The following is a 56,792-nucleotide window of genomic DNA, read 5'->3' as shown; positions in this document are numbered from 1 at the left end:
GCGCCCACGGATCCAGCAGCAGGCTGCCCACATGCAGCGCCACCAGCGCGGTCGCCGTCAACGCCGCCCCGCGATGGAAGATCGCGATCCCCGTGCGCGGCAACACCACCGCACGACCCGAGCGCGCGACGACACCCGCCACCACCGCCACCGTCAACAACACCAGCGCCGTGATTCCGGTGCCCCGCCCGAACGCCCACATCGCTTCGTCGAAACCGGCCTGACCCATTACCGCTCACCGTCCCCTCGCACGGACACATCCGCTCTACGGCGGTGGTCCATCCGCCGGGATGCCGATCGCCTCACCCGGCCGCATGCCGATCGTGGTGGCGTCGGCTCGAATCGGTTCGGCCGGTTCATGATTGGGCTCCGTTCATATCGAATCGAATTCGCGCTTGTCCTCGGCGGCGAGGTCGGATTCGGGCCAGCCGCCCAGAACCACCACCGCACCGTCGCGCCGTACCAGCCGCGCGGGTAGTCCACCCGCGCGCAGACCCGTCAACGCGTCACGACCGCGGACGATCGCGGCAGTCGCGGCGGTATTGGCTGCCAGACAACTCGACGCGGCCACCGATACGGTCCGCCACTCCGGGTCGGCGGCCACCCCGGTACGCGGATCGACGATGTGATGCACCACCGACCCGCCACGCCACCACCGCCGCCGCAACGTGCTCGACGTGGCCAGGCCCGCACCCGCGGGAAGCGCTACCCGCGAACGAGGTTCACCGGGACGATCCTCCACGAGCACCTGCCATCCGCCATCCGGCGCCGCACCCGCGGTCGCGATATCACCGCCCAGGCTCACCAGCACACCGCAGCCCAGACGTGCGGCGACCCGGTGCGCGCACACGTCGGCGGCCAGAGCTTTCGCGGTCGCACCCAGATCCAGCAGCACCCCGGCGGGCACACACAAGAGCTGACCTTCGAGGCTGACCGCGGTCCAGTCCACCCGCGCGGCGATCGCCACCCGTGTCTCGCTGCGCCGGGATTCCGGGACTGCGCTCCAGCCCCCGGCCACTTCGGCAGCCACCCCGGTTCCCGCCACCAGCGCGGGCGAATCCGAGGTTGCGCCGTCGGCTTGGGGTGCAGCGGCCGTCTCACCGGTGCCGAACGCGACGTCGGCGGCCTCAACCCGGGTGCGCGCGTCCGACTCTCGTGCTTCCCGGCCCGACCGGGCGGGCAGCAGCAACCCGAAATCGCGGTCGTATCCCAGCCCGATCATCGCGGCACCGACCGTGGGATCCACGTCGCCGCCGGTATCGCGGGCCGCTGACAACGCCGCACGCACATGCTCGGCCAGCAGGGCGCTCACGTGCACCGGTTTGCCGTCGGCGCGGGCCAGACGGCTGACCTCCGAATCCGCGCGGAAGCGACTGCACGCCGCGTCGACCTCCGCCAGATGCGCCCGGACCAGGGCACGAGCGGAAGCCGAGGCCGCCGAGTCGGTGACCACCACACGCGCCGTCGTGCTCCACACCGGCCATTCGACCGCCGAAACAGCCGCGGTCATGAGCCGCTCGATCGGGCGTGACTGCGACCCGAACCCGGACTCAGCGTCGGCACCGGAGTGACGGCGTTCGCGGCGGTGCCGTCCGAGGTGACAGTGCTGCCCTGATCGGTGGATTGGGTTGCCCCGCCGCTGGATCCGCTGCCATGGGCATCGAGGTAAGCCAGCGTGGTGGCGGTGAGGGTGCCCGCCGCGGTCACGGCGAGCAAGGCGACGGTCGCGGAGCGCCCGGCCCGCAGACTCGGAAGTGACGACGGCATTGCAGATCCTGTTCGAGAGTTCACCGGAAGCCGTCTCGGCTCCCGGGAGGTGTGAAATCCAGGATGCGAACTGCCGCTGTGAGCACGCTGTGAAGCAATGACCCGAATGCTGCGAATGCGCCGGGAACCCCTCCAGGAGTACCCGGCGCGATGGCTGGGGTCAGGCCGGACGCGTCTCGTGCGCGATCCCCGCATGCTCGCCACCCCGGCGGAAGCGCAGCAGCCGCAACGCGTTCGCCACCACCAGCAGCGTCGAACCCTCGTGAATGAACACCGCGGGCCCGATCGGCAGCCCCAGCAGCGTCGCGGGCACCAGACCCGCCACGATCACCAACGCCACCGTCAGGTTCTGGCGAATGACGGCCGCCGTGCGACGGCTCAACGCCACCGCGAACGGCAACCGGCCGATGTCATCGGTCATCAACGCCACATCCGCGGTCTCCAGCGCCACCGCGGAACCACTCGCGCCCATCGCGATACCGACCGAGGAATTCACCATGGCGGGAGCATCGTTCACCCCGTCACCGACCATCGCCGTACCGCCGCGCGCATTCAGCCGCGCGATCATCGACACCTTGTCCTCGGGCAACAGCCCACCGTGCGCACCATCGAGACCCAGACCCTCGGCGACCGCGTCGGCCACCCGCTGATTGTCACCGGAGATGACGACCATATCGGCGACACCCAACGCACGCAGCTGCGCGATCACCGGCGCGGCCTCCGCACGCGGTGTATCCATCACCCCGATGACACCCAGGTACGCGCCACCGTCGCGCACGATCATGGTCGTGCGGCCCAGCCGATGCAGATGATCGACCGTCGCGGCGATATCCTCGGGCACCCCGAAGGGGTCCAGCTCGTCGAACATCCGCAGGTTGCCGATCTCCACCGGCCGCCCGTCCACCAACGCCGTCACGCCCCGGCCGGTCACCGAATTCACCTCCGTCGCAGTGCTTTCCGCCTCCGCAGGTACCTGCTGCACCAGATCACGGGTGATCGCGGCCGCCAGGGGGTGATCGCTGAAGGATTCCACCGCCACCACCGTCGTGACCAGCTGCTCACGCACCCCCTCCCGCACCGGCACCACCTCGGTGACACGCGGCTGACCCCAGGTCAGCGTGCCCGTCTTGTCGAAGGCGATCGAACGCACCCGGCCCAGCGACTCCAGCGGGCCACCGCCCTTGGCCAGCACACCCGCCTGCGCCGCGCGCGCCACACCCGCGAGCACCGCACTCGGGGTCGCGATCGCCAGCGCGCACGGGCTGGCCGCGACCAGCACCACCATGCCGCGATAGAAGCTGTCCGCGAACGGCTCCGACAACGCCAGCACCCCGAACCCGATCACGGCGACCACACCGATGATCACCGCCGGCACATACACCAGCTGGAACCGATCGATGAACCGCTGCGTCGGCGACTTCTGGGTATCGGCGTCACGCACCATGGCGATCACCCGCGCCAGCGTCGAATCCTCGGCGCGAGAGGTCACCCGCACCTCCAGCGCACCCGAACCATTGAGCGTGCCCGCGAACACCCGATGCGCCTCCGACACCGGCGACCGGCCCGCGAGCGCCGCCTCGACATCGGCGACCGCCGCCTTCTCCACCGGCATGCTCTCCCCGGTCACCGACGACTCGTCGATGGCGCTCACCCCGGCCACCACGATCCCGTCGGCACTCAACCGCGAATTCGGCAGCACCACAACGGTATCCCCGACCCGCAGCGCCGCCACCTCGATCTCCTCGACCCGATCCGGACCGCGGCGCACCAGCGCCGTGCGCGGCGCCAGCTCACCGAGCGCCGCGATCGACCGGCGCGCCCGGCTCATCGCGTACTCCTCGAGCGCGTGCCCGAGACTGAACAGGAACAGCAGCACCGACCCCTCGGCCCACTTGCCCACCGCCGCGGCACCGGCCGCGGCGACCAGCATCAGGAAATCGACCTCGAAACGACCACGCCGGATCGTCTCGTACGCCGAGCGGACGGTGAAGAAACCACCCAGCACATAGGTGGCCAGAAACAGCGTCGTCGCCACCCACCCCGGGGTGTCGAGCAGATATTTCGCCACCATGCCCGCGGTGTAGGTGACACCGGATCCGATCGCGAAGGCCATCTCCGCGCGCGGACTCAGCAGGCCGTGGCCGTGCTCGTCATCGCTTTGCCGGTTGTTCGCCGTGGTCTCCATACACGCGAGAATAACTTAGATACATGCGCATGTCTGCATGTGTTTATTAATTGCAGCGATGACCGGGCGATCTGCCGACTCACCCGACGGCGACGGCAGCCGCGAGGCGCTCGATATCGGCGGGCCGCACCCGGCAGCACCCGCCCACGATGGCCGCACCGAGCCGCGCCCACTCCCCTACCTCGCCCACCGAGAATCGCGACTCCCCCGTCCAGCAGCACCGATCGGCATCCCAGCCCTCCCCGCTGTTCGGGTACACGATGACCGGTTTGCCGCTAACCTCCCGCGCCAAGCGCACCGCCGCCGCGACATCGGCGGGCGCGCAGCAGTTCACACCCACCGCCACGATCTCCGGCACCTGCGCGGCGATCGCGAACGCCGCACGCAACGGCTGCCCGGCCCGGGTCCGCGAGCCGTCGATGGTGAAGCTCAGCCACGCGGGCACGCCACTGCCGTCGAGCAGCCCCGCCAACGCCTCGGCCTCGTCGATATCCGGAATCGTCTCCAGCGCGAGCACATCCGCGCCCGACTCGGCCAGCACGCTCAGCCGCGGCAGATGCCAGCGCTTCAACTGCGCGATCGAAAGCCCGTAGCGGCCACGGTATTCCGAGCCGTCGGCCAGGGCCGCACCGTAGGGGCCGATCGAGGCCGCGACCCAGCGCCGACGACCGTCCTCGAATTCCTCTCGGGCCGCGCGCGCCAGCTCGACGCCGCGCCGCAGCAGCCGCACACCCTGCGCCCTGTCGATTCCCCGGGCCTCGAAGCCCTCGAACGAGGCTTGATAGCTGGCCGTGGTGGCGATCATCGCCCCGGCCCGGAAGTAGGCGGCATGCACCGCCCGGATCTCCTCGGGCGCGTCCAGCAGCAGCCGCGCCGACCACAACGCGTCGGACAGATCGTGCCCGCGCGCCTCGAGTTCGGTGGCCAGCCCACCATCGGAGATCAGCAACTGAAACCTGTTCTATGTTGGAGGGCGTGGATGTCACCTACGAGAACACCCGACGCGAAATCGCCACCGACAAAGGCGTACTGCGCTACCACGAGGCCGGCGACGGCCCACCCCTGATTCTCCTGCACGGCTCCGGAATCGGCGTCAACGGCTGGCGCAACTTCCGCGGCAACCTCGGCTTCTACGCCGACCACTTCCACTGCTACGTCCTCGAATTCCCCGGCTTCGGAGTCAGCGACCCGGTCCCGGGCCACCCGGTCCTGACCGCCGTCGACTCCGTCATCCGCTTCCTCGACGCCCTGCACCTCGACTCCGCCGCCATCATCGGCAACTCCATGGGCGGCGTGGTCGCGGTCATGGCCGCCCTGCAGCATCCGCAACGGGTGGAGAAGGTCGTGGCCATCGGCGGCGTCGGGCACAGCCTGCTCGCCCCCAACCCCAGCGAAGGCACCCGCCTGCTGTCCGAGTTCGCCGACAACCCCACCCGCGAGGGCCTCGAGCGCTGGCTGCGCTGCATGATCTACGACCCCAAGATGATCACCGACGAGCTCGTCGAAGAACGCTGGCAAGCCGCGATCGACCCCGCCGCCCAGGCCAGCCTCAAAGCCATGTACGGCTCCGAAGCCCTTGCCCTGCAACAGCAGTTCCTCGAGAACTCCCCCACCCCGCCCTACTGGTCCATGCTGCACAAGGTCAAGAGCCCGGTCCTGATGACCTGGGGCGCCGACGACCGCCAGTGCCCCACCGACATGGCGCTCATCCCGCTGCGCCAGATCCCCAACGCCGAACTGCACGTGTTCCCCAAGTGCGGGCACTGGGTGATGTACGAGGCCAAGGAAGCCTTCGAACGCGTCACCCTCGAATTCCTGCACCGCTGAACAGGATTCCGGGTGGGCGCCGAGCCCACCCGGAGCGATGCTCAGCGGCCGCCGAACACCGCCGCGCGGCAGGCATCCAGCAGCCTCACCAGTTCGTCGCCCTCCTTGTCGTCGAGCGCCGCGAACGCCGGGGCGATCAGGTCATCGGTGATCGACTCCGCCTGCATCCAACGGCCTTTCAACTCCGCGTTGATCTCGTCGAACGGCTCCGGCCAGCCGAAACTACGCGCGTGCTGATCACCGGACTCGAGCGGCGAACCCGCGATCAGCACCGCCTGCAACGGCGTCAGGCCACTGCCCAGCACACCGACCAGATGCAGGCCGCCACGCAACTCCCGCAGGATGTGGATCAGCTGCAGCACCAGCCCCGGCGCATCCTCCGCCCGAGGCAACGCCCGCCAACCCGCGAACAGTGGCGCACCGACCGGATTCGCGGCCGCCACCACCGGCTCCAGCAGCTCGGCCAACCGCCCGGCGTCCTCGAAACCGGCCAGCTTGCGGCGACCGAAATCCTGACAGACCTTCAGATAGCCCAGCGCGGCCGCCTCGGCCGGAATCGAGGCCGTGGCCTCCCACGCCGCACGCACCGTATCGGGCCGGAAGAAACCGAAAGCCGAGGCCACCACATCCGCGTCGACCTCACCCAGCACACCACCGCGCCCACGCGTGTAGCCGGGCAGGAACCCCGGAACGCCGGTGCCGTCGGAGAAGGCTCTCGCTTCCCGGGAGAACATGAATCCCCCACCGATCTGCTGGATCTGATCCTTCACCGCGGACGCTACCGACATGTCCGTTCCTCTCTGAGCGGAAAGCGCAATCGCTCCGAGACTATTTCAGGGCCCGGACCCCGGGCATACGGGCACCCCGAAAGCGACGCGGAACACACTCCGGCACTGGCACGGACACCCGGGACAGCGAATCATGTTGCCCCCATGACCAATTCACGAACAGACCGGTCTGCCCAGCGGAATCACCTGCCCTGCAACCCACCTCGGCCCACCACAAGACCTGAAAGAGCTGTCGGTCAGATCCGCTAACCTTCAAGCGGTGCTAGGACATTCACATGCGACCAGCGGCGCGCTCGCCTGGTCGGCGGCGGCCGCGGCGCTACCGTTCACCGTCTTGACCTTTCCCGCAGTGCAATCCGGGGCCATCGGCTCCGTCGATCTGGTGATGGGCACCTTCCTCACCGCGGGCGCCGCGCTCCTCCCCGACGCCGACCACCCCAACGGCACCATTTCGCATGTGCTGGGACCGGTTTCGCACATCGCGTGCAAAATCATCTCCAAGGTCTCCGGCGGGCACCGCCACGCCACCCACTCCTTCGCCTTCGTCGCCGCCGTCACCTACGGCACCTGGGCCGGCGAACACCTGCTCGGCCGCTGGTTCACCCTCGGGCTCGTCTTCTTCCTGCTCGCCCTGGCCATCCGCGCCCTCAACTTCGCCCCCAACGGCGAAGGCGTCAAAGCCTGGGGCACCGTCGTCCTGCTCGCCGTCTGCGGCACCTTCGCCATCGACCACTGGATCAGCGACAAACCCCTCTGGCTGCCCTTCTCCGTCGGACTCGGCGCGCTCGCCCACCTCATCGGCGACTGCCTCACCGACCGCGGCTGCCGGCTGCTGTGGCCCCTGCAGATCCGCACCCGCGTCCCGATCATCGACCGCACCGGCAACAAGATCGAGACCATGGTGCTGGTGCCCATCTTCGCCCTCGGCACCCTCGCACTGCTCTGGTACACCCTCACCCACCATCCGTGAGTAGCGGAGTCCGCAGTGACGACCCCGCCTCGTATGATCCGAAGATCACCGCACCGGGCAGAACGGAGTAAGGCATGAGCGATCGCGAGGAACTGAGCTGGGAGCTCTTCGGCGACGCCAGTCGTGAACTGGCCCAAACCATCGCCGACGACGGCTTCGAACCAGACCTCATCCTGTCGATCGCCCGCGGCGGCCTGTTCGTGGCCGGATCCCTCGGCTACGCCCTCGACGTCAAGAACCTCCACGTCATGAACGTCGAGTTCTACACCGGCGTCGACCAGCGCCTGGACCTGCCGGTCATGCTGCCGCCCGTACCCAGCGCCGTCGACCTCACCGGCGCGACCGTCCTGGTCGCCGACGACGTCGCCGACACTGGCAAGACCCTGAAACTGGTGCGCGACTTCTGCTCCGACCACGTCGCCGAGGTCCGCTGCGCGGTCATCTACCAGAAGCCGCACTCCGAGGTGGACTGCGAATACGTGTGGAAGCGCACCGACAAGTGGATCAACTTCCCCTGGTCGGTGCTGCCGCCCGTGGTCAACCGCGAGGTGCGCGTCCTCGACGCCTGAGCCGAACACCCTCTGTACCAACGACAACGGCCCGGAACCGAAAGGTTCCGGGCCGTTCGTCTGCTATCGCTGCGTCAGTTATCAGACCAGCTCGGCGGAAATGATGGTGATCGGCTCGACCGGCACGTCCGAGTGCCCGGCCTTGTTGCCGGTGCGCACGCCCTCGATCGCGTCGACCACGGCGGCGCCATCGGTGACCTTGCCGAACACCGCGTAACCCCAGCCGTCCTGGCCCGGGTAGTTCAGGAAGCCGTTGTTGCTGGTGTTGATGAAGAACTGCGCGCTGGCCGAGTGCGGGGCCGAGGTACGCGCCATGGCGACGGTGTACTTGTCGTTCTTGAGGCCGTTGTTGGCCTCGTTCTCGACCTGGTTCGGGGCCGGCTTCTGCTGCATGTCGGCGGACAGGCCGCCACCCTGGATCATGAAGTTCGGGATCACCCGGTGGAACACGGTGTCCGTGTAGTGGCCCGCCTTGACGTAGTCGACGAAGTTCGCGACGGTCTTGGGCGCCTTGGCCTCGTCCAATTCCAGGGTGATGTCCCCGGCGGAGGTCTTCAGGAGCACTTTGGTCATGCGACCCATCGTATGGGAGCCGCCAACCCAGCGACCGAGCGGCATCGAATAACCGCTCCCCTCTTCGAGGTTGGAGGGTGATGGATGTAGTCAGACGGGTGTGTGCGGTCGCGTGCGCCGGAGTTTCTTCGAAACGAGACAACATGCGTAGATGCGCATAGTTCCATTTCTTAATGTTCAAAATATGACGCCTCGCAGGAGGCGCTGAACTCAGGCTTCGTACAGCTCCAGCGGCAGATCGTCGGGATCGGCGAAGAACGCGAACCGCTTCCCCGTGAACTCGTCCACCCGAACCTCTTCCACCGCCACTCCCCTACCCCGCAGCTCGGCGAGCGCATTCTCCACGTCCGGGACAACGAACGCGAGATGCCGCAACCCCGCCGCTTCGGGCCGCGACACCCGCGCCGGCGGGTCCGGGAAGGAGAACAACTCCACCTGTCCGCCATCGGGCAGCGCGAGATCCAGCTTGTAGGACCGTCTTTCGGCCCGGTAGTTCTCCGCGATCACCCGAAGCCCGAGTATCTCCGTATAGAACGCCTTCGACTTCTCGTAGTCCGAGGCGATGATCGCGACGTGATGAATCCGCTCCAGCTCCACTCCCCCGACGCTAGCCCACCCAGCGGGTTTTCAAGATCAGGGAGCTACCACCGAGGAATTTTGTCCGTTTTCCCGCGCTGAGAGCTCATTGATCTTCGTGGCGCCGGTCGGTGGCACGAATGGTCGGTGGGGGCGGTTATCGTTGATTTGTCACGTGGCGAACGAGAGAGAAAATGACGTGGGTTACGCAGGCTGGATGAGGTTCGGAGATCGGCTCGGGGTGCTGGCGGGTGTCGCGGCATCGGTGGGGGGCTAGGGCGATGTCGGAGCGGGAAGAGCCGGGGTGGGGGTCGCTGCCGGGGCGCGGTGGGGACCGGTTCGATGCGGTGGAGCGGTTGCGCCGCAAGCTCGAGGAGTTGAAGAAGGCGGAGGCGGGGTCTGCCGAGGGTGGGGATGCCGGGACGAATCTGACGCGGATGCCGCGGCGTCCACGGCGGATGAGCGAGGAGTCCGGCAAGCAGCCGGATCGGCCGTGGCAGCCGCTGGGCGGGTCGGTCTACGACCCCGCGCCGACTCGGCCGGTGCTGCGGTCGGAGTTGCAGCGTGAGACCGGCTGGTGGCCGGTCGATCCGAATGCGGCGGGACATCCTGAGCCGCAGCATGATTCGGCCGGTCCCGCGCAGGATGCGAGCGTGATCGATCTGGGTGCGGTGCGGCGGCAGCGTTCGGGTGACAGTTCCCCGGCTACCGGCGGCATGCGTCCGGTGGCCAGGCCGCGCAGGATCGGCTCCACCGGGGAGAAGTCCGAGCACGAGGCCGGGCGGGACGGCACGCCGGAGTAGGCCGGCGCCGGGTCTGACATCTGGTGTGAGTATTCAGGCGGCGGAGGGGTTTTCGAGGACGATGGCGACTCCTTGGCCGGATCCGATGCAGACTCCGATCGCGCCGTAGCGGGCATTGCGTTCGCGCAGTTCGGTGGCCAGGGTCAGGACGTAGCGGGCGCCGGTGGCGCCGAAGGGGTGTCCGATGGCGACCGCGCCGCCGTTGGGCGTCAGTTTTTCGTCGGGGATGGTGAAGCCGCCGAGCTGGTTGGGCAGTTCGCGCAGGACCCCGAGGGCTTGTGCGCTGAAGGCTTCGTGGACTTCCCAGACGTCGATCTGTTCGGGTGTCAGGCCCGCGCGTCGGATGGCCAGGGGCAGTGCCCATGCCGGGGCGAGTCCCATGTAGAGCGGATCGATTCCGTATACCGCCGAGGACACCACCCGCGCCAGGGGTTCGACGCCGAGTTCGGCGGCTCGTTCTCCGGAGGCGAGTACCAGCGCGCTGGCTCCGTCGGTCAGCGGGGTCGAGTTTCCGGCGGTCATCTGGGTGGTTCCCGGTTGCGGTGCCAGTGCGGCGAGGCGTTCGGCGGTGGTGTCGTCGCGGATGAATTCGTCGTGCTCGAACAGGCGGGCGGGCGTCTTCTTCGTTCCGGGGATCTCGACGGGCATGATTTCTTTGGCCAGTCGCCCGGAGTCCCTGGCGGCCTTGGCGTTTCGCTGGGTCCGCAGCGCGAAGGCGTCGATTTCCTCGCGGGTCAGTCCGTAGCGGTCGGCGACGTTCTGGGCGGTCTCGATCATGCCGATGTAGGCGTTGCGTGCCAGTAGTGCGGGGTTGGCGGGTCCGCCCGCGCCTGCCCACATGGTGTCGAGCAGGATGACCGGCCCGCGGGGTCCGAATGGGGAGTCGCCTTTCATGAACGCCCATCCGGAGCGCGACATCGATTCGACGCCGCAGGCGATGCCGACGCCGAGGTCCCCGGCTTTGATGGCGTGGGCGATATTGATGGTGGCGCTCAGTGACGATCCGCAGAATCGGTTGATCGTCGCTCCGGCCACGGTGTCGGGAAATCCCGCCGCCAGTGCGGCCCAGCGCGCGATGTCTCCCATTCCTTCGTGGGCGGGGTTCACGCACCCCGCGACGATATCCTCGATCTGGTCCGGTCCCACTCCGACGCGTTCACACGCGCCTTTCATGGTCATTCCCAGCAGGTCGTCGGCCCGGATGTGGGACAGCGAGCCGCCGTACCGGGCGAACGGCGTCCGGACGCCACCGAGCACGAACGCTTCTGTCATCACGATCTCCTTCGAGAGTGTCCTCGGGGTTTCGGCAACCGGGATTCAGAGCCAGTTGGCGGTTGTCGATGTGGTGGTCGTCGTGTTGGTCTCGGTGGTTGTCGTGGTGGTGGTGACCGCGGTCAACGCTAACCGACGGTGGTGTCGCCGAGCCGGATTGGCGGTTCGGGTCGGCTCGGTGACACGGCGGTCGTGTGGTCAGCGGATGGTGCCCGCGCCCGGGATCAGCGGCAGGTCCAGTGGGGTGACCCAGCCGGGGGGTAGGGCGTTGACGGCGGGGACGGCGTTGAGGGCGCGCATGCCGGTGGCCAGGCAGCCGGCGACCGCGGGGGTGCGGCCGGAGCCGTCGGTGAAGCGGAAGGAGGTTTCCTGGGAGATGGAGGGGCTGCCGAGGATGTCGACGCGGTACACGTCGTCTTTGGTGCCGGCGGGCCAGTCGGGGGCGGCGTCGAGGCCGATGCGGTTGACGTGTTCGAGGGTGATGACTTCGCGGCCGCGGTAGATGCCGTTGATGGTGAACCGGATCGCGGCGACGGTTCCGGCTTTGAGGATGCCCTTGGCCGAGGGCCGGTCTTCGGGGGTTACCCATTTGTCCCAGGTGGTGGTGATGGCGTCGAGTTCGATGCCGGAGGCGGTGGCGATCATGGGAACCGTTGCGCCCCAGGCCATGATGAGCATGTCGGGGTGTTCGAGCAGGGCGGTGAATTCGGGTGGGTGGCCGATGCCCATCTCGAATTCGTAATCGCCTTCGTAGTCGGTGTAGTCGAGCAGTTCGGAGGCGCGGACCGACTGCACTTCGCCGCACAGGCCCATCAGGGTCATGGGGAACAGGTCGTTGGCGAAGCCGGGGTCGATGCCGGTGGTGAAGCATGATGCTCCCCCGGCCGCGCAGGCCTCGGTGATCGGGTCGCGCCAGATGGCGGGCAGTTTGTCGGTGTGCGGCCATACCCACGGGGTCATGGCGGTGGAGCAGACGTCGATGCCGGCGCGCAGGAATGCGCCGATGACGCGCATGTTCTCTTCGGCGAAGGCGGCGGTGGGCCCGTAGTGCACGACGGCGTCGGGTCGCGTCGCGATGAGCGCGTCGATCGAGTCGGTGGCCAGGACACCGGTTTTCTCGGCTCCGCACAGGTCTCCGGCGTCGCGGCCGATCTTGTCGGGGTTGGAGACGCCGACGCCGACGAGTTCGAAGCCGGGGTGGCGCAGGATTTCGGCCAGGACCATGGAGCCGACGACGCCGGTGCCCCACAGCACGATTCGTTTGGTCACGGGGTTGTCCTATCGGTGGAATTCGCCGCAGTCGACGGTGAGCATCTGGCCGGTGACGGCGGTGGCCAGGTCGCTGGCCAGGAACAGGGTCGCGCGGGCGACCTCTTCGGGTCCGGCGAGGCGGCCCAGGTCGGTGGGTGCGGCCTTCTCGCGGTAGATCTCGTCGTGGGTGCGCCCGGATTGGCTTGCCAGCCAGTCGAAGTAGGCCTTGTTGATGTCCTCGTACACGTAGGAGGGTGCGACGGAGTTGACGCGGATGCCGCGTGGCCCGAGTTCGGTGGCCAGGGAGGAGGCCAGGTGTGCCAGGGCGCCCTTGGACAGTTTGTAGCCGGAGTATTCGGGCTGGGAGCTGTAGGACACGCACGAGTTGAGCATGATGATCGAGCCGTGGGTCTGGGCGAGGGCGTCGGCGAACAGGGCCGAGAGTCGCAGGGGCGCGAACACATTGGTTTCGTTGGCCACGCGCAGCGCTTCGACGTCGATCTGGGTGATCGGGTACATGGGTGGGATGGCGAAGGCGTTGTTGATCAGGCAGTCGATGCGGCCGTGGGCGGCGAGGGCGGTTTCGGCCAGGGTGGCGCGGTCGTTCTCGTCGGTGATGTCGGCGCGTACGACGGTGGCGGTGCCGCCCGAGGCGGTGATCTCGTCGGCGTATTCGTGCAGGCGTTTCTCGGTGCGTCCGGCCAGGACGAGGTGCGCGCCCATGCGGGCGGCTTCGGTGGCGAGGGAATGGCCGAGTCCGGGTCCGACGCCGGAGATGACGATGACCTTGCCGGCCAGTAGCGGGACCGGTTGATAGGTGTGCGCGGGGGTGGGGTGTACGGCTGACACGACTCCTCCTCGAGTCCTCAGCAGTTACAGAATGTAACGACTTTGATGTGACAGACTGTAACGACTCTGGAGGGTAGCGACAAGGACGGATTTCGTGACCACACGCCACCGGCTGGGCCCACACCGCGATCCCGCGGTGGACGCCGCGGTCCTCGACGCCGCCCGCGCCCTGCTCGTCGAAATCGGTTACGGCGCAACCTCGATCGATGCCATCGCGGCGCGGGCGGGGGTCAGCCGCCCGGCGATCTACCGGCGCTGGCCCTCCAAAGCGCACCTGATCGCGCAGGCGGTGTTCCCCGACGTGGGCTCGGCGGTCGTCGCCCCCGATCTGCTCGCCGAGGTGCGCAAGGTGATCCGCGGAACCATCCAGCTGTTCGGCTCCGCCGAGACCCGCGAGGCGATGCCCGGTCTGATGGCCGAGATGCGCCAGGACTCGGGCCTGTACGAGAAGCTCTCGGCCCGCCTGGACGCGCCCACCCGCGGCGAGCTGGGCGACTACCTCGGCGGCGACGCCGCGCGCCCGGGTCTGGACCCGAACACGGTGCTCGACACCATCGCCGGTGCGGCGCTGTTCGCCATGTGCATCCGCGATATCGACGACCTCGACGGGTTCGCGGCCTCGCTCGAGGATCTGCTGCTCTACGGCATTCTCGGGCGGCGGCCCGCCGACTAGCCGCTCACATCTTGGCGAGCCCGACGCCCAGCATGAGGGTCAGCGAGTCGAACAGCGGCCAGAACTCGACGACCTTGTCGCCTTCGACGCGCATGAATCCGGTCTCGGCCAGCTCGATCGTGGCGCCGGTCGGGGGCGCGGACTGGAACTCGCCGCTGTGGGTGCCGCGCCAGCGGATGCGGACCGCCACCCGATCGCCTTCGGCGACAAGGTCTTCGACGGTGTGGACCGAACCGGGGAAGCCCTGGCCGAAGGAATGCTGGACCGCCTTGAACCCGTCGCGGTCGATGGTGGTGCCGTCGGGCATGTGCACGACGAACCCGGGTGCGGCCACCTCCTCGAGCGCCGAGGGCGCCAGGGTGCCCGCGGAGATGGCGTCGGTGGTCGAATAGAAGGTGCGCACAACAGTTTTCGGATCAACGCTCATGTGCCCGACCATAACCCCGGCGCACCGCCGCCCGCTGGCGCTTCAGCCGTCCCCCGCCGATCCTCCGCTCCCCCACGCTGATTCGTCACAGTGACATGCCGGATACCGGGCTGCGAACTCACCACGACTGTCCTAGGGTGTGGTCCGACATCTGTCCAGGGAGGGGAACTTTCACCGCATGAGCATTCCGCAGCAGCCCGCCTACACCCCGGGCCCGGCGTGGCCCCCGCAATCCGGCGGCCCGAGCGGCTTTGCCGCCGCGCCGATGCCGGGCTATCCGGGTGCACCGGCGGGCACCGGGAAGTCACCGATCACGATCCTCACCGGCATCGCGCTGATCCTCGCGGCGCTGGCCACCGCCGGGCACACCGTATGGGGAGGTGCGCTGGACAGGTGGTTCGTCATCACCCCGGTGCTCGAGGTCATCGCGGGTCTGGGCGCGGGCGTCGCCTGCTTCGTCGCCAAGCGGGGCGCCGCACGGCCTGCGGCCGGTGTGGGCGCGGGCATGCTGCTGGTCCCCAACCTCGGCTCGCTCATCCTCTATCTCGAGAACTCCCGCTACTACCACCTCGCCGACCACGGCAACTGGCTGAGCATCCCCGCGGCACTGGCCGCCCTGATCGCCGTGGTCACCGTCCTGATCCCCGGCGGGCCGTCCGGACTCCCCGCTCCGAGCACCCGGCCCGCGCCGATGCCGGGCGCCCACCAGAGCATGCCCGCACAGCAACCGCATCCCGGGCAGCCGTATCAGCCTGCCCCGCAGCACCACCAGATCCCTGCCACACCGCAGCAGCCGATGCCCGGCCCAGCGCCTCATCAAGTCTCGGGTGGATCATTGCCCCAGATGCCCGCCACGCCTCCGCACTGGCAGTCGTCCCCGCCCGGGGCCTACCCGGGCCCCGCGGCAGCGCCCACTTCGCCTGCGCCGCAGGGCAATCCGCCGCAGTAATCCGTGTAACTCCCCTGTCGTCGGCGATCCGCGGCCACGCCGGTCCTCGGTGCACCACTGCCGAATCTCCTCGGGCTCGAGAGTCTTTCGAGTTCTCCCCGACTTCGGGCGGGGAGCGCCACGGTCGTGCGCCGACGAGAACGACCGCGTCGCCGCACTGGTGACGAGTATCGGTCGTGACGACGTCACCGGGCCTACCGGTCCGGTGCCCCGGATCGGCGATATCGTGGCGACCCGCACTTGCGGACGTGATCGGTGCGCTCGGCCTCGTCATCCGTGGTAGCGGCGATATACCCGCGCCGCGCCCGGGTGCAGCGGCACCGAACCGGTCCCGATCAGGGAGCGGGCGTCGAGGAACTGGGTGCCCGCGGCCTCGGCGGGTACCAGCGAATCGGCGTGCGTGAGAAGCACTTCGGTGAGTGCGGCGACGGTGTCCTCGGGCATGCTCGCCGCGGCCACCAGCAGGTTGGCCACTCCGATGGTGTGTACCGCGCCCGTGTTGGGGTAGGTGCCCGCCGCGATCGACACCGGGTCGTAGAGGTAGCCGAATCGTTCGCGCATCGGCGTGGTCAACGGCTCGAGGTCCAGTAGCCGCAGCGGATTCAACGCCGCGGTCGGTACCCCGCCCGCCCACAGCAGCCCGTCCAACCGGCCGCCGGTCAACTCGGCCACCGCGTCGCGCAGCGGCAGATGTGTGACCGCCACCTCGGCCGGAGTCACACCGGCCGCCGCGAGCAGCTTCTCCCCGATGGCGGTCGCCCCGGATCCGGTCGCCCCCAAACTGATCCGCGCACCCCGCAGATCCGCGACACCGTGGTACGGGCTGTCGGCTGCCACCGCGAATTGCAGGTAGTTCTCGTACACCCGTCCCACCGCCGGCGGCCCCTCAGGGGTCTCGGCCAGCGAATCGGCCAGCACCAGCGCACACTCGGCGGCCCCGCGCCCCAGCAACGCCAGATTGTCCAGTGACCCGGCCGTGGCCACCACGTCGATCCGCAGCCCGGATCCGGCGGCCGCGCGCGCCAGCAACAGCGCGAACGCATGATAGAAACCGCCCACCTCCCCGGCCGCCAGCCGAACCCGCGCGCCTTCGTCCTCACGCGCACATCCCGCCCCGGCGGCGGGTGCCACGAGCCCGGCCGCGACCACTCCGGCCGCGCGCAACAGATCCCGGCGGGCGATCATCGCCACACCTGCCACCGGCACGGACCCGCGGCACCGCGAGCCCGATGAACGGCATCGGGGCGCGAACAGCTGGCGGTCGATCCGCACCGGCGAGACGGGTCGGCGGATGCGCCGACGCTCGTCGGTGCGGCGATCGAGCGACGGTAGCTCTCGGGCGGGTGGGCGCGGCTCACGACTGGTCCCGGGTTGGGTGGGCGGGTAGGTCGATGCGGACGGCCAGCCCGTGTGGATCGACGGCGCGCACACTCAGGCTTCCGTGCCGGGAGGTGGCCAGGGCGGCGGCGATGGGCAGGCCCAGTCCCGAGCCGGGTCCGGCGGCGGCGTTGGCGCCTCGGAAGAACCGGGTGGTCAACCGGTCGAGTTCCGCTGTGGGGACACCGGGTCCGTCATCGGCGACGGTGATCCGCACCAGTCCGTGCCCGGTGTCGACGCTGACGCGGGTGGTGGTGCCGCGACCGGCGTAGCGGCAGGCGTTGCTGAGCGGCACGTCCAGGATCTGGGCCAGCACATCGGCGCTCACCGCGGCCTGCGCGCGGTCGGTCTCCGGTATCGCGGTCCGCTCGATGGGTTCGGCGACGGTGGGAGCGAGCGAAGCTGCGACCGGTTCGGCCGTTCGATGGGCAGTCACGGATTTCGTGGGGATCTCGTGCGGTTCCGGTGCGCTCACCCCTGCGCCGCCGCCTTCGATGGCCGGATCGGCGGGCGGTGCGGTTGCGCCGGCGGCGGACAGGCCCGTGGGTGTGGTGACGGTCAAGGTCATGCCCGCGTCTTCGAAGGCGGTGCGCCAGGCGTCGATTCGGTCCTCGACCACCGCGGCGGCATCGCAGGATTCGGGAGTGGGGGCGGTGGCCGGGTCGAAGTCGCGGTGTTCGGCGACCGCGAGGCTCAGCAGTCCGTCGAGCAGCCCGGTGAGTCGTTCGACTTCACTGCTCGCCCCCTCGAAGGTGGCCGTGGCGTGGGCGGGGATGGCCGGTTCGAGGGAGTCCAGGCGAATGGTCAACGCGGCCAGTGGGTTTCGCATGGCGTGGGCGGTGTCGTCGACGAGGCGGCGTTGGGCCAGGCTGGCCTCGGCCACGGCGGCGGCCATCGAGTCGACCGAGCCGGCGAGTGCGCGCAGCTCCGGTGGCCCGCCGTGGCGTCTGCTGACCGTGGCCGGGGTGCGCGGTTTGGGCAGGGTGGCGGTGAGTTCGGTGACCGCGCCGGACAATCGGGCCAGCGGGCGCAGCACCCAGCGCGACAGCATCAGCGCCAGCGCGGTGAACACCGCCATCGCCGCGATCGCGCCGACGGCCACGATCGCCCAGACGCGGGTGATGTCGGTGCGGGCGGTGGTGGTGGAGGCGGTGATCAGGACCGCGCCCTCGACGTGGGTGTCCGAGCCGACCGGGCGGGCGATCACCACTCGCGGTGGGCTCCACGGCAACAGCCGGGTCACCGTGGCCGGGCGCTGATTGCGGCGGGCCGCCGCCAGGGCCGCCGACACGTGCGGGTCGTGGATGTCGAGGCCGGCGTTGACGATCGGCAGTCCGCGGGCGTCGACGATCAGCACCGGTTCGTCGTAGAGGTCGTGGTAGCGCTGGACTTCCATGGTGAGGGCGCGGGTGTCGCCGAGCCGGTCGGCGGTGACGGTCAAGGCCGCGAACCGGTCGGCGTCACCGGTGCGGTCACCGACCAGTTGCTGGGTGCGGCTGGTGGCCGCGGTCAGGCACAGCGGGATCGCGAAGGCCAGGACCGCGGCGGTGGCGAACACGGTCAACGCGATCAGCAAGCGCCGGCGCATGCGTTCACTCGCCCCACCGGTAGCCGTAGCCGCGGATGGTGGTGATCAGGCCGGGCCGGTCGAGTTTGGCGCGCAGCCCGGTCATGTGCACATCCAGCGACCGCGACACCGCCACGAACGCGTCGCCCCAGATGCGGTCCATCAGCTGCTGGCGGCTCACCGCCGCGCCGGGCTGCTCGGTCAGCACCTCGACGAGTTCGAATTCTTTTGCGGTGAGCGCGATTTCGGCACCGGCGACCTCGACGCGGCGGGCGTCGAGGTCCACGCGCACATCCCCGGTCTGCACCAGGCGGGTGGCCGCCGGCGCGGGGCGGGCGCGGCGGGTGACGTTCTCGAGGCGGGCCAGCAGTTCGGCGATGCGCGGTGGTTTGATGACGTAATCGTCGGCGCCGCCGCGTAATCCGCGCACGATCGAGCGTTCGTCGCTGCGCGCGGTCAAGATCACCACCGGTACGGTGCTGACCTCCCGCAACTGCCGCAGCACCGTGAGCCCGTCGGCGTCGGGCAGGCCCAGATCCAGGATCACGGCGTCGAAGCCGCGGTGGGCGGTGAGCAGGTCGGTGCCGCGGCGCATCCGCACCGCGGCGTGTCCGCGGGCGGAGAACGCCTCGACGAGCGCCTCCCCGACCCCGTCATCGTCCTCGACCACCGCCAACCGCATGGCTCCGATTCTCTCCTTCGATATCCGACTGTTCGGTCCGGGGGCCGGTGTGGCCGCCCGGACCGCGGGTTCAGCGCACCGGCACCTGTTCGCCCGCCGTCGCGACCGCCCGGGTGGCCTCCGATCCGCCGGTGCCGGATTCCTCGGCGTCGATGTGGGATTCGGCCGAGGTCTCACGCATGAAGAAATAGGTGACCAGCGAGATCAGCACGCACCCGGACACGTACCAGAAGTACAGCGATTCGTGTCCGGCCTTCTTCAACGCCAGCGCGATCATCTCCGCGGTGCCGCCGAAGATCGCGACCGTCAGCGCATACGGCAGCCCGACACCGAGCGCGCGGATGCGGGTGGGGAACAGCTCGGCCTTCACGATCGCGTTGATGGAGGTGTAGCCGGTGACGATCACCAGCGCCGCCAGCATGAGCGCGAACGCCGCGACCGGATTCTTCGTCCCGCCCAGCACCGTCATGATCGGCACCGTCGCGATCGTGCCCGCCACCCCGAAGAAGATCAGCAGCTTGCGTCGCCCGATGCGATCGGAGAGCGCGCCCGCGATCGGCTGCAACACCACGAACACCAGCAGCGCCAGGAAATTGATCCACGCCACCGTCGATTTCGAGATGCCGGAGGTGTTGACCATGAACTTCTGCATGTAGGTGGTGTAGGTGTAGAACGCGACCGTGCCGCCCAGGGTCAGACCGACCACCAGCAGGCATTCACGCGGATACCGCAACAGCACCCGCAGCGACCCGCGCCCGTAATCGGTGCCCGATTCGCTGCGGAAGGACTGCGATTCGTCCATGCCGCGCCGCAACCCCATCACGATCAATGCCGCCGCCGCGCCGATCAGGAACGGGATGCGCCACCCCCACGCCGACATCTGGCCCGCGGTCAGGAACTGCTGCAACACGATCTGCACCCCGAGCGCCACCAGCTGTCCCGCGACCAGGGTCACGTACTGGAAGCTGGAATAGAACCCGCGCCGCCCCGCGGTGGCCACCTCCGACAGATACGTTGCGCTGGTGGCGTATTCACCACCGACCGACAACCCTTGCAGCAGTCGCGCCAGCAGCAGGATCACCGGGGCCGCCAACCCGATCGAGGCGTAGGAGGGGGTGATCGCGATCAGCAGCGATCCCGCCGCCATCACCGTCACCGACAGCGTCAGCGCCGCGCGCCGCCCGAACCGGTCGGCATAACGGCCCAGCGCCCACCCGCCGATCGGGCGCATCAGGAATCCGACCGCGAAAACCGCGGCGGTGGACAGCAATTGGGCGGTGGGCTCACCCTCGGGGAAGAAGGTCTTGGCGAAGTACACGCTGAACGCCGCGTAGACATACCAGTCGTACCATTCCACCAGGTTGCCGATCGAACCGCGCATCACGTTCGCGATCACCCGGGCTTCCCCCGGCGAGTGTGTGCTGCTCACAGATCCTTCTCCCTTGCCTGACACGTATGCGCCGTCGCATCCGGGCTCCACTGTGGTGCCCGACACACACCCGCAGAAGGGTTGCCGCGGTTTCCTAACCGTCCCTTAGGACGATCGCGCCCCCGCATCGATGCGGACCAAACGCCCACGCGGAACCGGGCCCGCGCCTTACCGTCTGAGAAGGCTTGCCCGGTGAGTGGATCGAGAACTGTGATGAACCAACCCCATACGTCCCCCGCGGCGTTCCAGGCGACCGCGGCGATCGACCCCGGTGCGGTCGCAGTCCGCGACATCGGTGGCGGCAACGCCCTGACCTGGGGCGAGTACGCCACGCAGGTGCGGGAAGTGGCCGCGGGGCTGGCCGCGCTCGGGGTGGGGCGCGGGGACACGGTGGCGTTCATGATGGCCAACCGAGTCGATTTCTATCCCCTCGAGGTCGGCGCCCAGCACACCGGAGCCACCTCGTTCTCGGTGTACAACACGCTCTCGGCCGAGCAGCTGCACTACGTGTTCGCCAATGCCGGCAACAAGGTGGTGATCTGCGAAGCCCAGTACGTGGACAAGATCCGCGCCTGCGGGATCGCGATGGAGACCATCGTGTGCGTGGACACCCCCGTGCCCGGCGCGTTGACCGTCGCGCAGCTCAAAGCGTTGGGGCGCCCCGATTTCGACTTCGACGCCACCTGGCGCGCGATCGCACCCGAAGACATCGTCACCCTCTGCTACACCTCCGGCACCACCGGAAACCCCAAGGGCGTGGAGATCTCGCACGCCAACCTGGAATTCGAATGCCGCGCCTACGCCTCGGTCATGCCCGTGGAATTCGGTGACCGCATCACCTCGTTCCTGCCGACCGCGCACATGGCCGACCGGGTCACCAACCTGTACCTGCACCAGTACTTCGGCACCCAGATCACCGTCGTACCCGACCGCACCCAGTTGCCCGCCGCACTGGCCGACGTGCACCCCACCATCTGGGGTGCGGTGCCGCGGGTGTGGGAGAAACTCAAAGCGGCCGTGGAGTATTCGGTCGCCGCCGAAACCGACCCCGCCCGCCGCGCCGCCCTGGACTGGGCCCTGGGCCTGGCCGCGCGCAAAGCCGAAGCGCAACTGGCGGGAGTGGCGCTGGACGAGATCCAGGCCGCCGAATGGGACAAGGCCGACGCCGCCGTGCTGCGGCCGTTGCGCGCCAAACTCGGCCTGGACCAACTCAAATGGGCGCTGTCGGGGGCCGCGCCCATCCCGGCCGAAACCCTCGGATTCTTCTACGGGCTCGGTATCCCCATCTCCGAAGTGTGGGGCATTTCGGAGCTGACCTGCATCGTCAGCGTCAGCCCACCCGGACAGGCGCGGCTGGGCACCGTCGGCAAACTGCTGCCCGGGCTGCAGTCCCGCATCGGCGAAGACGGCGAATACTTCGTGCGCGGACCGCTGGTCATGCGCGAATACCGCAAGGAACCCGCCAAGACCGCCGACGCCCTCGACACCGACGGCTGGCTGGCCACCGGCGACATCATCACCGAGGACACCGACGGCTACCTGCGGGTGGTCGACCGCAAGAAAGAACTCATCATCAACTCCGGCGGAAAGAACATGTCCCCGGCCAATATCGAGAACACCGTCAAAGCCGCCACCGGACTCATCGGCGCACTGGCCACCATCGGCGACAACCGGCCCTACAACACCGCACTCATCGTGCTAGACGCCGAATCCGCGCCACCCTACGCCGCGCAGCACGGCCTGACCGATGCTTCGGCGCCCGCGCTGGCCGCCGACAAGAACGTGATCGCCGAGATCGCGCGCGGCGTCGCGGTCGGCAACGCGAAACTCTCGCGCATCGAACAGATCAAACGGTTCATCATCCTGCCCGTGTTCTGGGAACCCGGCGGCGACGAGATCACCCTCACCATGAAACTGCGCCGCAAGCCCATCGCGGAGAAATACGCCGCCGACATCGACCGCATGTACGCCCCGGAACTGGCCCCCGACGTGCACGAACCCGACACCGGGACAGCCACCGGCACACACTGACCCGCCACCGTCTCCGAAACCGGCCTTCATAACAGAGCACTCGCTCTGTTATGGTCGGTGAGTGCCCCGCCCTCGCATCCACGACCTGGACCTCGTGCTCGACGCCGCCGAGACCCTCGCCGTGGCATCCGGGCCCGCCGCGGTCACCATCCGCGCGGTCGCCACCGCCACCGGCGCCTCCAACGGGGCGCTGTACCACAGCTTCGGCTCCCGGGCGGAACTGGTGGGGCGCACCTGGATTCGCGCGGCCCACCGATTCCTGGCACTACAGGCCGACATGGTCGCCGACGCCGGGGACGGCATCGACGCGGTCCTCGCCGCCGCGACGGCACCCGCCGAATTCGCCGCCCGCCACCCGGCATCGACCCAGCTGCTGTTCAAGATCCGCCGCGCCGACCTGCTCGGCGAGGACATCCCCGAACCGGTGCGCGCCGAACTCGACGCCACCCAGACCACACTGGTCGAGCTGATGAAAACCCTCGCGCGCCGACTGTGGGACCGCGCCGACGCCGCCGCCGTGGACACCCTCACCATCTGCCTGGTCGACCTGCCGACAGCGATCCTGCTCGACCGCGACCGGCTCACCAATCCCGTTGCCCGCCAACAGTTGCAGGCCGCCGTGCGCGCGGTCCTCGACCTCGGGCCCGCCCCCGCCCCACCCCGCTGAGGAGTACCCCATGCCCACTCTCACCTACCGTGACAAGATCGCCGTGCTGGATCTGGGCGGCGACGAGAACCGCTTCACCCCCGAATCCCTCGACCAGATCAACGGGCTGCTCGACACCGTGCTCGCCGAGAACGCCCACGCCCTGATCACCACCGCCTCGGGCAAGTTCTACTCCAACGGCCTGGACCTGGACTGGCTCTCGGCCCATGCCGAACGCGCCGAATGGTATGTGGCGCAAGTACAGTCGCTGCTGGCCCGGATGCTCACCTTCCCCGTGCCCACCGCCGCCGCCCTGCCCGGCCACGCCTTCGGGGCCGGGGCGATGCTGGCCATCGCCCACGACTACCGGGTCATGCGCGCCGACCGCGGCTACTTCTGCTTCCCCGAAGCCGACCTGCGCATCCCCTTCTCCCGCGGCATGGCCGCGCTCATCCAGGCCAAACTCACCCCGAAGGCCGCGATCGCGTCCATGACCACCGGCCGCCGCTTCGCCGGACCCGACGCGCTGGCCTGCGACCTGATCGACGCCACCGCTGACGCCGACGCGGTCACCGACGCCGCGCTCGCGCTGGTGGACCCGGTCGGGGGCAAGGATCAGGCGACCCTCGCCGCGATCAAGACCACCATGTTCGCCGACGCGGTCAGCGCCCTCACCAACGCGTGAACACCGCGCGCGCTCGGCTCTTCACCGGGCCGAGCGCACCGCGAACACCGCCAACCGGACCCGATTGTCACAGCCGGTCTTGTCCATCAGGGTCGCCAGGTACTTCTTGACCGTGGTCACCCCCAGATGCAGGCGCTGGGCGATCTCGGCGTTGGAATGACCGGCACCCACCAACGCGAGCACCTCCCACTCGCGCGCGGTGAGATCGACTGCGGGCGAGGAGGTTTCGGCGGGCGACTCGACCGCACGCTGCACCAGTCGCCGCAACAGCGGCGGGGAGAACAACAACTCGCCCTCGTACACCCGGGTGATCGCGGCCACCAGCTGCTCGGGATCGGTGTCCTTGACCAGATATCCGCTCGCGCCCGCCGCCAACGCCGGGAACAGATGCTCGTCGTCGTCGAAGGTGGTCAGCACCAACACCTTCGGCGCGCCCACGCCCGCGCTGATCCGCCGCGTCGCCTCCACCCCGTCCATGCCCGGCATCCGCAGATCCATCAACACCACATCCACCGGCGCCTGCGCCACCGCCCGCACCGCACCCACCCCGTCACCGGCCTCCCCGACCACCTCGAGCCCGTCGGTCGCCTCCACCAGCATCCGCAACCCCGCCCGCACCAGCCGCTGATCATCGACCACCAACACCCGGATCACCGCGCCACCCACCCCGACACCGCACCCGCCCCCGAACTCCTTGCCCGCGAACCGGTCCCGTCATCGGGCATCCCCGCGTCGCGACCTCCACCCGCGCCGCGACCACTGCCCGGCACGGGCACACCATCCAGCGCGGGGACCCTATCCGGAGCAAGGACACTGTTCGGGGCGGAGACGTTGCCTTGGGCGGAGACGTTGCCTTGGGCGGAGACATTGCCTCGGGCGGAGACATTGCCTTGGGGCAAGACATTGCTCGCGGCGAGGACGGTGCCCGGGGCACGGGCGTTGTCGGCGGCAGGGACGTTGCCCGGGGCATGGGCGTTGTCGGCGGCACGGACGTTGCCCGGGGCATGGGTATTGCCCGAGTCGGCGGGCAGATCCGCCTCGACCAGCCACTCTCCCTCTTGCGGACCGGCCTCGAGGACTCCACCCGCCAAGGTGACCCGCTCACCCATGCCGATCAGGCCGTGACCGCCGGTGCCGGTGCCCCCACCGCCCCGGCTGCGCACGCGCAGCCGCACCCCGGTACCGGTGCGCGCCACCGTGATCCACACCGGTGCACCACGCTCGGCGTGCTTGATCACATTGGTCAGCGACTCCTGCACCAACCGCAGCAACGTCAACCGCGCGATCGCATCCAACCCCTCCAGACGTGCGTCGATGTCCGCGTGCACCGTGTACCCGCCCCGGCGCACCCGCTCGACCGCGGCCTCGATCTCGGCGTGCACGACCTGCGCGTCCAGTAGCGGCACCGCACCCAGGGCGGGATCCCGCAACCCCGCCAGCAGTCGCCGGATGTCGGTGAGCGCGCCCGAAGCGGTCTCGCCCACATCGTCGAGCACCTGCGCCACCCGCGCATCGGTGCCGCCGAGTACCTGGCGAGCTACTTTGACCCGCAACACGATCGAAGACATGTGGTGGGCGACCATATCGTGCAGCTCGCGCGCCAGTGCGGCGCGCTCCTCGGCGCGCGCGGTCGCCTGTGCCTGGCTTGCCCGCGCCCGCAAACTCGCCGTCAATTCCCGCTGGCCGCGCAGATACAACCCGAGCAGCAGCGGCAATCCGACATAGGCGGCCGCCGCCACGAACGTCGCCCCCCGCCAGAACGTCGGGGCGTGCCCGCCCCAATGCCCGGCCACCCACGCCAGCGCCCACGCCGCGCTCGCGAGCACGGCCGCGCGGCGGCCACCGCGCATCACCGCCTCCACCAACGCCAGCCCACCCAGATACGGCACCAGCTCCGAGGGACCCCACGCGGGAATCACGAACATCGCCGCCGCCAGAGCCGACAACGTCAGCGACATCGGAAGCGGCCACCGATCACCGAACGCGAACACCACGCACGCCACCACAGCAAGCAGCCAGTAAACCAGGGGGACGCGGTACTCGCCCGGGAACGTGCTCGCCGCCAACAACACCGGGGTCGCCGCCAGCGGCAGCAGACGCGCGGCTTTCCAGCGCAGGCCACGGTCACGGAGGTCGATCACGAATCCACGGTAGAGAACCGCCGACTCCCGCGCCGCACACGGGTCGCGATAGCACAACAGTTGCCCGGCCACAAGACACCGGTGGCCGCGATCAGCATGCCGAACCCGGCCCCGAGGAGGAGTCGCCGTGCGCGCGGGCACCGCAGGCTGGAAGCGACCGACCGACCCGAGGAGCACCACCCGTGATCTCGCGACGACGCCTGCTCGTCACCGCCGCCGCCCTGCCGCTGGCCCTGACCGCCGCGGGCTGCACCCGCAGCAACGGCGCACCCACCGCACCCGGCACCCGCGCGCTGCCCATCCCGCCGCTGGCCGACTCGCACGTCGACGGCGCGGGCGTGCGCCACTTCAGCCTCACCGCCCAAGCCGGGCACAGCGAGATCAAACCCGGAATCTCCACGCCCACCTGGGGTTACAACGGATCCATCCTCGGACCCACCCTGCGCGCGCGACGCGGGGAGACCGTCTCGGTCACCGCCGTCAACACCCTGCCCGAGCCCACCAGCGTGCACTGGCACGGCATGCACGTGCCCGCCGCCTGCGACGGCGGCCCGCATCAGATGCTCGCCCCGGGCGCCACCTGGACTCCGAGCTGGCGCATCGACCAGCCCGCCGCCACCCTCTGGTACCACCCGCACCCGCACGGCGCGACCGAGAAACACGTCTACCGCGGACTGGCCGGGCTGTTCTACCTCGACGACGAGCTCAGCGACGGCCTCGACCTGCCGCGCCGCTACGGCCTCGACGACATCCCGGTCATCATCGCCGACCGCCGCTTCACCGCCGACGGACAGCTCGACGAAACCCCTTCCAGTAGTTACGGACTGCTCGGCGACACCCTCATCGTCAACGGCGCGACCCCCGGCCATCACGACCTGCCCGCCACCCGCGCCCGGCTGCGCCTGCTCAACGGCTCCTCGAGCCGGGTACTCGAGCTCGGTTTCACCGACGAGCGCGGCTTCGCGCTCATCGCCACCGACGGCGGACTGCTGCCCGCCCCCGTTCCGCTGCACCGCATCCAGCTCAGCCCCGGCGAACGCGCCGAGATCACCGTCGATCTGGACCCCGGCTCGACCACCACCCTGCACGCCTTCCCCCTCACCACCCGCACCGGAATCGACCGCCCGCAACGCTTCGGCTTCGACGACAGCTTCGACGTCCTGACCCTGCGCGCCACCAGCACCGCCACGACCGCGCCCGCCCTCCCCGCCACGCTGGCCGCGATCACCCCCTTCGCGCCCGAGTTGCCCGTCACCCGTGGATTCGACCTGAAATGGTTCATGATCAACGGCGCGAAGATGGACATGAACCGCATCGACCTGACCGTCCCCACCGGCGCCACCGAAATCTGGTCGGTGCGCAACCTCGAGGACTGGCCGCACAACTTCCACGTCCACGACGTCCAATTCCTGCTGCGCGCCATCGATTCCGCCCCGCCTCCGCCACAGCTGGCCGGTTGGAAGGACACCGTCTACCTCGAACCCGCCCGCACCTACGAACTGGCCATGCGCTTCACCGGCCCCGCCGACCCGGCCCACCCGTACATGTACCACTGCCACCTGCTCCGCCACGAAGACGCCGGCATGATGGGCCAATTCCTCATCCTCGACCCCGGCCAGGCCCCCGCCTTCGCCCCCATGGCCGAACACCCGATGCCCATGGGCGACATGGGAACCGGCGACACCGGCACCGGAGACACGGGCACCCACCCGCACGCGGGCCATTGAGCGGTCACGACCGGCGGCTGCGGCCTCGGATCAGTGAGCCGTGGTGGCCGCGCGTAGATGCGGAACGATCAACTCCGCGACCGCCTCCGGGCGTTCGGCCTGCAGGAAATGCCCGCAGTCAGGTAGCTGCGCGTGCTGCACGCCCGCATGCTCTGCAAGCACCCGCTGCAGATCCGGGGACATACAGCCATCGCGCAGCCCGGCCAACGCCAGCGTCGGCAGCGCAGCCGCGGGCGCCATCAGCGCCTCGCTGAACTCGCGAGTGGCCCTGCGCCACACCGTGAACAGCGACCGGTAGTAGCGCGTCGCCGCCCACGCCATCGTCGAGTCGGTGAACACCGCCGCTGTCGGGGCGAACTGGTCCTCGCTGAAATCCCAGCCCGGTGACCACCGTCGCCACAATCCGCGCACGAACGCCGCCTCACCGCGCGCCAGCAGCCGAGGCGAGAACCCCGACTGCATAACCGGGATATAGGACGACAGCAGCATCTGCCGCGGCAGCCACCGCCACATCCCCGGCGCCACCCCACCGCCGAACGGTGGAATCGCCAACAGCGTCAACGACGCCCACCGGGCCGGATCCTGCTTGGACAGAATCATCGCCACGAACGCACCCCAGTCGTGGCCCACCAGATGCGTGCGCGGCGCCCCCAACTGCTGCTGCCAGGCCGCCACATCCGCGCTCACCGCCATCAGGTCATAACGCGCCGACCGCGACGCCGAACCCGGGGTGTAGCCGCGCAGCCACGGCGCCAGCACCTGATACCCGGCCTCCACCAGCAGCGGGATCACCCCGTCCCAGGTATGCGGGGTGTCGGGGAACCCGTGCAACAGCATCACCGGCGGCGCCTCGGCCGGGCCGAAGCGGCGCGCCGTCAGAGTGAGCCCATCCCGTTGCATCGTCAGGGTGGTCTCGGTGAGATCCGATGTCATGACCGTTCTTTCGTGCTCGCTCGCGAAATCCTCAGCGCCCCCGCCACACCGGCGCGCGCTTCTCCACGAAGGCCCGCATGCCCTCCCCCGCGTCCTGGGACGACAACGCCGCCGCCGCGACCTGCCCCTGCTTGCCGAACGCCTCGGCCACCGACCAATCCGGGGCCTGCTCGATGATCTGCTTGCTCGCATCGATACTCAGCGGCGCGTTCACCGCGACCCGCTCGGCCAGCGCCAACGCCGCCTCGAGGGCCTTGCCGGGTTCGGCGACCTGGTTGATCAGCCCGATCTCCGCCGCCCGGGCCGCGCTGATCGGATCACCGGTCAATGCCAGCTCCATCGCCAAGGCCCGGGGCAGCCGCTGGGACAGACGTAGGACACCACCCCCGACCGCGACCAGCCCCCGTTTGACCTCCGGGATCCCGAAACTCGAATCCGAGGCGGCGACAATGAGATCGGCGCTCAACGCCAGCTCACACCCACCCGCCAACGCCGGACCCTCCACCGCGGCGATGAGAGGTTTGCGCGGCGGCACCGACACGATGCCCAGAATGCCGCGCTTCTCGGTCACCGGCACCTCACCCCGCGCCGCCGCCTTGAGATCCATACCGGCGCTGAAATAGCCGCCCGCGCCGGTGAGGATCGCGATGCGCGCGTTCGGATCCGCCTCATAGGCATCGATGGCCCGTTCGATCCCCAGCGCCGTCGCCAAATTGATCGCATTGCGTGCCCGCGGCCGATTGATCGCGATGATCATGATGTGCCCGCGCCGCTCGATCAACACCGGCGCCGGCGGCGGCGCAGGCAACGCGACCCGCGCCAGCCCCGCACGAATCCACCGCCCTTCATCCGCCTCGCCCGCCAAAATGTCGGCATCCACCGCGTCGCCGGATTCTGCAGCACGACTGGGACTTACAGCACCAGCTGATGATTCGGGGCTCGGCACAGAGGCCGGGGTCAGCGTGTCACCGTCGACGGTGACCGCGATGCCCAGCCAGTCCTCGGTGGTGAGGGCGGTCAGGGCCGCGGAATCGGTGGTGCGGACCAGGACTCGCTCACCGGCAGGGGTCAACGCGCTCACGATCGCGGCCTCGGGATGGCCGTCACGGTCGTAGGGCAGGGTGTAGGCCTCGATCACGGCCTCGCCGCGATAGTCGGTGCGGGCCGGGCGGGTCGGGGGATGCTCGATGACCGGGGTCAGGTGCTTGTAGCCGTGGCGGGGTGGGGTGGCCGAATAGACGCCCAGGGCGTGTTTGGTCAGGTACCAGCCCAACGACGTGGCCAGGCCGAAGGACTCGGGGTCGGCGCGCAGACGGCCGACCAGGGTGGCCACGGCGTGGCCGCCGTAGTTGTTGCCGGGGCCGCCGCCGAAGGTCAGGCCGCCGGTCACCGACAGGGGACGCTCCGGGTCGTCGATCGGCAGGCCGAGTTCGCGGGCCGCGATCTGCACCGCGACCGGGAAGCAGGCGTACAGGTCGATGTGGGTGAGGTCTTCGGCGGTGATGCCCGCGTGGTCGAAGACCGCCGCACCCAGGGTCGCGATGGCCGGCGAGGCCGCCAGCTCGGTGCGTTCGCTGACGAACCATTCGTCGGTGCCCGAGGCGCCCGCGTGCAGGAACACCCACTTGTCCTGCGGGATACCCGCCGCTTCGGCGGCGGCCGCGCTGGCCATGATGATGCCCGAGGCCATGTCCACGCTCAGGTTGGCGCATTCGAGTTTGGTGTAGGGCGCCGAGATCATGCGGTTGGCCTCGGTCACCGTCGCGATCTCCGCGGCCGAGAACTCCTGGGGCTGCCAGGCATTCGGATTGCCCGCCGCCACCGCCGACAGCCGCGACCACAACTCGGCCACCGCGGCTTCGTGCTCGGCGGGCGTGCGCCCGAGCCGATGCCGGTTGGCCGATTCGAGCAGCGCGTACATGTTGATCGGGGCCTGCAACCCCGCCGCCGACTCGGCCGCGTTGTTGGCGGGCTTGTCGATGCCGACCGTGCGGGTCGGGGCCACCCCCGAATCCTGGACCGGCCAAGCCAATTCGATGCCCGCACGCTGGGCCGCGGCCTGGGTGGCACCGGCCTCGGCGCCGGTCACCAGCACCAGGTCGTAGTCACCGGCCGCGATGGCGGCGGCGGCCTCGTTGAGCACCAACTGCCCGCCGTCCCCGCCGAAGGGACTCGATTGGACCGTGTCCACCACGCCCGCCCCGACCTTTTTCGCGACCAGCGCCCCCAGGTCCCGGTATTGCCACGAGGTCGGCGCGACCGCGAACACCGCGTCGGCTCGACGCAACAATGCTTCCCCGCCACCGCAATCGGCGGCCGCGGCCCGCAACGCCCGCACCGCCAGTTGCGCCGGATCGGCGTAGCTGGGATCCGGGGTCCGCTGCACCACTTGGCCCACACCGATGAGCACCGGCGTCGTCGGCGCCAGCACCACCCCCGACGCCCGATGACGCACCGCCTTGCGCCCCGGCCGCGCCGACGTGCTCGAGCGGGCCGCGCTCAGCGCCCCCGGCAAGGCCTCGAGCGAATCACGCAGCGAATCACCCAGTCCGCGCGCCACCGTCGCCCCCAACGGGCCCTCGATCGGCTGCCCCGACAATCCGGCATCGACATACACCGTGCACCCGGACCCGCTGGGCGCCACCGTGATCCACAAACCCAGCCCCAGGCCCTGCGGGCCATGCCCCCGCAACACCAGCCCGCTGTCGTCGACCCCGGTCACCGTCCACGCCAGATCCGCCGGAATGCCCATGAACTTGGCCACCTGGGTGTACTCCACCCCGACCGCGGCGTCCCCCGGCGGATCCCCGCGCCAGCCCGCATGGAAGACCACCCATTCCGAAAGCCGCCCCAGCTGCGCCAGATACGCCAGCGTCGCGGCCGCGCCGGTGTCCAGCTCGCGGTGCGCGTGCGCGGTGCGGGTGTAGTCGGCCAGGCCCGCGGGCAGTTCGTGCTCGGCGGGTGCGGGCGCGGATTCGGTTGCGTGGCCGGTGAATCCGGCGATCAGCTCGCGCACGATGCGCGGGTCGCGGCGCACACTGTCGAGCAGCGCACCCCCGGCGCGCAACCCTTTGCGCACGTTCGCGCTCTTGTCGAGCCCTTGTTCGACCACCGCGCGCAAACGCTCGAATCCGGGTACCGCGCTCACGGTTCCACCTCCTCGCCGAGGAATCCGACAACATCGTCCGGCCCTCACGGTATCGGCGCGGCACATCCCCGGGAAGGCAGAACGGCGGTAAACGACCAACTTCGCACCCCCGGCTACCGAACCGGCGGCGGCCTCTTCCACCCCACAACGCGTAAGCGTAGACTTACGGTTCGCGGGTACTTACCAAAGCGCCGCTCTCGACGCCCTCGGAGACCCGACCCGGCGAGCCATCTTCGAACGCCTCGGCCAGGGCCCGTGCGCGGTCGGCGAACTCGCCGGCGAGCTGCCGGTGTCGCGCCCCGCGGTCTCCCAGCACCTCAAGGTGCTCAAGGCCGCCGGGCTGGTCCGCGATCGAGCCGTCGGCACCCGACGCGTCTACTCCCTCGACCCCGTCGGCATCGACGCGCTGCGCGCGTACTTCACCCACTTCTGGTCGACGGCGCTGTCGGCCTTTCGCGACGAAGTGAACCGCCAAGCCTCCACCCCGGAGCACGACACCTGAGGAGCAGCCATGACCCAGCAGATCGATTCCCACGCCGTCACCGTCCAACTCACCGTCGACGCCCCCATCGACAAGGCCTACCGGGTGTTCACCACCGACATGGACACCTGGTGGCCACGCGACCACCACATCGGCGCCGGACCCCTGGCCGAAGCCGTCGTCGAACCCCGCGTCGGCGGCCGCCTCTACGGCCGCGAGACCGACGGCACCGAATGCGGCTGGGGCCGGGTGCTGGTATGGAACCCCAGCACCCACTTCGCCTTCAGCTGGGACATCAACCTGGACTGGAAACCCGAATCCGACCCCGCCGCCACCAGCCGCGTCGATGTCCGCTTCACCGCCGTCGACGCCGAGCACACCACGGTCACCCTCGTGCACTCCGGCTTCGAAAACCACGGCCCCGGTTGGGAAGCCATGCGCGACGCCGTCGCCTCCCCGGGCGGCTGGCCGGGCCTGCAACAGAATTACGCGGTCGTCGTGGCCGCCTGAGCACGGCTCACAGGGTGCGGGTGAACCACACCTGATCGCGCAGCCGCACCCCGTCGTACTCCACCACCGCCGGATACCCGGCCTCCGGGGTGAACACATCGGGCACGACCCGGCTCATCCGGAACCCACAACGCTGATAGAACCGTAGATTCCCGACATCGGCGGTCGCCGTGGCCACCTCCACCCGGGACGCCCCGGCCGCCTCGGCCTCGGCCACCGCCGCCTCGATCAACTGCCGACCCACCCCGGTACCCCGAAACGGTGGCGCCACCGCGGTATTGATGATCTCCCACACCGACTCGTCGGCCTGCGGGGCGGCCTGGACATGACCCACGACCTCTCCGGACCCGGTGCGCGCCACCCACACCCGCCCCCGCTCGATGTAGCGGGCCAGCGACTGCTCGGAATCCTCGGCCAGCCGGAACGACCAGGCGATCTCCGATCGCGGCCCGGTGTACTCCTCGATGCGCACATTCCCCAGCAGCAGACCCTGCGCACCGGGCGGCGGCACGATGATCACCATCCAGCCGTCGGGATCGAGCACCCCGAACGCACCCCGCTCGGGCCAATACGGATTGTCCGGAACCACCTCGGCCACACCGTGATCGGCCAGCCGCTTGCGCAACTCCTCGAACCCCTCCCGCAGATACAGCACCACCGCGTCCTCGGGATCGGCCCGTCGCTCGGGCACCGCCCCGGCCAGGCGCACCAACTCCAGCTGCGCCGAAGCATCCGGCAACCCGAACACGAACCCGCTGTAGTCGGCGTGATCCTCGAACTCGAACAACTGTGGCAGCCCGAGGATCTCGCGATAGAACACCGCACACTCGGCCAACCGGTCGGTCGCCCGCGCGAACCGCGCCGCCGTCAACGACACTCCGATCTCACCCTCGCCAACACCCACAGTCACTCCTCCTCGCCCGGCACCGCCCCCGCATCCCAGAATGCGCGACCCACCGCCGATGGTCGACCGATTTCCCCACCCGCCCCCGAATCTGCGCGGTCCCACCCGCTCTCGCCTCGCGACCATCGAGATCACGCGGAGATCGCCGACTTGTGGATGTTCGGCCAGCCGGACCCCTGCGGGTGCGCGACGATATCGCCGCGACGGTCGATCACCCGCACCGGCACAACCAGACAGCTCTCACGGACGGATATCGACCCGATCACCGCGCCGAGAACTCCCGGATCTCGGACAAGGGGCGCTGAAACACGCACGCGCGGACCCCGATCCGGGCCCGCGCGTGGGGTTCAGCTCGCCGCAGTGCTCACAAGGCGATACCCAGCAGGGCATCCACGGCATCCTTGATCAACCCGGGAGCGCCCGCGTCGGGGCCGCCGTAGGTCAGGGCCTGCTGCGCCCAGGCATCGATCGCCGCGATCGCCTTGGGGGTGTCCAGGTCGTCGGCCAGATGCGCGCGCACCCGCGCCACGGTGTCGGTCGCGTCCGGACCCGAGGCCGGCGCGACCGCCGAACGCCACCGCTCCAGCCGCGAAAGCGCTTCGGCCAGCACCGCATCCGACCATTCCCGATCGGAACGGTAGTGCCCGGCGAACAGGCCCAGCCGGATCGCGCCCGGGTCGGTGCCCGCGCGGCGCAGCTTGGACACGAACACCAGGTTGCCGCGCGACTTGCTCATCTTCTCGCCATCGAGGCCGATCAGCCCGGCGTGCACGTAGTGGCGGGCGAAGCGGCGCCCCTTCACCAGCGCTTCGGCATGCGCGGCGGAGTACTCGTGATGCGGGTAGATCAGATCGCTGCCGCCGCCCTGGATATCGAACTCGGTGCCGATGCGGTTGAGCGCGATGGCCGCGCACTCGATGTGCCAGCCCGGGCGGCCCGCCCCGAACGGCGCCGGCCACGACGGCTCACCCGGGCGTTCCGCGCGCCACAGCAGCGCGTCGATCGGATCGCGCTTGCCCGGGCGGGTCGGGTCGCCGCCGCGTTCGGCGAACAGTCGCTCCATGGTCGCCCGGTCGTAGCCGGACTCGTAGCCGAACTGCTCGGTCGCGTCGTGACGGAAGTAGATATCGGGGAACTCGGCATCGTCGACCACATAGGCCGCGCCCGAGGCGAGCAGCTTGTCCACGAGGTCCACGACCTCCTGCACCGATTCGATCGCACCGATGTAATCGCGCGGCGGGATCACCCGCAGCGCGGCCATGTCCTCACGGAACAATTCGATCTCGCGGGTGCCCAGCGCACGCCAGTCGATACCGTCGCGCTGCGCGCGTTCGAACAGCGGATCGTCCACGTCGGTGGTGTTCTGCACGTAGTGGACCTCGTGCCCGGCGTCGCGCAGCAGCCGGTTGACCAGATCGAAGGCCAGATAGGTGGCCGCGTGGCCCAGATGGGTGGCGTCATAGGGGGTGATGCCACACACGTACATCGTGGCCGTCGCACCGGGGCTCACCGGGCGCACCGTCTTGTCGGCGGTGTCGTACAAGCGCAACGCTGGTCCGGATCCGGGAACGGAAGGGACAGCGGTATCGGACCAGGACTGCATGAATCGAGGTTAACGCCGCGATCGCGGCACAGCCCCGCCACCCCCGCACCGGTGTGCCGCGCGACACCCGACCGCCTCGGCCGACCTGCACCCTAGTCCCGGGCGCACGGGTGTCAAGAGTTGCAATCACGACGAACCGAACGGCACGCCGAACCGGTCGCGTGCTCGAATCAGAAAGCGGGCCAGGGGATCGGGCGCTGACCGGTCGGCAACGGCATCACCGGATTCTCGAGCAGCGCGCGCCCGCGCGCCTCGAGCGCCCCGATCTCGGCGTCGGTGAGCAACGGCGCCAGCCGCTCACCCAGCTCACCCGGCAGCGCCTTCACCAAAACCGTGATATCGGTGAGCAATTCGTCGCCGATCGTCTCACCGGCCCAGCCCCACAACACCGTCCGCAGTTTGGGTTCGGAGTGCAGGCAGATCCCGTGATCCACCCCGTACACGCGCCCGTCGACACCGAGTAGCGCGTGCCCGCCCTTGCGGTCGGCATTGTTGATCAGCACATCGAGCACCGCCATGCGCAACAGCCGCGGATCCTCGGCGTGCACCAGCGACACCGGATGCCCGCCCGGGTCCAGCGCCCGCAACACCTCCCGATAGCCGCCGGGCACCTGCCCGACCGGGCACAGATCCACCAGATCCGGGCCCTCGTCCTCGACGACCTCGATCCAGCGTTGCACCATGCCCGGCCCCAAAGGGCCCTCGCGCAGCACGGTTTCGGGGATCACCCCCCAGCCCAGCGCCTGCGACACCAGGTAGGAGGCCACCTCGCGGTCGGCCAGGGTGCCGTCGGGGAAGTCCCACAGCGGCCGCTCCCCGCGCACCGGCTTGTACACCACCCGCAGGTCCGCCTCGGCGTTCTCGCACACCAGGGTCACATTGCTGGCGGTGGTGACCTGCCCGATCACCGTCAGCTCGGCGGTGGCCAGCGGGTCGTTCACAGTTCTCAGTCCTCGTCGATCTCGTCGGTGGCGCCGAAGATGTCGCCACGCTTGTACCCGTTGGTGCGCACGCACATGTGCCCGGCCGGGGACAACGGCTCCCCGCACAGCGGGCACGGCGGGCGCCCGGCCGCGATCACCCGCGCCGAGCGCAACGCGAACTCCCGCGCCTGACCCGGGGTCAGGAACACCCGCACCGCGTCGGGACCCTCCTCGGTGTCGTCGAGCACCACCGACTCGTCGACCTCGGTCTCGGTGATCGCCAACAACTCCACCACCACCGCGCCCGCATCCGCATCCCAGCCCAAACCCATGGTGCCGACCCGGAATTCGGCGTCGATCGGGGTCAGCAACGGCGCGGTGTCGGCCACATCGGCGGCCTGGGGCGGCACCGAGGTGCCGAAGCGTCGTTGCACCTCGTCCAGCAGCAGACCCATCCGATCGGCCAGCACCTTCACCTGCTGCTTCTCGAGCAGCACGCTGATCACCCGCGGCTCCTGCACGGCCTGCAGGTAGAACGCGCGGTCGCCCGGCTCGCCGACGGTGCCGGCGACGAAACGATCGGGGGTGCGGAAGATATGGATTGCTCGGCCCATTGCACCTCCATTCGGTTCACTCACACTTATGAATCGGGGCGTTCCGCAACCCCATTATCCGTACTGTCGGTGGTACCCGTTTCTCCGCCGGGAACCGGCCCCGAGCGCGATTCGCCGCCGGTTCGCGGTGAAATCGCCGCCAATCCGGACAGATCCGGGCCGGTGTCGTTCACCCGCCAGACGTACGGGGCGGTCGGGGTGTAGCGGATCACGCTGATCGAGGCCGGTTCCACCACGATGCGCTGGAAGCCGTCGAGGTGAATGCCGAAACCGTCGGCCAGCACCGCCTTGATCACATCGCCGTGCGTGCACGCAATCCACAACACATCGCTACCATGCCGGGCCGCCAATTGCCGATCCCGTTCGCGGATAGCGGACACGGCGCGAAACTGGACCTGCGCCAAGGACTCTCCCGAGGGGAACGTGGCCGCCGACGCGTGCCGCTGGACCACCTTCCACAGCGGCTCGCTCACCAGATCCGCGAGTGCCTTGCCCGTCCAGTCGCCGTAGTCGACCTCGAGCAGCCGCTCGTCCGGTTCGGCCTCGAGGCCCAGTTTGTCGGCCAGCGGGGCGACGGTGCGCTGACAGCGCAGCAGCGGGGAGCACACGATCGCTTCGATCGGCAGCGATCCCAGCCGCTCCACCAAGCCGTGGGCCTGCTCGCGGCCGCGGTCGGTCAGATCGACGCCGGCGCTGCGTCCGGCCAGGGTGCGGGCAGTGTTCGACGTGGACACGCCGTGCCGCAACAGGATCACCGTCACCGGGACAGCCTACTGGCTAGGTCGCCGACACGACGCCGGTCGCCAGCAGCACCAGCATCGTGACACCGAGTGCGATGCGGTAACCCACGAACCAGTCCAGCGAATGCCGGGTCACGAACTTCAACAGCCACGCCACCGAGGCATAGCCCACCGCGAAGGACACGATGGTGGCGACCAGTAGCTGCGGGCCCGACGCGTTGAGGCCCTCACCAGCGGGTTCGAACGCGTCCGGCAGTGAGAACAGCCCCGAGGCCACCACCGCGGGAATCGCCAGCAGGAACGAGAACCGCACGGCCGCCTCACGAGTCAGCCCGCAGAACAATCCGGCCGAGGACGTCGCCCCCGAACGCGACACGCCCGGGATGAGGGCCAGGCACTGGGCCAGGCCCATCACCAGGCCGTCGCGGGTGGTGAGCAGCTCGATCGGGCGGCGCGCCCGGCCGTAGGTCTTGCCCGAGTAGTACTCGGCCGCCGCGATCACCACGGCGAAAACGATCAACATGATCGAGATCAGCCACAGATTCCGTGCGCCGGTACGGATCTGGTCCTTGAACACCAGTCCCAGCACGCCGATCGGGACGGTGGCGATGATCACATACCAGCCGATGCGGTAGTCCAGTGCGCGCTGGGTGTCGGGGTCGGGGCCGAAGGAGAAGCGCCCGTCCTCGGTCAGCACCGGCAGCTTGGTGGTCGGCGCGTCGTGGGCGGGCACCAATTCCCGTTGCGGGGCACGCACTTTCATCCAGATCGTGGTGCACCAGGCCACCAGGATGCGCCAGATGTCCTTCGCGAAGTACACCAGCACCGCCGCCTCGGTGCCCAGCTGGGTGACCGCGGTGAACGAGGCGCCCGCGTCGTCACCGAAGAACACCGCCGAGGTGATGCGCAGGTGCGCCGAGGACGAGATCGGCAGAAACTCCGTCAAACCCTGCACCAGGCCCAACACCAGCGCCTGCATCCACGTCATCGACTCGCCCACACACCCTCCAGTCTCCAATCCCGCGACGCCGGTGGACAATTCGATACCACCACGCCCGGGCGCGCCGATGGCGCAGGTGCGCCGCGACAAGCCCGCCGAATAGTAAAGCGACAGTAATGGGTGCCGGGTGTGGTGGCGTGCCCGCCCCCGTCCCGCCCCGGACCGCGGGCGCGCCACACCCCCACCGCGATGTCCGAATTCGGACACGCATACGCGAATTCGCCTCGACCCGCCGCGCTCCCCGCGGGCCGTAGCGGGGTAGACGTGACATGTGCGCCTAGGCTGACGCATGTGACGAAAGTGCAAGCGCGGTGATGGAACAACGCACGGTCGGCCGCAGCGGTCTGCGGGTCTCGCGGCTCGGGCTGGCCACCCACACCTGGGGCCGCGAAACCGACGCCGACGACGCCGCCGCCCAGCTGATGGCGTTCGTGGAGGCCGGTGGCACCCTCGTGGACACCTCCCCCGCCTACGGTGACGGCGCCGCGCAACACATGCTGGGCGAACTGCTCTCCGAGATCGGGCGCGAAGACCTCGTGCTGAGCGGAAACGCCGGATACACACCGATACTCAGTGACGCCCCCGCCGACGCGCCCGCCGCGGTGCGCTGGACCGTGGACGCCTCGCGGCGCACCATGATGCGCCAGCTCGACCACACCCTGACCCAGCTGGGCACCGATCACCTCGACATCTGGTCGGTGGCGGCGTGGGACCCGCACACCCCCCTCGAGGAGATCGCCGACACCCTGTCCTGGGCGGTGCGCTCGGGGCGGGTCCGCTATGCCGGGGCCCGCGGCTACGACGGCTGGCAGCTGGCCACCCTCGCCGCCGCCGCGCCCCTGACCGCCACCCACATCCCCTACTCGCTGCTCGCGCGCGGGGTCGAGCACGAATTCGTGCCCGCCGCACAGCATCACGGCATCGGCGTCATCGCCACCGCGCCGCTGGCCGGGGGCATCCTCACCGGCAAATACCGCGACGGCGTGCCCGCGGACTCGCGCGGCGCCGACGAGGCCACCGCCGCCGAGATCACCGCCGGACTCGACGACCGCGCCGTGCGCGTGGTCGACGCCGTCGTCACCGCCGCCGACGGGCTGGGCACCTCCCCGCTGGCGGTGGCGCTGGCCTGGATCCGCGATCAGCCCGGGGTGGCCTCGATGCTGGTCGGGGCCCGGGACATCGGGCAGCTCACCGGGATTCTGGCGGCCGAAACCCTCGAACTACCGCGCGCGATCGCCGCGGCACTGGGAGACGTGAGCGCACGCACAGAATGAGCAAGGCTACCCTTACCGGCATGAGGTGTCTGGTGAATGCCCGCTCGGCCGTCCGCACGCTGGTGATCATGCTGCTCGGCATCGGCCTGGTCGCGGGCGTGAGCGCCTGCGGCAGCACCTCGACCACCGGCGGGCAACGCGGCCCGGTCACCGCCAGCGTCGGCGACCTCGACCCCGTGGCGCTCACCCCCGAACCCACCCCGACGCTGCCGGTCACGGTGAAATCCTTCGACGGCAGCGACGTCACCGTCACCGACACCAGCCGCATCATCGCCGCCGACCGCTACGGCACCCTCGCCCAGACCGTCGTCGCGCTGGGCCTGCGTTCGAAACTGGTGGGCCGCTCCAATTCCGCGGCCTTCCCCGCGGTCGCCGACCTGCCCACCGTCTCCTCCGGCAGCGGCACCCTGAGCGTGGAAGCCGTTGCGGCACTGCGGCCCACGGTGTTCCTCACCGACACCACCGCCGTCACTCCCGCCCTGCGCGACCAGCTCAAATCCCTGGGCATCACGGTGGTCTACTTCGATTCCAAGCGCACCCTCGACGGCGTCGTGCCCCAGATCCAGGCCGTCGCCGACGCCCTCGGGGTCCCCGACGCGGGCAAGACGCTGGCCAAACGCACCTCCGACGAGATCGCGGCCGCCACCGCCTCCATCCCGCACCAGGACGCCAAACCCAAGATCGCGTTCCTGTACCTGCGCTCCACCGCCATCACCATGATCTTCGGCCCCGGTTCGGGCGCGGAATCGCTGATCGCGGCCATCGGCGGCATCGACGCCGCCACCGCCTCGGGCGTCACCCAGGACTTCCTGCCCATCACCAGCGAAGCCATGATCGCCGCCGCCCCCGACGTCATGCTCGTCATGAGCGACGGCCTGGCCTCCGTCGGCGGCGTCGACGGCCTGGAAAAGGTTCCCGGCGTCGCTCAAACCCCCGCCGGCAAGAACCGCCGCGTAGTCGACATGTCCGACGCCGTCCTGCTGTCCTTCGGCCCCAACACCGGCCGCGTCCTGACCGCCCTGATCAAGGCCGTCTACGGCACCACCAACGCATGACCGATCCACTACCCCCGCAATCGAATTCGCGCACCGCCGCGAGCAACGGAACCACACCGGCCGAGGGTGAGGCGACCAACCCGCCACCGGACACAGCACTGAACACGACCGCGGGACAACAGAATCCGGCACCCGGCACACCGGAGGTCCCGCCATCGCCCGCGAGCACCTCGACCGCGGGCGCGACGGAGGACCCGTCCAAGGCGGGCAGGGTGACTTTCTTCGCAGGCCGACGAAAGAATTCGCCCCCGGCCGATGACAGGGACTCGCAGACCGGCACCGGTAGTCCGGTGAATCCGCCGCGAGAGCCGCGACCGGACCCGCTCGGCGCGGCAGAGTCGGCCGGAGCCGAAGTCGGAGCGGCGGGAGCCGGATCCGGGCGTGGAACCGCAATGGCCGGAGCCGGGCGCGAGACCGCCGACCAAGACGCCCCCGAGTGCAATGAAGCGGTGGTGGAAGCGGTTGCCGCGCAGCGGTTCCCGGCCAGCGTCGACCCTGAACCGACCGGTCGGGGCAGTCGGTCGCGGCTGACGCTGATCTTCGCGGTCGCGTTGGCGGGGCTGGTGGTGCTGGCGCTGATCTCGGCGGGGATCGGGCAGGTGCCTACCAGTCCGGCCGAGGTCGCGGGGAGTTTCTTTCATCGCATCGGGCTGGATTGGGGGCCGCTGCCGCATCATCCGGCCGGGTATGTGACGTTGTGGGAGGTGCGGTTCCCGCGGGTGGTGCTCGCGGTGCTCGTGGGTGCGGCGCTGGCCACCGCGGGGGCGCTGTTGCAGGGCGTGTTCGCCAATCCGCTCGCCGAGCCCGGCGTCATCGGGGTGTCGGCGGGGGCGGCGGTCGGGGCGGGATCGGTCATCGTGATCGGTGGTGCGTTCACCGCGGCCTGGTCGGTGGCCGGGGGCGCGTTCGTCGCCGGGTTGGGCACCACGGCGTTGGTGTATCTGCTCTCGCGTTCGGGTGGGCGCACCGAAGTGGTGACGTTGATCCTCACCGGCGTCGCGATCAATGCCTTTGCCGGGGGCCTGATCTCATTTCTGTTGTTCAAGGCGTCTCCGGCGGCGCGTGACCAGCTGGTGTTCTGGCAGATGGGTTCGCTCAACGGCGCCACCTGGCAGGCGGTCAACGTGGTGTGGCCGCTGACCCTGCTGGGTATCGCGGCCGCGCTGTGGATGGCCCCGCGCCTGGATCTGCTGGCGCTCGGCGAATCCGCGGCCCGGCATCTGGGTGTCGACGTGGAACGGTTGCGGCGCAACATCATCGTGGTCGTGGCGGTGCTGGCCACCGCCGGTGTCGCGTTCACCGGCATCATCTTGTTCGTCGGTCTGATCGTGCCGCATCTGGTGCGCATGCTCGTCGGGCCCGGGCATCGGGTCCTCATCCCGCTCTCGGCGATCCTGGGCGCGGCCGTGCTGGTGGCCGCCGATATCGGGGCGCGCGCTCTGGTCCACAACGCGGATCTGCCGCTCGGAATGATCACCTCGCTGGTCGGCGGGCCATTCTTCTTCTGGCTGTTGCGGCGCACCCGCGCCCGATCGGGAGGCTGGGCATGAGCGGGCTGCGCGGGCTGACAGAGATCTTCCGGCGCGCACCGGCGATGCCCGAAACCCACGAACCGGGCACCGCGACCCTGCGAGCCCGCAAGGTCAGTGCCGCCCGCGGGGAGCGCACCGTCCTCGACAGTGTGGACTTCGATGTCGTGGCCGGGCAGATCGTGGCGCTGGTCGGACCCAACGGCGCAGGCAAATCCACGCTGCTGGCCGCCCTGGCCGGTGAGCTCGACCTGACCGGGGGCAGCGTCGAACTCGACGGGCACGCCCTGACCCACTGGACCCACCTGGACATGGCGCGCCGGCGCGCGGTGCTGCCGCAGTCGCACACCGTCGGATTCCCGTTCAGCGCACGCGAAGTCGTGGCCATGGGCCGGGCCCCGTGGGCGCGCACCCCGCGCCAGGACCACGACGACGCGGCGATCGCGACCGCCATGGCGGCCACCGACGTCACCCGCTTCGCCGCCCGCCCGTTCCCGGCCCTCTCCGGCGGTGAACGGGCCCGGGTCGCGCTGGCGCGGGTACTGGCCCAGGACACCGCGACCCTGTTGCTCGACGAACCCACCGCCGCACTCGATCTCGGCCACCAGGAGCAGGTCCTGCGCCTGGCCCGCGAGCGCGCCACGGCGGGCGCGGCGGTCGTGGTCGTGCTGCACGATCTCGGGGTCGCCGCCGCCTACGCCGACCGGGTCGCCGTGCTCGAGGCCGGGCGCATCGCCGCCGACGGGCCGCCGCGCGAAATCCTCACCCCCGCACTGCTGTCGCGCGTCTACCAGCATCCGGTCGACGTGTTCGACCATCCGGTCACCGGCGCGCAACTGGTGCTGCCGGTGCGCGGCTGAACGCCCGAATCCCGGCCTCGCAGGCCGGGATTCGGGGCTCACAGCTGCTGCTGACCCCACACCAGTCGCAGCACGCCGTTGACCAGCCACACCGCGAACATCACGACCCCGGCGAGCGGGGACCAGGCCAGGCCCAGCAGGATCGAGGCCGCCCCGAACCAGAGCACCTCCAAAGCGACTCGCCGCCAACCGGTCTGCGGGTAGCGAGGCTCGTTGGCGGCCCCGAACAGCGCCCACACCACCACGAACACCGCCGGAGCCGCCACGGCCAGCAGGATCCGCACCCACACCGGCGCCGACACGGTCGCACCCCACCAGATGGCCGCCCCCAGCACGCACAGTTCCAGCAGGAACATCACCAACAGGTTCGCGCCCTTGAGCACGCTCATCGCCCTACCAACCTCAACGCCAGACCAGTTTCAACACAGCGGGAGTCAACAGCATACGAATCACGCTGGCATCCAGCACCAGAGCCGCGATCATGCCGTAGGCGATGTATTTCATCAGCACCAGATCCGAGAACCCGAACGCCCCGGTCACCACGATCAGGATCGCCGCGGCCGAGGTGATCACCCCGCCGGTGTGGGCGATGCCGTAGCGGATCGCCTCGGGGGCGTCCGCGCCCGCCGCGCGCGCCTCGGCCATGCGCGACTGCAGGAACACCTCGTAATCGGTGGACAGCCCGAACAACACCGTCACGATCAACACCAACACGGCGAACATCAGTGGGCCCGGGGTGAAATCGAACAGCCCCGCCCCGTGGCCCTCCACGAAGACCCAGGTCAGCACTCCCAATGTCGCGCCCAGGCTCAGTGCGCTCATCACGACCGCCTTGATCGCCAGCACCAGCGACCGGAACGCCGCGTACATCAACGCGATCGCCGCCACCACGAGAATCGACGCGAGCAACGGCAGGCCCGCGAGCAGCCCCTGGATCGAATCGCGTTCCAGCGCGGGCACACCCGCGACCATGATCTGCACCCCGTGCGGTTGCGGGATCGAGCGCAGCGCCGCCATCACCGAATCCGCGTCCCGCTTGTCGGCCAGCCCGCTGGCCAGCACCGTCACCCCGTCCTTGGTCGGGGCGGCCGGATCGAACGGGCCCGTCATCTGCGGGCCGACGATCTGATCGGCCTCGTACCGGATATCGGAGAGCTGCTGGGCGTCCGCGTCCACCACCACCAGTTTCAGCGGCTCGGTGCGGAACTGGGGGAACATCCGGTCGAAGTCCTGCTGCGCGACCCGCGCCGGATTGTCCGAGGCCAGATACCGTTCGCTCAAGCCCCCGAACTCGATGTGACGGAACGGCAGGATCAACGCCAGCAGCATCAACACCACCGGCACGATCACCAGCCACGGCTTGCGCATCGCGAAAAGCGCCAGCCGCGAGAAGAATCCGGCATCGACCTGCTCGCTGGTACGGATACTGGCCAGCCGATGCCAGCCCCACAGGTCGATGCGCCGCCCCACGATCGACAACACCGCCGGCAACGCCGTCACCGACAGCACCGCCGCCAACAGCACCGAGGAGATCCCGCCCAGCGGCACCGACCGCAACACCCCGTTCGGGTAGATGAACAACGCGCCCAAGCTGACCGCGATGATCGCCGCCGAGAACAACACCGTGCGCCCCGCCGTCGCGACCGTGCGCGCGGTGGCCTCCTCCACGCTGCGCCCCGCGGCCAGCTCCTCACGGAAGCGGGTCACCGCGAACAACCCGTAGTCGATGGCCAACCCCAGGCTCACCAAGGTGACCACCGCCGAGGCGAACACGTTGACCTGCAGATGGTTGGTGAGCAGCCGCATGATGCCCTGGCTGCCCAGAATCGTCATGCCGCCGATCAACACCGGCAGTAGTGCCCCCACGACGCCGCCGAACACGAAATACAGCAGGATCGCCACCAGCGGCAGCGCGATCAGCTCGGCGCGGTGGATGTCGTCCTGCATGCCGGTGTTGATGCCCTCCACCACCGGCTGCATCCCCGCCAGCTGCACCGTCGTGCCCCCGGGCCCCGAACCCGCTGCCCCGGCGCGGAATTCGTTCTTGATCGCCATGTAGTTGTCGACGGTGTCGGTGCCGCCGTCCCCGCGCAACCCGATACTGGCGAAGGCGTGGGTGCGTGAAGCGTCGGCGAACTGCCCCATCAGCGCGCCGTCCCAATACGAGTCGATCTTCGCGATCCGGTCGGGATGGGCGGCGCGCAGTCGGGTCAGCTCGGCGGCCACCGCGCTGCGCACCGGTTCGTCGTCGACGGTCGAGCCGGGCGGGGCGGTGTAGACGGCGATCAGGTCCGCGTCGGTGTCGCGCCCGAAGATGGCATCGGCGAGCTTGGAGGCCGCCACCGACTGGCTCGAATCATCGAACCAGCCCTCCTGGGTCAGATGCTTGCCCAGATCACGCCCGTAGAACCCCGACGCCAGCACCGCCAGCGCGAACACCGCGAACACCACATACCGGAAGCGGTGGATCGCACGCCCCCACCGCAGGGATCCGGCCTCGAGCATCAGCCGCAGGCCGCGGTCTTGTAGTCGGCCGAGCGCAGGATGCCGCACAGGTCGGTGCGCGAGATCTTCCAGCGCCCGTCCTTGTAGACGAAATGCACCACCGTGGTGCGCACATCGGTGCCGGTGCCGTCCTTGTCCAGGCTCAAGGTGGCGGTCAGGGTGCCGTCGTGGTTGTCGAACACCGGATCCTTGACCCCGTACACGGCGTGCGGGTGATCGGCGAGCGCCTTGTACATGTCGGGGATGGCGTCCTTGAACGCGTCCCCGTCCTCGATCAGCGCGGTGCGTTCGGCGTCGGGCAGATTCGGGTCCAGCGCCGATTTGATCTGCTGATCCAGCTGCGCGGCCGTGGGGATCGAGGGCCGGTTGGCGCTGCTGGTCGCCGCCGCCGCGAGCGAGGACGAACTCAACGCCGCATAGGCCGAGGAGCGGGCCGCGGCCACCTTGGACTCGTCATCGCCCCCGCCGCAGGCGGCGATCGACGCGCCGAGCACGGTCATCAGGAGTGCGGCGGTCACCGGTCGTCGAAGTCGCATCAACATCCTCGTCAGCTCGAACTGCGGTTGTGTGCCGCCAGTCTGTCATGCGCTGGGCGCGAGGGTGATTCCCGTGTCACAGACGCCCGCTCGGCGGGCGGGGCTCACATGCCGTCGATGACCGCCGAGAGCCGGCCCAACAGCGCCCGCACCGTCGTGGTCTCGTGCGGCTGCGCCGCCGGAACCGGTGTGGCCTGCGGAATCAGGTCACGTACCAGGGCCACCACACTGCGTTCGTCGTCGAGATCGATATCGGTGACCGGGGCTAGCGCCACCGCCTCGACATCCTCGGGGCCGGGCACCGCGGTCTCCAGATCGGCCCGGTAGATCTCGAGGGTCAACCTCGCCCGGTGGGTTCGGAACGCGAAGGAGCGACCGTCGGCGGTGACTCCGAAACCGTGCGCATAGCGACCCACGGTCACATCCTCGACGGTGCAGCCCGAAGCGTCGTCGGCTACCAACACATCTCCCTGATCCAGCGCCCTTTTGCCTTCCACGGTAACCGCCGCCACCGACAACGCCCACGAAAGCCCATGTCACATCATGCAAATCGGCACGCCGTGCACGCGCCACGCCGTGGCGAGGACCCCGCGCTTGGCGGATCATGGTCAGTTGGTTTCGTTTCCGCCGCTCACGGCGGGAACTTCGATCCTCGCGGATCGATTTTCCTGCTTCGCAGCCGGCTGCCCGCCCGCAGTACTGCGTTTGGGTCTCACACCGGCTCCACAGGCAGACACCGCCAACCCGGCGGCCAGGATGTTCTTTGCGGCATTCACGTCGCGATCATGAACCGCACCGCAGCTCCCGCATGCCCAACTTCGGACCTGCGGCGGCATCGCTGAGGCCAACGAGCCACACGCCGAGCACAACTTCGAGGAGGGAAGCCACCGGTCTACGACTATGAGCTTGCGTCCGTACCATGCGGCTTTGTACTCGAGCATCGTCCGAAACTCCCGCCACGCCGCATCCGAGATGGCATGCGACAGTCTGTGGTTCTTGACCATGTTCCGAACGGCCAGATCCTCGATCACGAGCGTTTGGTTCTCACGCACGAGCCGAGTGCTGAGTTCATGCAGGGTATTTCGCCGCCGATCCGCGATCCGAGCATGGACGCGCCCGACCTTGATCCGAGCCTTCTCGCGGTTCTTCGAATTCTTCTGTTTACGGTTCAGCAGCCGCTGAGCCTTGGCGAGGCGAACGCGATCACGCCGTTCATGTTTCGGGTTCGTGACCTTCTCACCGGTCGACAACGTCAACAGGGAGTCCAGCCCGGCATCGATACCCACGGCGGCATCGATGTGCGGAAGCGGTTGGATGCGAGGGTCTTCACACTGCAGGGAAACGAACCATCGTCCCGCGCTGTCCCGAGTGATGGTCACGGTCGAGGGTTCGACACCATCCGGCAGCGAGCGTGACCACACCACCCTCAGCGGCTCGGTCATCTTCGCCAGCCGCAGTTCGCCGTCGCGGAAACGGAAGGCGTTGCGCGTGTACTCAGCGCTCGCTCGCGACTTCTTGCGCGACTTGAAGCGTGGATAGCGAGCACGCTTTTCCCAGAATGCAACGAATGCCGATTGCAGATGACGAAGGGCCTGTTGCAGCGGTACGGACGAGACCTCGTTCAGAAACGCGAGATCCGCGCTCTGTTTCCATGTGGTGAGCATCGCTGCTGTCGTGTTGTAGCTGACGCGTTCTCCACGTTGGAACCACGCCTCCGTCCGAGCTGCGAGTGCCAGGTTGTAGGCCTTGCGGACACAACCGAAGGTGCGTGTCAGCTCTGCTGCCTGCTCCTGGGTCGGATAGCAGCGGAACCGGAAGGCTCGCCGCACGTGGGGGGTCACTTTTTACACACTAGACTCTCAGCGAGTAAACCGTGGATGCCTTGGTGCGATCACTCCGCGCAACGGCGACGCACAGACGTCCGCTACGTTTACATGAACAAGAGCGCATGATTCGGTGGCGGTTAGGAGTGCGTTGCATGCGGTATCGCGGCTGGATGCGGTCGGCCCTCGCGGGGGTGGCGGCGGTGGCCCTGTTGGCGGGGTGCTCCTCCCAGGAGAACAACGCTGACAACGCCACTCGCGAACCTGCCGCCCCCGCAGCCGCGCCCGCCGCTGCGGCGGCACCGGCCGGGCAGGTGAGCCCGAGCGCGGCGATCTCGCTGCTGCTCGACGAACCCGCCACCGGGGTGCTGGCCGCGGTCGTGGATTCCGGGACCACCCTGCAACTGATCGACAAGGGCGTGACCCGCCCGATCACGCTGCCGGGCAAGGCCGCCGCGCTGGCGGCGGGCAAGCCCGGGGAGATCCTGGTCGCGGTGCCCGGCAAGATCGTGCGCGTGGATGTGGCCGCGGGCACGACCACCGAGGTCAAGGTCGACGGCGACGTCCGCTCGGCCGCCCTGCGCCCCGATGGCACCCTGGTCGCGGGCCTGGCCAACGGCAAGGTGCTGCTGCTCGACGCCGACGGCACTGTGCGCCACACCATTTCGGGCCTGTCCTCCGCCGATGCCATCGCCGCCGGCGACGACGCGGTGGTGGTGCTCGATCGCCGCCAGACCGCGATCGTGGCCCTCGACGGCGATGCCAAGCTCGGACTGTCCCTGCGCGCCGGCGACGGCGCCACCACCATGATCGAAGACCACTTCGGTCGCCGCCTCGTCACCGACACCGCCGGCGGGGAACTGCTGGTCTACACCGCCGATCCTTTGGTCCTGCACCAGCGTTTCCCGGTAGGCTCTGCTCCCTACGCACTCGCCTACGATCAGCGGTCCGAGACCGTGTGGGTGACGCTGACAGGCAGCAACGAAGTCGTTGGCTACGACCTGTCGACGGGTATACCGGTAGAGGTGGGGCGCTACCCGACGGTGCGCCAGCCCGACTCGGTGACCGTCGACGATCGCACCGGTGACATGTTCGTGGGATCCGCGACCGGCGACGGTCTGCAACGGATCAGCGCGGACCAGCGGAAGAGAGGGCAGTGATGGCTCGGGCCTCACGATCGGCGCACCAATCGCGCACATTACCGCAAGGCTGGGAGGAATCCAGCGACGAATGGGAATACGTGCCCCTGCGGCTGCCTCCCGGCGTCAGCAGGGTCACCGCCTCCATGCGGCTGTCCATCCACGCCGAATACGGCGGCTGGGAACTCTCGCGAGTACGCGCCTACACCGACGGCAGCCGTCGAGTGTTATTGCGCCGCCGCAAGACCACTCCCCTCCTACCCCCGACACCCGAGGCGGTGATGTAACCCGAATGTATGAGCGCCTGTACGCCCTGCTGCTGAAGGTGATGTTCCAGCTGTCGCCGGAACGCATCCACCATCTGGCCTTCGCCGCGATGCAGTTGGCGACCCGGTTCACCCCGGGCCGCAAGCTCAGCGCCGCGCTGCTCGTCGACGACGACCCGATCCTGGCTACCCGAGTCTTCGGCGTGGACTTCCCCGCGCCTCTGGGCCTGGCCGCCGGGTTCGACAAGAACGCCTCCGGCGTCGACGCGTGGGGCCCGCTCGGCTTCGGCTACGCCGAAATCGGCACCGTCACCGCCCAGGCCCAGCCCGGCAATCCCGCGCCGCGACTGTTCCGCCTGCCCGCTGACCGGGCGCTCATCAACCGCATGGGCTTCAACAACCTCGGCGCGGCCGCCGCGGCCGAACACCTGGCCGCGCGCCGCCCCGGCGGCGTGCCGGTCGGCGCCAACATCGGCAAGACCAAGGTCGTCGAACCCGAAGACGCCGCAAGCGATTACGCCATCTCGGCCAAACTGCTGGGCCCGTTGGCCGACTTCATGGTCGTCAATGTCTCCTCCCCCAACACCCCCGGCCTGCGCGACCTGCAAGCGGTCACCTCCCTGCGCCCCATCCTGCAGGCCGTCCTCGACGAGGTCTCGGTCCCGGTCCTGGTGAAGATCGCCCCCGACCTGTCCGACGAGGACATCGACGCCGTCGCCGACCTCGCCGTCGAACTCGGCCTCGCGGGCATCGTCGCCACCAACACCACCATCCGCCGCGACGGCCTCGCCACCCCGTCCTCGGAGGTGGAACCGATTGGCGCAGGCGGCCTCTCGGGCCCCCCGGTAGCCGACCGCTCCCTCGAAGTCCTCCGCCGCCTCTACGCCCGCGTAGGCGACAAACTCGTCCTGATCTCGGTGGGCGGCATCGAGAACGCCGACCAGGCCTGGCAACGCATCCTCGCCGGCGCCTCCCTCCTCCAGGGCTACACCGGCTTCATCTACGGCGGCCCGTTGTGGCCCAAACTCATCCACCGCGGCCTCGCCGCCAAACTCCGCGAACACGGCTACACCAACCTGTCGGAAGCCGTAGGCGCAGAACACAAGACGCGCGCCTGAATCCGAGCGCACGACGGTCGAAGGGCGGTAGGCAGATTCATTTGCCTACCGCCCTTCGATGTTCCCTGCTGTAAGGGATTCATCACCCACCAAGCTCACTCGATTCCGGACGACGAACATCACACCGTTCCGTATCGCAATGTCATTTTCGGCAGCCTTCGGACCTGGGCAGCTCTAAGGTTGGCGTGGAGATGATGCAGCCGAACCCGGGCAGCAGCGGTGCCGATATGACCGCGCACGACAACGACGTACGAGCCGTGCGCGAAACACTGCTGCAACTACGCAAACGCTGGGCCATGGGCGGCGAGCGCACCCGCGCGGTGGATACCGATGCCTTGCTCGGTCTGATCGTCGTCCGGCGTTTCGCGTACTTGACCGGTGACGATCCGGAAGTGGTGCTGCCCGGGGCATTACGCTTCGTCGCCGCCAAACTCGAGCCGGCGCACCGCTTCATCGTGGATGCCGAGCTCAGTCTGAGAATGTTCGCCGACCGCCTGCCCAGCAATATCGTCGATGATCTCTACGGAGCTGACCTGGGCAAGCGTCGCGAATGCTTGGCACAGCAGTGGGTCGGCCTGCACAACGAACTCGGCGTGCCCATTGTCCAGCGGGTACGCAGCGGCCGGGCTTTGCGGGGGCGTCCAGAGGACGACGCGTTCGCCGCGCTCGCGCGCGCACTGACCCTCGAATCGGTCATCCACCCCAGCGAAATTCCTTCGGCGACACCGGCACCGACCGTCGTGGTGATCGGCGACGCGGCCTGGGACCGCATCTACAGCGTCGAGGCGCTGCCGAGCGCGGGTGACTCGCTCTACGGGAAAGTGTCGGTGCACGCCGGTGGCAAGGGTCTCAATCGGGCGGTCGCGCTCGCTCGGCTCGGGATGGACGCGCGCCTGTTCGCGGCCATCGGCGACGACGAGGAAGGCAGCACCATCGTCGCGTATCTGCAGAAGCGTCGCGTCGATACCAGTCTGGTCCGCTCACGGCGCGGCCCGACCCCGGCCGCTGCGGTGATCGTCGCCAAGGACGGGACCAGCTATTCCATCGCCGACAAGGCCGACCGAATCCGGTTCGACGCCAGAGACATCGCCGACATCCCCATCACCCGCGCTCTGGTGGATGCCGACGCTGTCCTGCTGACCATGGAACAGAACGACGACGTACTGACTGCGGTTTCGACCACGATCGCCGAACACACACCGCGTCCGTGGCTGTTCGTGAGCGCCACACCACCCCAACCGTTCTCGACCGAGCTGCCCGAGTATCTCGAGGCGGTGGATTATCTGATCGCGCTGGCCCGCGAGCTTGCACGCTTCCGGCCTGGAACCGAACCTGCCGACATCGCAATGGAGTTGGTCAAGCACGGCGTAGGTGCGGTCGTCGTCCTCGATGGCGGCATCTGCACGATGTATGTCGCCGACGCCGAACCGGTCCGAGTCCACATCCAAGCCGACCGGCCCGGCTCGCCAGGAGCATCCTCGGCGTTCGTGTCGGCGTTCTTGGCCGCGATGATGGCCCGGCCACGACCGGTCGAGTCGGACGCGCGACGCGACGCGGGATACGACAACCTCGCCTGGGCGGCGGCCGCGATTCCCGCACGGACGTCGAAGGAGAAGAGCATTCCCGACTCCATGCCGACGCGCGAGGCGATCGACCGCCGTCACGACGCGTCCTAGAGGACCGACCGGGAAGGATCAGCCGTAGGGATCCAATATCCATGTCGGCGTTCGGCTTCCTGACAGGCGGCTTCGCGTACAGTCCGCGGCTGCCGACGGTGTCCAGCCGCGCCTTCTCGCTGGCTGCGAGCCTTGGCCACATCAGGCCGTAACCGCGGCAGGGTCCACGTCGTTCATACCGAATCGGTCAGCGCCAGAGGTGGCGGGAACGCGCGCCCGTCATCGCACCGCTGGGCAGGGCGGCGATCCAGTCGGGCAGGTCGGCGGGCTCGGTCGGTTCGTCGGGGTCCGGTTGGTACATGCGCTCGGCCAAGCGTTGGGCCAGCAGGATCACCGCACGGTCGACACCGATGCCCAGGCGGGTGGCGAGGTCGGCGGCCCACAGGTGGGCCGCTTCGTCGTAGACGACGGCGGGGTCGGACAGGATTTCATCCAATTCCATTCCGGCGTGGGCCTGTTCATGGGTGAGGGGCTGGGACGGTAGCCAGCTCAGGCGCCAGACCACTTCGCCGTATCGGGTCTCGCGAATCGCATATTCGGGGCTGATATCGCTGGTCATCCGGCGGCTGGTGATATCTAGCATGAGTCTCTTCTCCCTCGTGCCGTGCACACGAGCGGCAGGATCGCTGCCCGCCCGTGCGGTGGTGGTGCGCCCGTCGCGGTCGATGTCCCGCGCCGGGCTGTCTGCTCCCTCATCGGATGCTGGACGGTCGCTATTTCATCGAAATCCCTGCGCCGACCGGAATGTCGGGTTTGCCGGTACTCCTTTCCATCGCCCGGGTCGCCTCGCCAACGGAGTCATAGCTCGTCGTGATCGCGGTCCCCCCGCTGGGCGTCGCGGCCATCGTGTTCACGCGGACCGTCGCCGCAGCAGCAGAAATACCGCCTGTTCCACGGGGATCCCCAACTCGCCCGCGCTGGCCATCATGCGGCCCTGGGTCGATTCCGCTCGCGGGACCGGGTCGACGGCGACGATCTCGGCGAGATCCATCGCCGCCAGCGCCTGAGCGCGAGTCAGGAGTCGATCCGGCAGCCAGCTGCATCGCCACGCCATGGCCCACCCGTTCGCGACGCGCACGGCACTCTCGTCGGTGACGTCGCTGGTCATCGACCAGTCGTCGGTCGTGTAAATGGTCATGGTTCCCCCCGTTCCCGTCTGCGTCGGCGCAGCGTCTCCTCGGCTTCGTGAAGATCTATGTCCAACGCGGCGGCGATCGTGCGCGCTCGCTGCCACGAGGGATCCGACGGGGCCGGTCCCCTGGCGAGAATCTCTGTCAGATCCATTGCGGCCATGGCCTGTTCGCCGTCGAGCAACGGTGTGTGCCGCCAGCTGAGGCGCCAGGCCGGTTCGGGTCGGCCCGGCAGTCGTTCGGCGCATTCGTCGACGACGCTGCTCGTGATGGAATGTCTTGCGAGGTAGAGAGTCACGGAATCCTCCGAGGAGAGAGAAGCCGTCACCGCCGGAGTGCGAGACCGTTGAGCGAAGATCGGACGTCGGCCGATCGTGGTGCACGATCAGCCGGCGGACCTCGCCCGCGAATCATGTTCGCGCCCTGGCTCGGTGACGACTCAGGGATACAGGGTCGGGATTCGGACGCCAAGGCGCGCCCGGCTAGCCGACCGCGACCTCGATCTCTTGCTCCGACTCGGGCTCTCCCACGGCCGCATGCCTACGCCGGCGGATCTGTCGAATCAGTACAACCACTCCGGACACCGGACCTCCCGAACCGCCTGGCGGGCGCGGTATTTCGCCACCGCCATGGCACATTCCCGAGCGTCAGCCCTTTTTCCACGACCTCGGCCCCTTTTCCGTCCACGGTTTGGCTTTTGCCGCCGTCATCAGTATTTTGCCGGAATCGCTGGTCACTAAACCAATCTCGGAGCTAAAGTTGGGAGCAAATGACCAGAGCAAACAATGACCCCGGGCTCGCATCGGCCTTCGCGACACCCGACCACGCCGCCGACGCGGTCTGCGGAACGCTCATGAGGGTCAGGAAGCACCAAGGTCTCGAGGTCGACCGCATCGAAACGAGCGAGATCGATATCAGCGGCCTGTTGCGGCTCAACGTCATTCGTCGTTGCGCGCACCTCGAGCAGGAAGAACCTCAGCACGCGTTGCTCGCCGCGGTCCGGGCCATCGCAGGCCGTCTGTCCGTTACCGATCGCGTGGTGGTCGATGCGGAACTGCGCTTGGGGTTGTTGCGCGATACCGACCGAGCAGACCTCGACCTCGACCTCGACCAGCTCTACGGTGCGGCCCTCGCCGGTCGGCGGAGGTCCCTGTCGCGGAACTGGCGAGCACTGCACGAGGCCCTCGGCGCACACGAGATTCCCCCCGCGCCCACCGAGCGAGCGATGCGCGGCGGCAAGTACGAGCTGCCGGCGTTCACCGCGCTCGCGAAGCTGCTGACCTCATTGTCCGATCTCGGTGACGGAGAACCGAACTCGGTGGTCGTCGTCGGCGATGCGGTCATCGACCACATTCTCGAGGTAGAGCATTTTCCCCGGCCGGGAACCGCTATGTGGGGGACCGACTCCGGAAGCCGACCCGGCGGAAAAGGACTCAATCGTGCCGTCGCCCTCGCGCGGCTGAACCTCGACGCCCGGCTCCTCGCGGCGATCGGGGACGACGACGAGGGCCAGCAGATTCTCGACTACCTGGCCTCGGAGAAGGTCGACACCAGCTTGATCAAGGTCGAGCTGCGGAAACGAACCCCGGTCACGACGGTGGTGAACCCAGCGGACGGCGAATACGCCTCCATCGCGATCAAGAAGGGTCGAACACGGCTGAACTCGTCGGACTTCGAACTTCCGGCGATCCAACACGCGATCCGCACGGCCGCAGCGGTGGTCCTGACGTTCGAGCAGACGAACAACGTCATCGAAAAGGTCCTGGAAACCGTTGATGCCCTGAAGAACTCGGAGCCCGCGGCCGCTCCCTGGCTGATCGTCAACGTCAGCCCGCCGCGTCCACTGACACCGGCCATGCTCGAACACTTGTCGGCGATCAACTACCTGGTCGGCTCGTCCGACGATCTCGCCTCGTTGCGGCCCGATCTCTCGGCCGCCGACATCGCCGCCGAACTCCTTACCGGCGGCGTCGGCTCGGTGTGTGAGATCGACCGATCGCAGTGCACTGTCCATCGGCGCGGACTCGATGCCATCGAGGTCGATCCGTTCGGCACCTCGGTGACGAATGTGGCCGGCGCCGCCTCCGCCTTCTCCTCCGCGCTGACCAGCCGGCTCGTCACCAACGCCCGCCCGGCAGACACCGCCGACTTCGAATGGGCGACCGCGGCCATGACGATGCTGATCCGCCATGCCACGAAAACGCATGCTGTCGAGAGCGTCACCGACGGCATGCCCTCGGCGGAAAGTGTCGACAAGCTGGTACGGAGCACACCCGCCGAGACCCCCGAGCCCGACACGCCGTCGGCGCGCCGTTAACACACTGACGGCTGGACCGAACTCGTAATAGGCTTCGCGACGGCCGCATGGGTTTGCGAGCCGCGGTCCGTCTATCCAGCAGGATCGATCCGCTTCGCACCCGGGAGGTTCGTTTGCGTGCATCATCAGTTCTCGACATCGCTCGGGCCGAGCGGAAACAAGCCGACACGCCCGAAAGGTGCGATACCGAGCATCAATTCACGCGAAACGGACAGAACCTCACCCTGCGCGTGGTCGAGCTCGAGGATGGACAAGGGCACGTACTGATCTTCGGCAGCGAGCGGATTCCGGAGAACTGTCTGGTCCGTATTCACTCGCGGTGTCTGTACGGCGACGTCCTGGGCTCCGACGACTGCGACTGTGGCCCCGAATTGAAGCTGTCGATGGACTTGATCCAGCACGAGGGCAGAGGGGTCGTCATCTATCTCGAGCAGGAGGGCCGGGGAGCCGGGCTCGTGAACAAGGCTCGGGCGTACCGATACAGCCAGGACAGCGGCGCCGACACGTTCGAGAGCTACCACAAACTCGGCCTGGAGCCGGACATTCGTCGCTATCTCACCGCAGGTGCGGCTCTGAAGAAGCAAGGGTTGAGCAAGATCCGCTTGCTCACCAATAATCCCGCCAAAGCCGAGGACTTGCGCGAGGTCGGACTGGACGTCGAGATGACGCCGCTGTGGATCGCACCGCGGAATCAGGCCGTCCATCGCTATCTCGAGGCCAAACGGGCGCACCGCGACCACCGATTGCCGAAATCCTGGAACTTTTACCGCTGGATCGATCGGTCGATGCAGGCCGTGATGCTGCTGGCCTTCGGATTGTGCTGTGCCGCGCTGGCATTGGCGGCCCGCTCTGCGATCTTGATCGTATGGGAGCACGCCCGGCCCGGCACCGCGATTCCAGCCGGAGTATTCGTGATCACCGCGGTCGGCTTCGCCGCCACCATG

At 68.9% G+C, this 56,792-nt stretch carries 56 protein-coding genes (2 of these 56 only partly in view); 22 read left to right on the top strand and 34 right to left on the bottom strand.

What is annotated here, in order from left to right; genetic code table 11:
• From GPX89_RS35480 to mmuM, 5 genes are all read right to left on the bottom strand, one after another.
• Positions 1-229, bottom strand: partial view of a ferric reductase-like transmembrane domain-containing protein gene (locus GPX89_RS35480; protein WP_198347743.1) — the 5' end (the start) only. It extends 350 nt beyond the left edge of the window; only the first 229 of its 579 coding nucleotides appear in the window; its start codon is at positions 227-229; its stop codon lies beyond the left edge, outside the window.
• 144 nt (positions 230-373) lie between these two features.
• The gene (locus GPX89_RS35475) at positions 374-1,510 is read right to left on the bottom strand and encodes an FAD:protein FMN transferase (protein WP_157392096.1); all 1,137 of its coding nucleotides are present in this window, start codon (positions 1,508-1,510) and stop codon (positions 374-376) included.
• Complete coding sequence (locus tag GPX89_RS35470) at positions 1,507-1,767, bottom strand: hypothetical protein (protein ID WP_157392095.1); 261 nt, start codon at positions 1,765-1,767, stop codon at positions 1,507-1,509. The genes GPX89_RS35475 and GPX89_RS35470 overlap by 4 nt, the downstream gene beginning before the upstream one ends.
• Positions 1,768-1,927: 160 nt before the next feature.
• Positions 1,928-3,952, bottom strand: a complete 2,025-nt coding sequence (locus GPX89_RS35465; RefSeq protein WP_157392094.1) for a heavy metal translocating P-type ATPase — start codon at positions 3,950-3,952, stop codon at positions 1,928-1,930.
• Between the two features lie 79 nt (positions 3,953-4,031).
• On the bottom strand, positions 4,032-4,898 hold the full coding sequence (mmuM, locus tag GPX89_RS35460) for a homocysteine S-methyltransferase (protein WP_198347753.1): 867 nt from the start codon (positions 4,896-4,898) through the stop codon (positions 4,032-4,034).
• A gap of 29 nt (positions 4,899-4,927) precedes the next feature.
• Between mmuM and GPX89_RS35455 the strand changes: the two genes are divergently transcribed.
• Positions 4,928-5,779, top strand: a complete 852-nt coding sequence (locus GPX89_RS35455; protein WP_328602672.1) for an alpha/beta fold hydrolase — start codon at positions 4,928-4,930, stop codon at positions 5,777-5,779.
• Positions 5,780-5,820: 41 nt separating this feature from the next.
• Here the strand turns inward: GPX89_RS35455 and GPX89_RS35450 are convergent, their stop codons facing one another.
• The gene (locus GPX89_RS35450; protein ID WP_157392091.1) at positions 5,821-6,567 is read right to left on the bottom strand and encodes an SCO6745 family protein; all 747 of its coding nucleotides are present in this window, start codon (positions 6,565-6,567) and stop codon (positions 5,821-5,823) included.
• A 259-nt stretch (positions 6,568-6,826) separates the two neighbouring features.
• On the opposite strand from GPX89_RS35450, the gene GPX89_RS35445 reads away from it, so the two are divergent.
• Together GPX89_RS35445 and GPX89_RS35440 are read left to right on the top strand one after the other, a co-directional pair.
• Positions 6,827-7,537, top strand: coding sequence for a metal-dependent hydrolase (locus GPX89_RS35445; RefSeq protein ID WP_328602671.1), 711 nt, complete (start codon positions 6,827-6,829; stop codon positions 7,535-7,537).
• 74 nt (positions 7,538-7,611) lie between these two features.
• Positions 7,612-8,106: a phosphoribosyltransferase gene (locus GPX89_RS35440; protein ID WP_157392090.1), complete on the top strand. Its 495-nt coding sequence runs from the start codon at positions 7,612-7,614 to the stop codon at positions 8,104-8,106.
• A gap of 81 nt (positions 8,107-8,187) precedes the next feature.
• Here the strand turns inward: GPX89_RS35440 and GPX89_RS35435 are convergent, their stop codons facing one another.
• Entirely contained in the window at positions 8,188-8,679 is a 492-nt protein-coding gene (locus GPX89_RS35435; protein WP_157392089.1) for a peptidylprolyl isomerase, read from the bottom strand.
• Between the two features lie 210 nt (positions 8,680-8,889).
• The gene (gene gloA2 / locus GPX89_RS35430; RefSeq protein WP_328602670.1) at positions 8,890-9,276 is read right to left on the bottom strand and encodes an SMU1112c/YaeR family gloxylase I-like metalloprotein; all 387 of its coding nucleotides are present in this window, start codon (positions 9,274-9,276) and stop codon (positions 8,890-8,892) included.
• Positions 9,277-9,536: 260 nt separating this feature from the next.
• Between gloA2 and GPX89_RS35425 the strand changes: the two genes are divergently transcribed.
• The gene (locus GPX89_RS35425) at positions 9,537-10,058 is read left to right on the top strand and encodes a hypothetical protein (RefSeq protein ID WP_157392088.1); all 522 of its coding nucleotides are present in this window, start codon (positions 9,537-9,539) and stop codon (positions 10,056-10,058) included.
• Positions 10,059-10,091: 33 nt separating this feature from the next.
• Here the strand turns inward: GPX89_RS35425 and GPX89_RS35420 are convergent, their stop codons facing one another.
• The 3 genes from GPX89_RS35420 to GPX89_RS35410 form a co-directional block, all read right to left on the bottom strand.
• The gene (locus GPX89_RS35420; protein ID WP_157392087.1) at positions 10,092-11,330 is read right to left on the bottom strand and encodes a thiolase family protein; all 1,239 of its coding nucleotides are present in this window, start codon (positions 11,328-11,330) and stop codon (positions 10,092-10,094) included.
• 198 nt (positions 11,331-11,528) lie between these two features.
• Entirely contained in the window at positions 11,529-12,599 is a 1,071-nt protein-coding gene (locus tag GPX89_RS35415; protein WP_328602669.1) for an NAD(P)H-dependent amine dehydrogenase family protein, read from the bottom strand.
• Positions 12,600-12,608: 9 nt separating this feature from the next.
• Positions 12,609-13,430 (bottom strand): SDR family oxidoreductase, encoded by an 822-nt coding sequence (locus tag GPX89_RS35410; protein WP_328602668.1) that lies wholly within the window; start codon positions 13,428-13,430, stop codon positions 12,609-12,611.
• 94 nt (positions 13,431-13,524) lie between these two features.
• Here GPX89_RS35410 and GPX89_RS35405 point away from each other — a divergent pair, with 94 nt between their 5' ends.
• Positions 13,525-14,103 carry a TetR/AcrR family transcriptional regulator gene (locus tag GPX89_RS35405; RefSeq protein WP_328602667.1) on the top strand — a complete coding sequence of 193 codons (579 nt, stop codon included), beginning with the start codon at positions 13,525-13,527 and terminating at the stop codon, positions 14,101-14,103.
• A gap of 4 nt (positions 14,104-14,107) precedes the next feature.
• Here the strand turns inward: GPX89_RS35405 and GPX89_RS35400 are convergent, their stop codons facing one another.
• Positions 14,108-14,530 carry an ester cyclase gene (locus GPX89_RS35400; protein ID WP_157392086.1) on the bottom strand — a complete coding sequence of 141 codons (423 nt, stop codon included), beginning with the start codon at positions 14,528-14,530 and terminating at the stop codon, positions 14,108-14,110.
• Positions 14,531-14,708: 178 nt separating this feature from the next.
• Between GPX89_RS35400 and GPX89_RS35395 the strand changes: the two genes are divergently transcribed.
• A complete protein-coding gene (locus tag GPX89_RS35395) occupies positions 14,709-15,479 on the top strand; it encodes a hypothetical protein (RefSeq protein ID WP_157392085.1) in 771 nt (256 codons plus the stop codon).
• Positions 15,480-15,749: 270 nt separating this feature from the next.
• On the opposite strand, the gene GPX89_RS35390 is transcribed toward GPX89_RS35395, so the two are convergent.
• The 4 genes from GPX89_RS35390 to GPX89_RS35375 all read right to left on the bottom strand — a co-directional run bounded on the left by GPX89_RS35390 (position 15,750) and on the right by GPX89_RS35375 (position 20,486).
• A complete protein-coding gene (locus GPX89_RS35390; protein WP_157392084.1) occupies positions 15,750-16,664 on the bottom strand; it encodes a TAXI family TRAP transporter solute-binding subunit in 915 nt (304 codons plus the stop codon).
• Positions 16,665-16,833: 169 nt separating this feature from the next.
• Positions 16,834-18,444, bottom strand: coding sequence for a sensor histidine kinase (locus GPX89_RS35385; RefSeq protein WP_157392083.1), 1,611 nt, complete (start codon positions 18,442-18,444; stop codon positions 16,834-16,836).
• Positions 18,445-18,448: 4 nt separating this feature from the next.
• Entirely contained in the window at positions 18,449-19,105 is a 657-nt protein-coding gene (locus tag GPX89_RS35380) for a response regulator transcription factor (protein WP_157392082.1), read from the bottom strand.
• Between the two features lie 70 nt (positions 19,106-19,175).
• Positions 19,176-20,486 (bottom strand): MFS transporter, encoded by a 1,311-nt coding sequence (locus GPX89_RS35375; RefSeq protein WP_157392157.1) that lies wholly within the window; start codon positions 20,484-20,486, stop codon positions 19,176-19,178.
• A 261-nt stretch (positions 20,487-20,747) separates the two neighbouring features.
• On the opposite strand from GPX89_RS35375, the gene fadD11 reads away from it, so the two are divergent.
• The 3 genes from fadD11 to GPX89_RS35360 all read left to right on the top strand — a co-directional run bounded on the left by fadD11 (position 20,748) and on the right by GPX89_RS35360 (position 23,896).
• Positions 20,748-22,565: a fatty acid--CoA ligase FadD11 gene (gene fadD11, locus GPX89_RS35370; protein ID WP_157392081.1), complete on the top strand. Its 1,818-nt coding sequence runs from the start codon at positions 20,748-20,750 to the stop codon at positions 22,563-22,565.
• A gap of 61 nt (positions 22,566-22,626) precedes the next feature.
• Positions 22,627-23,232, top strand: a complete 606-nt coding sequence (locus GPX89_RS35365) for a TetR/AcrR family transcriptional regulator (protein ID WP_328602666.1) — start codon at positions 22,627-22,629, stop codon at positions 23,230-23,232.
• Positions 23,233-23,242: 10 nt separating this feature from the next.
• Entirely contained in the window at positions 23,243-23,896 is a 654-nt protein-coding gene (locus GPX89_RS35360; RefSeq protein ID WP_157392080.1) for an enoyl-CoA hydratase-related protein, read from the top strand.
• Positions 23,897-23,917: 21 nt separating this feature from the next.
• Here the strand turns inward: GPX89_RS35360 and GPX89_RS35355 are convergent, their stop codons facing one another.
• Positions 23,918-24,550 carry a response regulator transcription factor gene (locus tag GPX89_RS35355; protein ID WP_328602665.1) on the bottom strand — a complete coding sequence of 211 codons (633 nt, stop codon included), beginning with the start codon at positions 24,548-24,550 and terminating at the stop codon, positions 23,918-23,920.
• Entirely contained in the window at positions 24,547-26,037 is a 1,491-nt protein-coding gene (locus GPX89_RS45080; protein WP_328602664.1) for a sensor histidine kinase, read from the bottom strand. Before GPX89_RS45080 ends, GPX89_RS35355 begins: the two co-directional genes overlap by 4 nt.
• A 182-nt stretch (positions 26,038-26,219) precedes the next feature.
• On the opposite strand from GPX89_RS45080, the gene GPX89_RS35345 reads away from it, so the two are divergent.
• The gene (locus tag GPX89_RS35345) at positions 26,220-27,764 is read left to right on the top strand and encodes a multicopper oxidase family protein (protein WP_328602663.1); all 1,545 of its coding nucleotides are present in this window, start codon (positions 26,220-26,222) and stop codon (positions 27,762-27,764) included.
• Positions 27,765-27,794: 30 nt separating this feature from the next.
• On the opposite strand, the gene GPX89_RS35340 is transcribed toward GPX89_RS35345, so the two are convergent.
• Together GPX89_RS35340 and GPX89_RS35330 are read right to left on the bottom strand one after the other, a co-directional pair.
• Positions 27,795-28,697, bottom strand: coding sequence for an alpha/beta fold hydrolase (locus tag GPX89_RS35340; protein ID WP_157392079.1), 903 nt, complete (start codon positions 28,695-28,697; stop codon positions 27,795-27,797).
• Between the two features lie 31 nt (positions 28,698-28,728).
• Positions 28,729-31,845, bottom strand: coding sequence for a crotonase/enoyl-CoA hydratase family protein (locus tag GPX89_RS35330; protein WP_328602662.1), 3,117 nt, complete (start codon positions 31,843-31,845; stop codon positions 28,729-28,731).
• A 229-nt stretch (positions 31,846-32,074) separates the two neighbouring features.
• Between GPX89_RS35330 and GPX89_RS35325 the strand changes: the two genes are divergently transcribed.
• Together GPX89_RS35325 and GPX89_RS35320 are read left to right on the top strand one after the other, a co-directional pair.
• Positions 32,075-32,347, top strand: coding sequence for an ArsR/SmtB family transcription factor (locus GPX89_RS35325; protein ID WP_407939529.1), 273 nt, complete (start codon positions 32,075-32,077; stop codon positions 32,345-32,347).
• A 9-nt stretch (positions 32,348-32,356) separates the two neighbouring features.
• Positions 32,357-32,836 carry an SRPBCC family protein gene (locus GPX89_RS35320; protein WP_157392078.1) on the top strand — a complete coding sequence of 160 codons (480 nt, stop codon included), beginning with the start codon at positions 32,357-32,359 and terminating at the stop codon, positions 32,834-32,836.
• 7 nt (positions 32,837-32,843) lie between these two features.
• On the opposite strand, the gene GPX89_RS46080 is transcribed toward GPX89_RS35320, so the two are convergent.
• The 7 genes from GPX89_RS46080 to GPX89_RS35285 all read right to left on the bottom strand — a co-directional run bounded on the left by GPX89_RS46080 (position 32,844) and on the right by GPX89_RS35285 (position 38,608).
• Entirely contained in the window at positions 32,844-33,740 is an 897-nt protein-coding gene (locus GPX89_RS46080) for a GNAT family N-acetyltransferase (RefSeq protein WP_198347742.1), read from the bottom strand.
• A 131-nt stretch (positions 33,741-33,871) separates the two neighbouring features.
• On the bottom strand, positions 33,872-34,054 hold the full coding sequence (locus tag GPX89_RS35310) for a hypothetical protein (protein WP_157392076.1): 183 nt from the start codon (positions 34,052-34,054) through the stop codon (positions 33,872-33,874).
• A gap of 50 nt (positions 34,055-34,104) precedes the next feature.
• Positions 34,105-35,343 (bottom strand): cysteine--1-D-myo-inosityl 2-amino-2-deoxy-alpha-D-glucopyranoside ligase, encoded by a 1,239-nt coding sequence (gene mshC / locus GPX89_RS35305; RefSeq protein ID WP_157392075.1) that lies wholly within the window; start codon positions 35,341-35,343, stop codon positions 34,105-34,107.
• Between the two features lie 170 nt (positions 35,344-35,513).
• A complete protein-coding gene (locus tag GPX89_RS35300; protein WP_157392151.1) occupies positions 35,514-36,293 on the bottom strand; it encodes an SCO1664 family protein in 780 nt (259 codons plus the stop codon).
• A complete protein-coding gene (locus tag GPX89_RS35295; protein WP_157392074.1) occupies positions 36,290-36,880 on the bottom strand; it encodes a DUF3090 domain-containing protein in 591 nt (196 codons plus the stop codon). Before GPX89_RS35295 ends, GPX89_RS35300 begins: the two co-directional genes overlap by 4 nt.
• Before the next feature lie 26 nt (positions 36,881-36,906).
• Positions 36,907-37,641, bottom strand: coding sequence for a histidine phosphatase family protein (locus GPX89_RS35290; RefSeq protein WP_328602660.1), 735 nt, complete (start codon positions 37,639-37,641; stop codon positions 36,907-36,909).
• A 16-nt stretch (positions 37,642-37,657) separates the two neighbouring features.
• Positions 37,658-38,608 carry an undecaprenyl-diphosphate phosphatase gene (locus GPX89_RS35285; protein WP_157392073.1) on the bottom strand — a complete coding sequence of 317 codons (951 nt, stop codon included), beginning with the start codon at positions 38,606-38,608 and terminating at the stop codon, positions 37,658-37,660.
• A gap of 326 nt (positions 38,609-38,934) precedes the next feature.
• Between GPX89_RS35285 and GPX89_RS35280 the strand changes: the two genes are divergently transcribed.
• From GPX89_RS35280 to GPX89_RS35265, 4 genes are all read left to right on the top strand, one after another.
• On the top strand, positions 38,935-39,894 hold the full coding sequence (locus GPX89_RS35280; protein WP_157392072.1) for an aldo/keto reductase: 960 nt from the start codon (positions 38,935-38,937) through the stop codon (positions 39,892-39,894).
• Between the two features lie 20 nt (positions 39,895-39,914).
• Positions 39,915-40,949: a heme/hemin ABC transporter substrate-binding protein gene (locus tag GPX89_RS35275; RefSeq protein ID WP_157392071.1), complete on the top strand. Its 1,035-nt coding sequence runs from the start codon at positions 39,915-39,917 to the stop codon at positions 40,947-40,949.
• A gap of 392 nt (positions 40,950-41,341) precedes the next feature.
• Complete coding sequence (locus GPX89_RS35270; RefSeq protein ID WP_157392070.1) at positions 41,342-42,499, top strand: FecCD family ABC transporter permease; 1,158 nt, start codon at positions 41,342-41,344, stop codon at positions 42,497-42,499.
• Entirely contained in the window at positions 42,496-43,338 is an 843-nt protein-coding gene (locus tag GPX89_RS35265; RefSeq protein WP_157392069.1) for a heme ABC transporter ATP-binding protein, read from the top strand. Before GPX89_RS35270 ends, GPX89_RS35265 begins: the two co-directional genes overlap by 4 nt.
• 38 nt (positions 43,339-43,376) lie before the next feature.
• Here the strand turns inward: GPX89_RS35265 and GPX89_RS35260 are convergent, their stop codons facing one another.
• The 5 genes from GPX89_RS35260 to GPX89_RS35240 all read right to left on the bottom strand — a co-directional run bounded on the left by GPX89_RS35260 (position 43,377) and on the right by GPX89_RS35240 (position 48,208).
• A complete protein-coding gene (locus tag GPX89_RS35260; protein ID WP_157392068.1) occupies positions 43,377-43,727 on the bottom strand; it encodes a YrdB family protein in 351 nt (116 codons plus the stop codon).
• A 13-nt stretch (positions 43,728-43,740) separates the two neighbouring features.
• A complete protein-coding gene (locus tag GPX89_RS35255; RefSeq protein ID WP_157392067.1) occupies positions 43,741-45,843 on the bottom strand; it encodes an MMPL family transporter in 2,103 nt (700 codons plus the stop codon).
• Positions 45,843-46,379, bottom strand: coding sequence for a hypothetical protein (locus tag GPX89_RS35250; protein ID WP_235948825.1), 537 nt, complete (start codon positions 46,377-46,379; stop codon positions 45,843-45,845). Before GPX89_RS35250 ends, GPX89_RS35255 begins: the two co-directional genes overlap by 1 nt.
• Positions 46,380-46,483: 104 nt before the next feature.
• Complete coding sequence (locus GPX89_RS35245) at positions 46,484-46,843, bottom strand: hypothetical protein (protein WP_328602659.1); 360 nt, start codon at positions 46,841-46,843, stop codon at positions 46,484-46,486.
• Positions 46,844-46,987: 144 nt separating this feature from the next.
• Positions 46,988-48,208, bottom strand: a complete 1,221-nt coding sequence (locus GPX89_RS35240) for an RNA-guided endonuclease InsQ/TnpB family protein (RefSeq protein ID WP_407939528.1) — start codon at positions 48,206-48,208, stop codon at positions 46,988-46,990.
• 149 nt (positions 48,209-48,357) lie between these two features.
• On the opposite strand from GPX89_RS35240, the gene GPX89_RS35235 reads away from it, so the two are divergent.
• The 4 genes from GPX89_RS35235 (at position 48,358) to GPX89_RS35220 (ending at position 52,401) form a co-directional block, all read left to right on the top strand.
• Positions 48,358-49,362, top strand: coding sequence for a YncE family protein (locus GPX89_RS35235; RefSeq protein ID WP_157392064.1), 1,005 nt, complete (start codon positions 48,358-48,360; stop codon positions 49,360-49,362).
• The gene (locus tag GPX89_RS35230) at positions 49,362-49,628 is read left to right on the top strand and encodes a DUF5703 family protein (protein WP_157392063.1); all 267 of its coding nucleotides are present in this window, start codon (positions 49,362-49,364) and stop codon (positions 49,626-49,628) included. The genes GPX89_RS35235 and GPX89_RS35230 overlap by 1 nt, the downstream gene beginning before the upstream one ends.
• Before the next feature lie 17 nt (positions 49,629-49,645).
• A complete protein-coding gene (locus GPX89_RS35225) occupies positions 49,646-50,725 on the top strand; it encodes a quinone-dependent dihydroorotate dehydrogenase (RefSeq protein WP_157392149.1) in 1,080 nt (359 codons plus the stop codon).
• Positions 50,726-50,916: 191 nt separating this feature from the next.
• A complete protein-coding gene (locus GPX89_RS35220; RefSeq protein ID WP_157392062.1) occupies positions 50,917-52,401 on the top strand; it encodes a carbohydrate kinase family protein in 1,485 nt (494 codons plus the stop codon).
• Positions 52,402-52,588: 187 nt separating this feature from the next.
• Here the strand turns inward: GPX89_RS35220 and GPX89_RS35215 are convergent, their stop codons facing one another.
• On the bottom strand, positions 52,589-52,984 hold the full coding sequence (locus GPX89_RS35215; protein ID WP_198347741.1) for a hypothetical protein: 396 nt from the start codon (positions 52,982-52,984) through the stop codon (positions 52,589-52,591).
• A 267-nt stretch (positions 52,985-53,251) separates the two neighbouring features.
• Complete coding sequence (locus GPX89_RS35210; RefSeq protein WP_157392061.1) at positions 53,252-53,539, bottom strand: hypothetical protein; 288 nt, start codon at positions 53,537-53,539, stop codon at positions 53,252-53,254.
• Between the two features lie 761 nt (positions 53,540-54,300).
• On the opposite strand from GPX89_RS35210, the gene GPX89_RS35205 reads away from it, so the two are divergent.
• Entirely contained in the window at positions 54,301-55,848 is a 1,548-nt protein-coding gene (locus tag GPX89_RS35205) for a carbohydrate kinase family protein (RefSeq protein ID WP_157392060.1), read from the top strand.
• A 47-nt stretch (positions 55,849-55,895) separates the two neighbouring features.
• A protein-coding gene (locus GPX89_RS35200; RefSeq protein WP_235948823.1) for a GTP cyclohydrolase II crosses the window boundary here: on the top strand, positions 55,896-56,792 show its 5' portion. Its footprint extends 90 nt past the window's final position; only the first 897 of its 987 coding nucleotides appear in the window; its start codon is at positions 55,896-55,898; the stop codon falls past the right edge of the window.

The organism is Nocardia terrae (assembly GCF_009760405.1).
GTDB lineage: Bacteria > Actinomycetota > Actinomycetes > Mycobacteriales > Mycobacteriaceae > Nocardia > Nocardia terrae.
Note: the sequence above shows the minus strand (reverse complement) of the source record. Positions and strands in the feature narration are given on the sequence as shown.

Excerpts from the sequence above, each read along its gene's own strand:
- GPX89_RS35270 (WP_157392070.1), top strand. The coding sequence starts at position 41,342 with ATGGCCGGAGCCGGGCGCGAGACCGCCGACCAAGACGCCCCCGAGTGC.
- fadD11 (WP_157392081.1), top strand. The coding sequence starts at position 20,748 with ATGAACCAACCCCATACGTCCCCCGCGGCGTTCCAGGCGACCGCGGCG.
- GPX89_RS35420 (WP_157392087.1), bottom strand. The coding sequence starts at position 11,330 with ATGACAGAAGCGTTCGTGCTCGGTGGCGTCCGGACGCCGTTCGCCCGG.
- GPX89_RS35220 (WP_157392062.1), top strand. The coding sequence starts at position 50,917 with ATGATGCAGCCGAACCCGGGCAGCAGCGGTGCCGATATGACCGCGCAC.
- GPX89_RS35255 (WP_157392067.1), bottom strand. The coding sequence starts at position 45,843 with ATGCTCGAGGCCGGATCCCTGCGGTGGGGGCGTGCGATCCACCGCTTC.
- GPX89_RS35275 (WP_157392071.1), top strand. The coding sequence starts at position 39,915 with ATGAGGTGTCTGGTGAATGCCCGCTCGGCCGTCCGCACGCTGGTGATC.
- GPX89_RS35450 (WP_157392091.1), bottom strand. The coding sequence starts at position 6,567 with ATGTCGGTAGCGTCCGCGGTGAAGGATCAGATCCAGCAGATCGGTGGG.
- GPX89_RS35215 (WP_198347741.1), bottom strand. The coding sequence starts at position 52,984 with ATGCTAGATATCACCAGCCGCCGGATGACCAGCGATATCAGCCCCGAA.
- GPX89_RS35230 (WP_157392063.1), top strand. The coding sequence starts at position 49,362 with ATGGCTCGGGCCTCACGATCGGCGCACCAATCGCGCACATTACCGCAA.
- GPX89_RS35205 (WP_157392060.1), top strand. The coding sequence starts at position 54,301 with ATGACCAGAGCAAACAATGACCCCGGGCTCGCATCGGCCTTCGCGACA.
- GPX89_RS35385 (WP_157392083.1), bottom strand. The coding sequence starts at position 18,444 with ATGCGCCGGCGCTTGCTGATCGCGTTGACCGTGTTCGCCACCGCCGCG.
- GPX89_RS35465 (WP_157392094.1), bottom strand. The coding sequence starts at position 3,952 with ATGGAGACCACGGCGAACAACCGGCAAAGCGATGACGAGCACGGCCAC.
- GPX89_RS35360 (WP_157392080.1), top strand. The coding sequence starts at position 23,243 with ATGCCCACTCTCACCTACCGTGACAAGATCGCCGTGCTGGATCTGGGC.
- GPX89_RS35340 (WP_157392079.1), bottom strand. The coding sequence starts at position 28,697 with ATGACATCGGATCTCACCGAGACCACCCTGACGATGCAACGGGATGGG.
- GPX89_RS35265 (WP_157392069.1), top strand. The coding sequence starts at position 42,496 with ATGAGCGGGCTGCGCGGGCTGACAGAGATCTTCCGGCGCGCACCGGCG.
- GPX89_RS35375 (WP_157392157.1), bottom strand. The coding sequence starts at position 20,486 with ATGCGCGGTTCGATCGGCAACCTGGTGGAATGGTACGACTGGTATGTC.
- GPX89_RS35280 (WP_157392072.1), top strand. The coding sequence starts at position 38,935 with ATGGAACAACGCACGGTCGGCCGCAGCGGTCTGCGGGTCTCGCGGCTC.
- GPX89_RS35475 (WP_157392096.1), bottom strand. The coding sequence starts at position 1,510 with ATGACCGCGGCTGTTTCGGCGGTCGAATGGCCGGTGTGGAGCACGACG.
- GPX89_RS35390 (WP_157392084.1), bottom strand. The coding sequence starts at position 16,664 with ATGATCGCCCGCCGGGATCTGTTGCGCGCGGCCGGAGTGGTCGCGGCC.
- GPX89_RS35400 (WP_157392086.1), bottom strand. The coding sequence starts at position 14,530 with ATGAGCGTTGATCCGAAAACTGTTGTGCGCACCTTCTATTCGACCACC.
- GPX89_RS35235 (WP_157392064.1), top strand. The coding sequence starts at position 48,358 with ATGCGGTATCGCGGCTGGATGCGGTCGGCCCTCGCGGGGGTGGCGGCG.
- GPX89_RS35295 (WP_157392074.1), bottom strand. The coding sequence starts at position 36,880 with ATGGGCCGAGCAATCCATATCTTCCGCACCCCCGATCGTTTCGTCGCC.
- mshC (WP_157392075.1), bottom strand. The coding sequence starts at position 35,343 with ATGCAGTCCTGGTCCGATACCGCTGTCCCTTCCGTTCCCGGATCCGGA.
- GPX89_RS35425 (WP_157392088.1), top strand. The coding sequence starts at position 9,537 with ATGTCGGAGCGGGAAGAGCCGGGGTGGGGGTCGCTGCCGGGGCGCGGT.
- GPX89_RS35435 (WP_157392089.1), bottom strand. The coding sequence starts at position 8,679 with ATGACCAAAGTGCTCCTGAAGACCTCCGCCGGGGACATCACCCTGGAA.
- GPX89_RS35320 (WP_157392078.1), top strand. The coding sequence starts at position 32,357 with ATGACCCAGCAGATCGATTCCCACGCCGTCACCGTCCAACTCACCGTC.
- GPX89_RS35380 (WP_157392082.1), bottom strand. The coding sequence starts at position 19,105 with ATGCGGTTGGCGGTGGTCGAGGACGATGACGGGGTCGGGGAGGCGCTC.
- GPX89_RS35210 (WP_157392061.1), bottom strand. The coding sequence starts at position 53,539 with ATGACCATTTACACGACCGACGACTGGTCGATGACCAGCGACGTCACC.
- GPX89_RS35250 (WP_235948825.1), bottom strand. The coding sequence starts at position 46,379 with ATGCGACTTCGACGACCGGTGACCGCCGCACTCCTGATGACCGTGCTC.
- GPX89_RS35470 (WP_157392095.1), bottom strand. The coding sequence starts at position 1,767 with ATGCCGTCGTCACTTCCGAGTCTGCGGGCCGGGCGCTCCGCGACCGTC.
- GPX89_RS35260 (WP_157392068.1), bottom strand. The coding sequence starts at position 43,727 with ATGAGCGTGCTCAAGGGCGCGAACCTGTTGGTGATGTTCCTGCTGGAA.
- GPX89_RS35285 (WP_157392073.1), bottom strand. The coding sequence starts at position 38,608 with ATGACGTGGATGCAGGCGCTGGTGTTGGGCCTGGTGCAGGGTTTGACG.
- GPX89_RS35395 (WP_157392085.1), top strand. The coding sequence starts at position 14,709 with ATGAGCATTCCGCAGCAGCCCGCCTACACCCCGGGCCCGGCGTGGCCC.
- GPX89_RS35440 (WP_157392090.1), top strand. The coding sequence starts at position 7,612 with ATGAGCGATCGCGAGGAACTGAGCTGGGAGCTCTTCGGCGACGCCAGT.